Origin of the sequence: Cellulosimicrobium sp. 22598 (assembly GCF_052044445.1) — a bacterium.
In the GTDB taxonomy this organism is placed as follows: domain Bacteria; phylum Actinomycetota; class Actinomycetes; order Actinomycetales; family Cellulomonadaceae; genus Cellulosimicrobium; species Cellulosimicrobium cellulans_G.
Genome location: NZ_JBQEMZ010000009.1, coordinates 113,784 through 171,454, shown reverse-complemented (window position 1 = coordinate 171,454; position 57,671 = coordinate 113,784). Strand labels below are relative to the sequence as shown.

Genomic DNA, 57,671 nt, shown 5'->3' with positions numbered 1-57,671 from the left:
GACCGGTCGGCCGCGCCCTCCCAGGATGCACTTACTTTTCGTAAGTGCCAACCCTGAGAGCGCGCGTTCTATCTCACAGTGCCGTTCTCTGGGTGGTCGCCGTATCCTGGGTCGATGACGACCGACGCCCGCCCCGCGGAGGACACCGGACCCACCGACGCGATGGTGGCCGACGTCTTCCAGCGCGGCTGCACGTCGCGACACGTCCTCGAGACCGTCACCGGACGCTGGGGCGTGCTCACGGTCGCCGGCCTGCGCGACGGCGCGGTGCGCTTCAACGCGCTGCGGCGCCGCATCGACGGCGTCAGCGAGAAGATGCTCGCCCAGACCCTCCAGTCCCTCGAGCGCGACGGCATCGTCGTGCGCGAGGTGCGCGCGACCATCCCGCCGCACGTCGAGTACTCCCTCACCGACCTCGGGCGCCGCGTCGCCGACAGCCTCACGGGGCTGCTCGACGTCCTCGAGGGCTCGGTCGCGGAGGTGACGGCGTCCCAGCACGCGTACGACGCGCGCCGGGACGCCTGACGCTCACGACTGCGAGCGCACGTACCAGAACACGAGCGCGCCGACGACCAGCAGGCCCACCAGCACGGCGAGGACGATCTTGCCCACGCTGTAGGGGCGCCGCCCGATCACCTGGCCGGTGTTCGCGTTGACCATGACCTGCCACTGCTTGCCCGCGTACACGTACGTCGCGATCCACAGCGGCAGCAGCACGAGCTTGAACATCACGTCCGCGTAGGCGGTGCGGATCGAGCCGACGCGCTGCTCGTCGCCCCCGATGTCGCGCTCGACGTCGCCCTTGATCACCGGCGCCATCTTCTGCTTCGCGCGGTCGAGGCCGACCGGGGGCTCGACGTCGTAGCGCGCCGCCGAGAACCCCGCGAGGTACTCGGCGCGGAACGGCACCGCGTGCGACAGCGGCCACGGGCCGAGCTTCGACAGGTCGCGCTCGGCGACCTGCGACGACGCGGGGACGAGCACGTCGTCGAAGTCGCGCGCGACGTGCCCGGAGACGGGCGTCCAGCTGACCCTCCGCTCCTGGCGCTCCTCGTCCCCGTTCTTGACGGTCACGTAGTAGGCGTCCCCGCGCTGCCCCGAGTACGCCGACGACGTGCGGGCGTCGAACGTCCAGTGCGGCACGTAGGAGCCGTGCAGGGACTCCGTGTCGCCGACCTTCTTCAGCTCGCCCGGCGCGAACCAGCGCGAGCGCACCCAGCGCCGGAACGCGTCGCGCGCCTGCGCCTGCTCGACCCCGAACGGCACGACGGCCTCGGGTTGCACCAGCCCGTCCGTCTCCGCCGTCGCGACGAGGTGCCCGCCGCAGAACCGGCACGCGACGGACAGGTCGGTCCCCTGCGTGGTCGCGCCGCAGCCGTCGCACGTGAGGACCCGCGCGTCGAGGATCCCGGCGCGCACCCCGCCCTGCGCCGCGGCCCACGCGTCGAACGAGTGCTCGTCGACGGCGTCGCCCGGCGCGTGCACGATCGCGACGGTCCCGCCGCACGCCACGCAGCGCAGGTGCTGCGTGCCCGGCGCGTACGCGAGCTGCGACCCGCACGCGTCGCAGCGCGTGCGGACGAGCTCGTCCTGGGTGTCGCTCACCGTCAGCCCGCCTGCGGGCCGGTCGGGCCGCCGGTCGGGGCGCCTGTCGGAGGCAAGGGCGGCGGGGTCGCCGCGAACAACGGCGCGAGCGCGGGCACCTCGCCCGCGGCGGTCCACGCGGCCATGCCCTCCTGCCACACGAGCGACGCGCGCGTCACCTCGCCGGACCGGACGCGGCCGGCGAGGTCCGCCGTCGTGCCGGGCCCGGCCTGCGTGCCGCCGACCGCCCAGTACCAGGGCGACTCCGCGCCAGGCAGGGGCGGCGGCCCCGCGGGCGCCGCCGGGGCCGGGGCCGGCTGGGCCGCCGTCGTCCCGAGCGACTGCGCGAGCTGCTGCCCCATGGCCGCCCCGAGGCCCATCCCGGCGCCGAGCCCCAGCCCGTCGCCCGCGCCCCCGGGGTTGGCGGCGGCCGTCTCGATCGCGTTCGCCGCCTGGAACTTGGTGTACTGGTCGAGGTTCCCGACCACGGCCATCTGCGTCCGCTTGTCGAGCGCCGCCTCGACCTCGGGCGGGAAGGAGACGTTCTCGAGGACGAAGCGCGGCACGGCGATGCCGTACTCGGACAGGTCCTCCGAGAGCTGGCCCGCGAGCCGCGTGGCGATCTCGCGCTGGTTCGCGGCGAGGTCGATCGCGGCGACGCCCGCCTCTGCGAGCGCCGGGCCGAGCTGGCCGACCACGAGGCGGCGGAAGTAGTCGCCGATCTCGTCGGTGCGGAACTGCGGGTCGGTCCCCACGAGCTGACGCAGCAGCGCCGACGGGTCCACGACCTGGAGCGCGTACGTCCCGAACGCCCGGATGCGGACCGCGCCGAGCTCGGGGTCACGCAGGATCACCGGGTTCTGCGTGCCCCACGTGAGGTCGGTGAACTGGCGCGTCGCGACGAAGTAGACCTCCGCCTTGAACGGAGAGTTGAACCCGTACTTCCAGCCCTGGATCGTCGACAGGATCGGCAGGTTCTTGGTCTCGAGCGTGTACGTGCCCGGCCCGAACACGTCGGCGAGCCGGCCCTCGCTCACGAAGACGGCGCTCTGCCCCTCGCGCACGACGAGCTGCGCCTGGTTCTTGATCTCGTTGCCCTGGCGCGGGAAGCGCCAGACGATCGTGTCCCGGCTCTCGTCGAGGAACTCGATGATGTCGATCAGCTGGCCGCGCAGCTTCTCCATGAAGCTCATCCGGACTCCTTCGCTCGTCGTGCGGGACGGCCGCGGGCGCCCGCACGTGCGGGAGCGTCGCCCGCCCTGGCGCGCCGAGCATAGCGGCATCCTGCCCCGCCGATGAAACCCCCAAGGGTTGGTAAAACCGACTGGTGGCCGCCGGTTCGCGCACGGCCGTCGAACCCGGGGTCGCTCCTCACCGGCGCGGCCGTCCGGGGAGAGACCCCGGGTTCGGCGGCGACCTATCCTGGCCGGGTGCCGACCCCGCCGACGACCGCGCCCGCGACGCCCACCGTCGCCGTCCTGCTCGCGGCCGGGGCCGGGACCCGGCTCGGGCGCGGGCCCAAGGCGCTGCTCCCCCACCGCGGCGGCACGCTCGTCGAGCACGCGACCGCCGTCCTCCTCGCGGGCGGGTGCGACGCCGTCGTCGTGGTCCTCGGCGCCGAGGCCGCGCGCGTGCGAGCCGGCTCGTCTCTCGACGTGCCCGAGGTGCACGTCGTCGACAACCCCGGCTGGGCCACCGGGATGGCGTCGTCCCTGCGCGTCGGCGTCGCCGCCGCCCTCGACCTCGCCCCCGCCCGGGTCGTCGTCGCGCACGTGGACCAGCCCGGCGTCGGGCCCGACGACGTCGCGCGCCTGCTCGCCGCGCACCGCCCCGGGCGCGTGACCGCGTCGCGGTGGCGCGCCGACCCCGAGGGCGCAGCAGGGGCGCACGGCGCGGTGGGGTCGGAGGTCGCTGCGGACGACGCTGCGGGGGCGGAGCGCGCGGCGGAGGCGGACCGTCCTCGGTGGGCGCACCCGCTCGTCCTCGACGCCGCGCTCGCGCGGCCCGCCGCCGCGAGCGCCCGCGGCGACCGCGGCGCGCGCGACTTCCTGCGCGCCCACGCCGACCTGGTCGACGTCGTCGACCACCCCGGCGACGGCCGCGACCTCGACACCGCGGCCGACCTCGACCTCCTGGACGACCCCACGCCCCGCTGAGCGCGGGAGACGGTCGCGCCGACCGGCGTCGGACGCGACTGTTCTCCGCGCTCAGGGGGTGGTGGCGGCCTTGATGCCCAGGTAGACGCGGTCGCGGGCGAGCGGGAGCTCCGTGAAGCGCACGCCCGTCGCGGCGCGGATCGCGTTGGCGAGCGCGGGGGCCACCGGGTTGAACGGGCTCTCGCTCATCGACTTCGCGCCCATCGGCCCGACCGTGTCCGACGTCCGCGCGAAGTAGACCTCGCTGCGCGGGGTGTCCGCGAAGGTGGGCAGGTGGTACTGGCGGAAGATGTCGGTCGTCACGCGACCGGTGTCGTCGACGATCACGTTCTCGTAGAGCGCCGCGCCGAGGGCCTGAGCGATGCCGCCCTCGACCTGGCCGCGGCACTGGCGCGGGTTGACGACCTCGCCGGCGTCGGCGGCCTGGACGGACTGGAGGATGCGGATCTCGCCCGTCCCGCGGTGCACCGCGACGCGGAAGCCGTGGACGTTGAACGCGACGGAGCGCGGCGTGCCGCCCCAGCGGCCCTCGGCGACGAGGTCGATCCCGGCGTCGGCCGCGGCCCGCGCGACGTCGGCGAGGGGCAGGAGCGTCCCGGCGCAGTCGACGCCCCCGGGCACGAGCCGGCAGTCCCCCGGCGCCGCGCCCGCCATCCCGGCCGCGACCTTGAGCACGGCCTCGGCCAGGTCCTGCGCGGCGGCGAGCGACGCCTTGCCCGCCACGACGGTCCCGGTCGACCCGAACGCGCCGGTGTCGTGCTCGAGCAGGTCCGTGTCCGACTGCCGCACGACGACGTCGGCAGCGTCCTGCCCGAGCGCGCTCGCGACGAGCTGGGCGTGGACGGTCGTCGTGCCGTTGCCGAACTCGGCCGTCCCGACCTCGGCCTCGACCACGCCGTCGACGCGTAGCCGCACGCGCGCGTGGGAGTAGTGCCCGCGCGGCGGCACGGTGTCGATCATGGACAGCGCGGTGCCCTCGCCGACGCCCCACTCGGGGCCGAGGTCCGGGAGCGTGCCCGGCCCCGACCCGGCGCCCGCCCCGTACGCGGCGACGTCGCGCGCCCGGCCGCGCGCGAGCGCGTCGGCGGCCAGGTCGAGGCACTGGTCGAGCCCGTAGCTGCCGTAGAGCACGTCCTCCTCGGGCGTCGGGTGCGTGGAGAGCATGGGATCGCCGTCGCGCACGACGTTGCGGCGCCGCAGCTCGAGCGGATCCATGCCGAGCTGCCGCGCGAGCTCGTCGACGGCGGACTCGACGGCGAAGATCATCTGCGACAGCCCGTACCCGCGGAACGCTCCCGCGGGCACCGTGTTCGTGTAGACGCAGTGGGCGTCGACCTTCTTGTTCTCGCACCGGTACACCGCGAGCGACTCGCCGCACCCGTGGAACATGACGCCCGGGCCGTGGTTCCCGTACGCGCCCGTGTTGCTGAGCACGTCGAGGTGCAGCGCCGTGAGCGTCCCGTCCCGTCGCGCGCCCGCGCGCACCCGGATGCGGAACGGGTGGCGCGTCGTCGTGCCCACGAACTGCTCGGTGCGGGTCAGCTCGAGCTGGACGGGCCGCCCGAGCCGTAGCGTCGCGAGCGCCGCGACGTCCTCGGTGAGCACCTCCTGCTTGCCGCCGAACCCGCCGCCCACGCGCTCGCAGTGCACGCGCACGCGCTCCGGGTCGAGGTCGAGCACGCGCGCGAGGTGGCGCCGCGCGAGGAACGGGACCTGGGTGGACGACCGCACGACGAGCCGGCCGTCGTCGTCGAGCGACGCGATGGCGCAGTGCGTCTCGAGCGCGGCGTGCTGCACGCGATGGGTGCGGTAGGTGGCCTCGTGCACGACGTCGGCCTCCGCGAGGCCGCGCTCGACGTCGCCGAGCTCGGAGTGCACCTCGGCGACGACGTTCGCCTCGGGCCGTGAGACGCGCGCGGCGGCGGCGTCGAGCTCGGGGTGGACGAGCGGCGCGCCGGGCGTCATCGCGTCCTCGGGATCGACGACGGCGGGCAGCATCTCGTACTCGACGCGCACCCGCCGCACGCCCTCCTCGGCCGCCGCGACCGTGTCCGCGACGACGGCCGCGACGCGCTGCCCGACGTGCCGCACGACGTCGTCGAGGACCCGCGTGTCGTCGGGGTCGTCGGTGAACAGCTCGTGCTGCGCGGTCGAGAACCGCGTCGCGGGCGCGTCCTCGTGCGTGAGCACGGCGTGCACGCCCGGCACCGCGAGCGCCGCCGACGCGTCGATCGTGACGACCCGCGCGTGCGCGTGCGGCGACCGCACGAGCTTGAGGTGGAGCAGGCCCGGGTAGTCCGCCGGGTCCACGTCGAGCGTGTACCGCACCGTCCCGGTGACGACCCCGCGCCCGGCCGGCGCGGGCACGTCCCGCCCGAACGCCGAGGGAGAGACCTGGTCACGCGAGGGAGAACCCTGGTCCGCCGAGGTAGAGGCATGGTCCACCGAGGTAGAGGCGTGGTCACCGCCCGAGGGCGTGCGCTCCCCCGTGCCCCGGGCGGTCCCGGTCGTGTCGCCGCGGCCGAGGACGGCGTCCTCGATCGCGCGGTAGCCGGTGCAGCGGCACAGGTTCCCCTTGAGGTTGCGCGGCAGGTTCGCGCGCTGCGCGTCGTCGAACGTCGCGGCGGTCATGATCATCCCCGCCGTGCAGAACCCGCACTGGAACCCCTGCGCGTCGAGGAACTGCTGCTGCACCGGGTGCAGCGCCTCCTGCGGGCCGTGGGGGTCGTGGTCGCACGCGCCCGCCGCCTCGTCCCCTGCGGCACCGCCCGGGCACGACGTCGCCGCGAGCCCCTGGATCGTCGTCACCTCGTGACCGGCCGCGCGCCGCGCGGGGTAGACGCACGAGTGCACGGGGACGCCGTCGACGTGGACCGTGCACGCGCCGCAGTCGCCGCCGTCGCAGCCCTTCTTGACGCCGAGCGCCCCCTGCTCGCGCAGGTACGTGCGCAGGCACTGGCCCGCGCGCGGCTCGGTCGACGCCGTACGGCCGTCGATCGAGACGGGCGGGGTCGGGCGAGGGTCGATCGCGGTCATCGGGGGTCTCCGTCCGTGCCGCCGCCGAGCTCGGAGAGGAGCTCGGAGCGGATCTCCTCGCCGAGGCGGTAGGTCATGTCCCGCCGCCACACGGGCAGGCCGTGGATGTCGTCGTGGTAGAGGTCGGTCGGGATCGCGGCGTCGAGCGCCGCGGCGAGCCCGGCCGCCGTGGGCAGGGTGTCCGCGGCGAACCGGAGCTGCACGGGCCGCCGCGTCGAGGCGGTGACGGTCAGGACGAGCCCGCCCCCGGCGTCGGGCGGGTCGACCCGCCCGATCAGCAGGACGCCCGAGCGCCCGAGGTTCGAGAGGGACAGGCGCCGGAACGCGGTGCGCGACCGCAGCGCGTGGTCGGGCACACGGATCGCGCGCAGGAGCTCGCCCGGCGCGAGCGTGTTGGTCAGCTCTCCCGTGACGAGCTCGGCGACCGGCTGCTCCCGGCGGGTGCCGCCCGGACCCCAGACCTCGGCGACGCCGTCGAGCGCGGCCGTGAGGGAGATCATCGGCCCGGCCGGGAGGGACGTGCAGACGTTGCCGCCGACCGTCGAGGTGTTCCAGATCTTGAAGGACGCGACGAAGCTGTCGCAGCACGGGCGCACCAGGTCGAGCGCGGTCCAGCGCTCGCGCACGGGCGCGGCCTGCAGGCTCTCCTCGAACGCCCACAGCTCGGCGACCGTGCACGTCGCGGCGATCTCGAGACCGTCGTCGGTGACCACGAGCGCGGGCCAGCCGGCGCTCGTCACGTCGAGCAGGCGCCGCAGCGTCTGGCTGCCGTAGGAGAACAGGACGGTGCCGCCCGCGAGCCAGGCGTCGCCCTCGCGCCACTCACCGGGGTCGACGGTCGGGACGAGGTCGGTGACGGTGCTCAGGTCCATCAGGAGGCCTCCTCGGGGATCGGCGCGGCCATGGCCGCGGGGTGGGGGTCGGACGACGCGACGGGAGGGTCGGCGTGGATCGGTCCGTCGGTGCCGCTCAGCGGGACGACGGCGGCCCGGCCGTGCCGGGTCGCGACGAGCTCCGCGGTGATCGAGACGGCGACCTCCTCGGGGGTCACCGCCCCGAGGTCGAGGCCGATGGGCGAGCGGAGCCGCGCGAGCGCCGCCTCGGTCACGCCCTCCGTGCGCAGCGCGGCGACGCGCTGCGCGTGCGAGCGGCGCGAGCCCATCGCCCCGACGTACGCGAGCGGCAGGTCGAGCGCGAGGCGCAGCAGCGGCACGTCGAACTTGGCGTCGTGCGTGAGGACCGCGACGGCCGTCCGCGCGTCGACGCGACCGGCGGCGGCCTCGGCGGCGAGGTACCGGTCCGGCCACTCGACGACGACCTCCGCCTCCGGGAAGCGCCGGGGGTCCGCGAACACCTCGCGCGCGTCGACGAGGGTCACGCGGTAGCCGAGGAGCCGCACGTGCCGCACGAGCGCGCCGGCGAAGTCGTTGGCCCCGCACACGAGGAAGCGCGGCGCGGGAAGGCGGGTCTCGACGAGCAGCGTGACGGGCTCGGTCTCGTCGCACGCGGCCCCGCCGCCTGGCGTCGCTGCGCCGTTCACCGGGTCGGGCGCCGCGCCGGGCGCCGAGACCCGCGGCGCTCCGTGCGCCGCGTGGACCGTCGCCGTGCCGCCCGCGCGCAGCACGGCGACCACCTGCGCCGCCGCGGCGTCGAGCGCGGCCGGACCCACCAGGTCCCGCAGCGCCCGGGCGACGCTCCGCTCGTCCGCGGCGCCGGGGTCGTCGACGAGGACCGCGGTGCGCTGCGCGCCGTCGATCCGGCGCACGAGCGCCGCGCCCCCGCGCCCGGCGGCCTCGGCGTCGCCGTCGGACGAACCCGTGCCAGGACGCGGCAGGGCGTCCGCGCCCGCGCGCGCTCCGCCGTCGGACGGGGCCGCCAGCGCGGCGAGCACCCGGGCGGCGTCGTCCCCCGGGAAGACGGGCTGGACGTGGACGTCGAGCGTGCCGCCGCAGCTCAGCCCGACGGCGAACGCGTCGTCGTCGCTGTAGCCGAACGTCTCGCGGTGGCTCGCGCCCGAGGTGATCGCGTCGAGCGCGGCGGCGTGCACCGCGCCCTCGACGCACCCGCCGGACAGGCTGCCGAGGACCGCGCCGTCGGCGCGCACGGCCATCGCGGTGCCGACCGGTCGCGGCACGGAGCCGGACGCCGCGACCACCGTCGCGACGGCGAACGGGGGCTGCCCCGGGCCGAGCCACGGGGCGAGCTGGTCGACGATCTGGAGCATCGTGGGCCTCGCTTCCGCCAGGGTGCCGGCGAACCGGCGTCCTTCCAGTGAACCCTTGCGGTGAGTCCCCTGCGTGTCCGAGGTCGCGTCGGCCGTGACGCGCCGGAAACACAGGGCTTGAATCCGCCCTTGGACTGCTCTCCCACGGGAGGAGAGGTGTTCCGCTGAATGGAAGTTCACTTCCACTCGACGGAGTCCACGCTAGCACGCGGTGTCGCCCGGGTCACGGGTCGCGCACCCGGAACGTCTACGATCGGGCCATGACCGCGGTCTCGCTCGGGATGCCCAGGCTGCGGTCGGGCGCGCCCACGGACGCCTCGACCGACCTCGCCCCGGGCCGCCCCGCGACCGAGGCGCTCGTCGACCGCTACGGCCGCGTCGCACGCGACCTGCGGATCTCGATCACCGAGAAGTGCTCGCTGCGCTGCACCTACTGCATGCCCGCCGAGGGCCTCCCCGCGATCCCGCGCGACGACCTCCTCACGCCTGCCGAGATCGGCCGGGTCGTGCGCGTGGCCGTCGGCCGACTCGGGATCACCGACGTCCGGTTCACGGGCGGGGAGCCGCTCATGCGCCGCGACCTCGCGGACATCCTGCGCGCCGCGCGCGCGGCCGCGCCCGACGTGTCGCTCTCGCTGACGACCAACGCGATCGGGCTCGACAAGCGCGTCCACGAGCTCGTCGCCGCCGGCCTCGACCGCGTGAACATCTCCCTCGACTCCGTGGACCGCGAGGACTTCGCGCGGCTCACGCGCCGTGACCGGCTTCCCGACGTGCTCGCCGGCATCCGGGCCGCGCTCGCCGCCGGGCTCGCGCCCGTCAAGCTCAACGCGGTGCTCATGCCCGAGACGCTCGCGGGCGCCGCCGACCTGCTCGCCTGGGCGGTCGACCACGGGTGCCACCTGCGCTTCATCGAGCAGATGCCGCTCGACGCCGACGGGCACTGGACGCGCGACGACCTCGTCTCCGCGACGGACCTGCTCGCGGTGCTCGGCACGCGCTTCGACCTGCTCGAGGTCGGCCGCGACGACCCGTCCGCACCCGCCGAGGAGTGGCTCGTCGACGGCGGACCCCAGACCGTCGGGATCATCGCGTCCGTCACGCGCTCGTTCTGCGCCGCGTGCGACCGCACCCGGCTCACCGCCGAGGGCACGGTCCGGTCGTGCCTGTTCGGCGACGACGAGACCGACCTGCGCGCGATCCTGCGCTCCACGGACCTCGCCGAGGACGAGCGCGACGACGCGCTCGCCCGTGCGTGGCAGGGCGCCATGTGGCGCAAGCCGCTCGCCCACGGCAGCGACGCCCCGACGCTCGCCGCCGACGCGTTCGCGCCGACGTCGCGCAGCATGGGCGCGATCGGCGGCTGAGCGTCGCGACGGTGGCGCAGATCATAGGGTGAAGCCGGTCACCGCGACGCGTCTGCCCAGGTCACGCGGGACGGGCCTTCCTACCATGGATGCCGTGACGACGATCTCCCCTGCACCCCTCAACCGCCCCGCGAACTCACCCTCCGACGCGCCCACGGCGACGCCGGACAACACCACCTCCGCGCTGCCGATCTACCGCACCGACGAGCGCTCCGGGAGCTGGAAGGCCGGGACCAAGAGCGTCCTCGGCGCGGCGATCGGCGCCGTCGTCGGGACCGTCGTGCTGAGCTGGTTCGGCCTCGTCCTCGGCACCGCCGTCGGGCTGGGCATCGGCATGCTGCTCGACAACCGCCCCACCACGCGCTGACCCGACCCGACCCACCCACGGTCCGCGCGACGAGCGCGAGACCGGGAGCGTCCCGCCCGACATCGTCGTCGCACGGCGGATCCGCAGCCCGACGCACGAGAGGCGAGAAGTGGTCCCTCCCCGGCCCGAGCCGGGGGCCACTTCTCGCCTCTCGTCGTTCGCCGGCCCGTTCGGCGGCTCGTTCGCCGGCGCGGTCGCAGGGGTCGGTTCGCTACAGCCCGACCCACTCCGAGACGCCGTCGTCGAAGTGCTGCCGCTTCCAGATCGGCACCTCCGCCTTGATGCGCTCGACGAGCAGCGAGCACGCCTCGAACGCCTCACGGCGGTGACCCGCGGCCGCCGACGCGACGAGCGCCACGTCGCCGATCCCCAGGGTCCCGTACCGGTGGACGGCGGCGACGCGCAGCCCGGTCTCGGCCGCCACACCGGCCACGCACCGTCGGATCACTGCGGTCGCGTCGGGGTGCGCCTCGTAGTCGAGCCGGGTCACGCCGCGGCCGCCGTCGACGTCGCGGACCACGCCGCGGAACGTCACGACGGCGCCGCACTCGGGGCCCGCGACCGCGTCCTCGACGGCGCGCGACACCGCGTCGTCGAGCACGTCCGTCGTCACGCGGCTCACGTCCTCGGACGCCCCGCCCTGGGCCGCCCCCGGGGACTCGCCCTGCGTCTCGCTCACAGCTCTCGTACCTCCACCTCGGTCCCGGCGGCCCACTCTGTCACGTCGGCGGGCACGTCCACGAGCACGTCCGCCCGCGCCATCGACGCGACGAGGTGCGACCCCGCTCCCCCGACGACCCGGACCGTGCCGTCGGGGCCGGTCGCGCCGCGCAGGAGCTGTCGCTTCCCCGCGGGCGAGGTCAGCGGCTCGGCGAGGACCGCCGTGCGCACGCGCTCGGCCCCGGGCAGACCCGCCGCCCGCTCGAGCGGCTCGCGCAGGAACATCGCGAACGACACCTGGGCGCTCACCGGGTTGCCGGGGAACGTGAGCACGGGCGTCCCGTGCACGGTGCCGAACCCCTGCGGCCCGCCGGGCTGCATCGCGACCGACCGGAACGTGACGCCCGGCGACGTCGCCCGGCCGACCTCCCGACCGGCGTCCTGACCGGCGACGGCACCGGGGCCCCCGAGCACGTCCTTGACCACCTCGTACGCGCCCTGCGACACGCCGCCCGACGTGACGACGAGGTCTGCGACCGCGGTCGCCTCGGCGAGCACGGCGGCGAACCGCGCGGCGTCGTCGCCGCAGCGTGCCGTGCGCACGACCTCCCCGCCCGCGCGCCGCACGGCGGCGCCCAGCGCGTCGGCGTTGGCGTCGAAGACCTGGCCCGGCCCCGGCGTCTCGCCCGGCCCGACGAGCTCCGACCCCGTCGACAGGACGGCGACGCGCGGCCGGGCGACCACCCGCACGACCCCCACCCCGCACGCCGCCGCGGCGGCGAGGTGGTGCGGCGCGAGGACGGTGCCGTCCGCGAGGAGCACGTCGCCGGGCCGGACGTCGGAGCCCGCCTCCCGCACGAAGTCTCCCGCCGACCGTGGCACCCGTACCTCGACCACGTGGCTCGCGCCGGGGACGGTCGGGTCGGCCCCCGTGGGACCGCCGACGTCGGGTCGCGACGTGCCCGCGAAGGTCCCCGCGACGGTGTCCTCGACGGGGACGACGGCGTCCGCGCCGTCGGGCACGGGCGCACCCGTCATGATGCGGGCCGCGGTGCCCGGCGCGAGGCGCGCAGGGACGCCCGGGGCCGCGGGGATCTCGGCCGCGACGCGGAGCCGGACGGGCGCGTCCGCGCTCGCCCCGACGACGTCCGCGGTCCGCACGGCGTAGCCGTCCATCTGGGAGTTGCGGAACAGCGGGACGGCGACGGGCGCGACGAGGTCGCCCGCGAGGACCCGGCCGAGCGCGTCGTCGAGGACGACGGTCTCGGTGCGCGTGCGCCGTCGGGCCGCCTCGACGAGGGGGGCGAGGAGCGCCGCGACGTCCGCGCGGTGCTCGTCGACGCTCACGCGCGCAGTCCCGGCCATGCCTGCCCTCCCACGTTCCCGTGCACGCCGACGGGCCACCCGGAGGAGCGGGCGACCCGTCGGCCGTGCGGTCGATGCCGAGGCTCAGCCTCCCACGACCGCGGTCAGGGGACCGCGCACGAAGTACACGACGAACCCGGCCGCGACCACCCACAGCAGGGGGTGGACGTCGCGCGCCTTGCCGCACGCGAACCGCAGCAGGACCCACGTGACGAACCCGATCCCGATGCCGTTGGCGATCGAGTACGTGAGCGGCATGGTCACGATCGTGAGGAAGACCGGGAGGGTGACCGTGAAGTCGGTCAGGTCGATCTCCTTGATCTGGCCCATCATCATCGCGCCGACGACCACGAGCACCGCGCTCGCGACCTCGATCGGGACCACGGCCGTGAGCGGCGTGAGGAACATCGCGACGAGGAACAGCCCGCCGGTGACGACGGATGCGAGGCCCGTCCGCGCGCCCTCGCCCACGCCCGCGGCCGAGTCGACGAACACCGTGTTCGACGACGACGACGTCGCGCCGCCGACGACCGCGCCCACGCCCTCGACGACGAGCGCCGACTTGATGCGCGGGAAGTTGCCGTCCGCGTCGGCGAGGCCGCCCTGCTTGGCGAGCCCCGTCATGGTGCCCATCGCGTCGAAGAAGTTCGTGAAGAACAGCGTGAACACGAGCATCGTCGCCGCGAGCGCCCCGATCCGGTCGAACGCGCCGAACGAGAACTGCCCCAGCAGGCTGAGGTCCGGCACGGAGACGAGCGAGCTCGGCAGCGTCGGCACCGTGAGGTGCCAGCCGCCGGGGTTGTCGTCGGACGCCGGGCCGAGGTGCAGCACGGACTCGGCGACGATCGCGACGACGGTCGTCGCGACGAGACCGATGAGCAGACCGCCCTTGACCTTGCGCGCCACGAGGATGCCCATGGTGAGCAGGCCGACGACGAACACGAGCGTCGGGACCGAGGTGATCGAGCCGCCGTCGCCGAGCTGGACCGGCGGCCCGCCCGGGGTGCGCGTGACGAACCCCGCGTCGACGAACCCGATGAACGCGATGAACAGGCCGATGCCGACGGTGATCGCCGCCTTGAGCTGGCGCGGGACGGCGTTGAAGATCGCCGACCGCGCGCCCGTCACGGCGAGCAGCACGATGAGCAGGCCGTTGACGAGCACGAGCCCCATCGCCTCGGGCCACGTCACGTCGCCGATCACGGCGACCGCGAGGAACGAGTTGATGCCCAGCCCGGCCGCGAGCGCGAACGGGAGGTTCGCGACGAGGCCGAACAGGATGGTCAGGCCGCCGGCGGCGAGGCCGGTCATCGCACCGACCTGCGCCGTCTGGAGCCACCCGCCCGCGACGTCGACGGGTGCGTTCTCGGCGCTCGTCCCGCCGAGGATGAGGGGGTTGAGAATGACGATGTACGCCATCGCGAAGAAGGTCACCAGGCCGCCGCGGAGCTCGCGTCCCGTGGTCGAGCCGCGCTCGGTGATCCTGAAGAAGCGGTCCAGCCGGCCGGTGGCCGGGCCGGTGCCGCGTGCGTCGTCGTTCTCGGCGGTCTCCCGCCGCGTGCCGAGGAGGGTCACGTCCTTGTGTCCTTTCGGTGCGAGATCGCGGTGCTGATCGGCCGCGCGGCCGCTCAGTACTCGATCCGGGACTCGAGGACGCGCCACGCGTCGAACGGCGCGGTGGCGGTGGCCGTGCGCTCGTGCACGACCCGCATGCTCCGGTCGGCCGGGTCCGCGGCGAAGAAGTCGTAGAACTCGGCGTCGTCGAACCCGGCGCTCGCGGCGTCGTGGCGGTCGGCGGCGAAGTACACGGTCTGCACGCGCGCCCAGAGGGCGGACGCGAGGCACATGGGGCAGGGCTCGCAGCTCGAGTAGAGCATCGCGCCGGTGAGGTCGAACGTGCCGAGCGCGGCGCACGCGCGCCGGATCGCGGTGACCTCGGCGTGCGCGGTGGGGTCGTTGTCCTGCGTGACCCGGTTGTTGCCCTCGAACACCTGCCCGTCGGCGGTGACGATCACGGCGCCGAAGGGTCCTCCGGCGTTCGCGACGCTGTCGACCGCGAGGGCGACGGCTCGGTCCAGGTGTGCTGCGTCCACGACAAGAGTGTCCATGGTGAGTCTCCACGGTTCGGGCAGCGACGCCGGGTGCTCCGCCTCCGGCTGTCCGGCTCGTCGATGAGCCGGGAGGAGGCGGCCGGCGGGCCGCTGCAGGCGAGTTGTCACTTCCGCCTGGTAGGTAGCTGCCGGTGTCGGATCGATCGCGTCGACCACCGAGCGTGTCGCTCGGCCCGGGCCCGCCGTTGGCACGCACGACGCTAGCAGCGCGTGACCGAGGACACAAGAGATTCGGAAGAACTTTTCCACACCGTGGACAGGGCGGTGGAGAACTCCGCCACACCCGGCCCGTTGCGGAAGGAACTCCCGCCCGGAAGAGTTGTCCCAGCGCAGGGCCGGCCCAGGGTTGGCCCGAAGGCCCGAAGATCCCCGCTCGCACGTCCGACGCCCGGGGGCGTCGCCCGTCCCCGACCACCCGGAGGCCCCGTGACCGAGCCCGCTCCGCCGTCCTCGTTCCCGATCGTCCGCGTCCCCGCCCGGCCGGGCCCGCCGCTGCGCTTCCAGCTGCGTCCCGTCGCGCCGTCCCTGCGGTCGTTCCTCGCGACCGAGGCGGGCGGCGCGGTGCTGCTGCTCGTCGCGACCGTCGTCGCGCTCGTGTGGGCCAACTCCGCCTGGTCGGGCGCCTACGACGACCTGTGGTCGGCGACCGCGGGCTGGCACGTCGGGCCCTGGTCGTTCGAGATGGACCTGCACCACTGGGTCAACGACGCCGCGATGGCCGTGTTCTTCCTCGTCATCGGGCTCGAGATCAACCGCGAGGTGACGAGCGGGGAGCTGCGCAACCGGCGGACCGTCGCGGTGCCCGCGCTCGGTGCGCTCGGCGGCCTCGCCGTGCCGGCGCTCATCTACGTCGCCTTCAACGCCGGGTCGCCCGCGCAGCACGGGTGGGGCATCGTCATGTCGACCGACACGGCGTTCCTCGTGGGCATCCTCGCCCTGTTCGGACCGCGCTGCCCCGACCAGCTCCGGCTGTTCCTCCTCACGCTCGCCGTCGTGGACGACATCGGCGCCATCACCGTCATGGCGCTCTTCTACACCGACGACCTCTGGCTCCCCGGGCTCCTCGTCGCCGCCGTGCTCGTCGTCGTGATCGTCGTGCTGCGGTGGCTCGGCGTGTGGCGTCTGGCGCCGTACGTCCTCGTCGGGATCGCGCTGTGGGGCGCGGTCTACGCGTCCGGCGTGCACGCGACGCTCGCCGGCGTCCTCGTGGGGCTGCTCGTCCCGTCGCGCTCGTCGCGTCCCGTCGACGTCGCGGTCGTGCCCAAGTACGCCAAGCGTCTCGCCCAGGAGACGACGGCGGAGCGTGAGCACCTCACCGAGCTCGCCGCGCGCGCGGCGGTGCCCACGAGCGAACGCCTCCAGCGCGTCCTGCACCCGTGGAGCGCGTACGTCGTCGTGCCCGTGTTCGGCCTCGCCAACGCGGGCGTGCGGCTCGACGCCGAGTCGCTGCGGACCGCGGCGACGTCGCCCGTGACGATCGGCGTCGCCGTCGCGCTCGTCGTGGGCAACGCCGTCGGCATCTTCGGCGCCGCGACGCTCGCCCTGCGCCTCGGGCTCGGCGACCTCCCGGGCAGGGTGCGCTACTCGCACCTGCTCGGCGGCGCGATCCTCGCCGGCATCGGCTTCACCATCTCGCTCTTCATCGCCGAGCTCGCGTTCGACGACGAGGCGCTCATCGAGCAGGCCAAGATCGGCATCCTCGCCGGCTCGCTCGTCGCCGCCGTGCTCGGCTCCCTCGCCCTCCGGTTCGTCGGCGAGCGCTGGCCCCTGTGCTCCCCCGGCGCCGACGGCCCCCCGCCGGAGCTCCCACCCCTCCCCTGGCGCCCACCGGCGACCACCTGAGCACCCCACCCCGCGAGGGAGAACCCTGGTCGGGCGAGGGAACCCTGGTCTGGTCGCAGGCCCGCGAGGTCGGGTCCGCGGCGCGGGTGGCCTCGGTGCTCGGGGCTGCGGCGCCGTCACCCCGGTCTGTCGGCCGTGGGTTCGAGGAGCGCCGCTCTGACGCCCCTTCGCATCCGAGCCCACCCCCACCGCTCGGCGATCGTCTCGCCTGGAGACGCCGGTCGCCGCTCGCGACCATCGGGTGGCCCGCCGAGGCCGGGTCCCCGTGTCGGCTCGGCATGAGCCCGACCAGGCGGTCCTGGTGGGTCGAGCGGGCGAGGTGGGTTCGTCCCGCGCACCGGACGCGCCCGAACCACCTGCTCGACGACGGTTCCGTGACCGGCTGCCCGTTCCGGGCGCGGCGGTGCGGCGGCCCGGCTGGCGACGCGGCGCGGCTCGCCGCGCGGCACGGGCCGAACCCAGCCCCGCGGGCGGTCACCCGAGGTGAGGGCCGACCAGGGCGAGACAGAGCCGGGCGGGGTGGGTGATGGTGCCGCGTCGTGGTCGGGCCTGGCGGGAGCCGCGAGGAACGAGCGGCGGATGGTAGACGCGGCACCACCACCCACCCCGCCACCCAAGGTGACCAGACCGCCGTCGAACACAACAACCACGGCTCTACCTCACGCAACCACGGCTCTACCTCGCGCGACCACGCCTCTACCTCGGCCTACCAGGGCTCTACCTCGCGCAACCCTGGCTCTACCTCGGCGGGGCGGTGGCCTCGATCGCGGTGCGGAGGCCGTCGGCGGTGACGCGGCCGCGGTAGCGGACGCCGTTGACGAACAGGGTCGGGGTGCCCTGGACTCCCAGGGTGAGGGCGTCGGCGTAGTCGCGCTGCACGGGGGCGGCGTACTGCTGGGCGGCGTCCCCCACGACCGAGGCGCCGTCGAGGCCGAGCTCCTCGGCCCGGTCGGCGAGGCCGGCCTCGCCGAGCTGGTCCTGGTGCTCGAACAGCACGGCCTGCATCTCCCAGAACCGGCCCTGCGCCGCAGCGGCCTCGACCGCGAGCGCCGCGGAGAGCGCGTGCGGGTGGATCTCGAAGAGCGGGAAGTGCCGGAACACGAGGCGCACCTCGCCGCCCGACGACTCGACGACCTGCCGCAGCACGGGCGCGGCGGCGGCGCAGTACGGGCACTCCAGGTCGCCGAACTCGACGATCGTCACGGGCGCGTCCGGGTCGCCGAGCACGTGCGCGTCGGCGGGGACGAGCTGCTCGGCCGGGACGGGTGCTGCGGTCTGCTCGCTCACGCCGCCCAGCATGGCACGGGGCGGGCGCGTCGCACCCGGCGAGCGGACGGCGTCGTCCCCGCACCCCGGGCAGGCGCGGCGGTGCGTCCACGTCCGGGCCGTCGCCGGGCACCGATCGCCCGTCGACCGTGCGTGTCCGGTCGTTCCGTCACGCGAGGACGAGCGGCCGGTCCTCCCGGGCGCCGCCGGGGACCGGCTCGACCAGGCGGTCCAGGCCGGGCCCGGCGCTCTCGCGCCACCACGTGACGTTCCGGGCGTGGCGGGCGTACTCGGAGTCGGGGTCCGCCGTGAGGTACGCCGCGGTCTGGGCGAGGTACACGGCGTCGACGGTGTCGGGCGGCGTGGGCACGCCGGCGAGCACGCGTCGGTCGCCGCGGAAGCGCGGGCGCGGGTGCAGGCGCTTGAGGAGGTTGAGGGCACCGAACAGCAGGCCGGGGCGGAACCGGCACACGAACTCGTCCTCGTGGTGGAGCTGGGCGAACAGCCGGTCCTCGTCGAACGTGAGCCCGCGCGCGATCGCCTCGCCGACCATCCACAGGAGCGCGGTGTCGGAGAGCGCGCGGGCGCGGGCCCCGCCGCCGACGTCGCTGTGCCCGCCGGGGAACCACACCTGCTTGACCCGGGCCGCCATGGAGACGGGGACGTCCCACAGGCACGGCTCGAACGTGATGCGGCGGTCGTCGATCGCGAGGGCCTGCCGGGCGCACTCGACGTCGGTCGACAGGCGCAGGTCGTGGAACCGGCTGCGCCGGCGCGACAGCCCGGGGACCCCGAGCGCGCCGACGGTGTCGAAGACCCCGAGGAACGCGACGGGGACGTGGTCGTGGCAGTGCTGGGCGCGGAAGGCCGCGGCCTGCTCCGCCCGCTGGGCGGCGTCGCGCACGCGGTAGATCCGTTCGGCGTCGCACAGGTGGTCGCGCGCGAGGGAGTCCTGGGTGAGCAGCCCGACGGTCGCGACCATGCCGACGACGCTGCGGGCGGTGTACGCGCCGCGGCTGAACCCGAACACGTAGATCTCGTCGCCGGGCTCGTAGTTGAGCGCGAGATGGCGGTAGCCGGCGACGACGTTGCGCGTCAGCCCGTACCCGAACGCCCCGCCGAGCAGGCGGTCGACGAGGTAGCCCTGCGCCCCGACCCCCTCGACGGAGAACACCATCTGCTGGACGCCGTCCGGTCCGATGCCGGTGCGGACCGAGCGCGCGATCTTCTCGATGTTCGACACGCTCGCGTTCACCGGCGAGTTCCACGTGCCGTCGCAGCACAGCACCAGCCGCTTCATGGCCCCTCCCCACCTCGCCCCGGCACCGTCGCCGGGGACACCATCTGGGGAGGGTCCGGCGGGGATCGTGATACTTCGGTGAGCGTGTCCCCGCACACCCGGCGAACGGTCCGGGGGCACCCGCGGGGTGGCGTAGGTTCTGGCGGTGTGACCGTCACGAGCACCCCACCCTCCACCGGCCCCTCGGGCTACCCGACCGGGCGGGAGCGGCGGCACGCCCGGGGGACGGGCCGGCGCCGCGGCGTGTGGGTCGCGGTCGTCGTGACGCTGGCGCTCCTCCTCGGTGCCGCCGGCGGCGGGCTGGTCTGGTACCGGGGGTCGACCTACGACGACCTGGCCGCGCAGGCCACCACGGCGCAGACCCTGCTCACGACGTCCGACGGCAAGGTCGCCGACCCCGCGGTCCGGGACGCCCTCGCGGTCGAGGTCGACGACGCGCGCGCCCTGCTCGGGGCGTCGTTCGTCGACCGGATGACGACCGGCACGACGGGCGCGACCGCGTCCCTGGAGCAGGCGTCGCAGGCCGTGCACGCCTCGATGCTGGACCACGCGCGGGCCCAGGTCGAGGCGGCCCGCACGAGCCTCGCGCCCGTCCAGGAGCAGGGCGAGAAGATCTACGCCGCCACGGAGGGCCTGGGCGCCGACGAGGCGGTGCGCGCCCGGCTCCGGGAGGCGCTCGACGCGGCCGCGGCGACGGCGGAGACCGCCGGGGCGGGTGCGGCCGCCGACGACCTCGCCGCCCTGGAGCAGGCCGTGCTCGACCTGGAGGCCGACCTGGCGTCCGTCGCCACGTCGACCGAGGAGATGTCGACCGCGCAGGACGCCGTCTCCTGCCCCGCGCCGGACCAGGTGTGGGACCCCGACGGCGGACGTGTGCCCGACTCCGCCCTGGCCGCGATCCCGTGGTCGCCGTCGGACCGCGTGCGGGCCGACGTGCTCGACGGCCTCGTCGCGCTCGACGCGGCGTACCTCGAGCGGTTCGGCGTGCACCTGACGATCAACTCCTCCTACCGCACGTACGAGGAGCAGGCGGGCCTCTACGACCCGTCGTCGCCGATCGCCGCGCCGCCCGGCTGCTCCAACCACGGTCTGGGGTTCGCCGTCGACCTGGGCGGCGGCGTCCAGGCGTTCGGCACGCCTCAGTACGAGTGGCTCAAGCAGAACGCCGAGGCCTTCGGCTGGACGCACCCCGACTTCGCCGAGCCGGACGGCCGCGTGCCCGAGCCGTGGCACTGGGAGTCGGTGCTGGCCCGCGCGGACTCCTGAGCGGTCGCCCGACCCCGCGCCCGCGTCGGTCCGCGCCCCGCGCGACGGCGTCACCCCTCGCGCGCGTCGACGTCGACCCGGGTGACGTGCCCCGGCGTCGGGCCGTCGCGCAGCCACGCCACGAGCCGGTCGACGGCGTCCCGCGGCCCGGTGGCGACGACCTCCACCGTGCCGTCGGGACGGTTCGTCGCCGCCCCGTCGAGGCCCAGCACGGTGAGCCGCTCGCGCGTCGCCCAGCGGAACCCGACGCCCTGCACGCGCCCGTGCACGACGGCTCGCAGGGCGACCGGCGCGTCGGGTGCCGCCGTCACAGGTGCACGTGCGCCGGGACGCCCGTCGACGACTCGATGTCGGACTCGGCGTCGTCCAGCAGCCGGTCCGCGAGCCGCCGCAGCGCGCGCCCGACGGCGATCTCGTCGCCGATGAGCGGGACGTCCAGGTCGTGCGGGTCCCGCCGCGCGCGCCCGACCGTCCGCACGTGACCGGGCACCTCCGCGACCAGCACGGCCTCCGCCGTCGTGCGACCTTCCGACTCGACGACGCTCACCTGCACGCGCCACACCTTGGTCGAGCCGGCCCCGCTCCCGGCCTCCGCGCCGGGCACGTGCTCGACGTAGCTGTCCGACCCCGGGTAGACGAGCGTGCGCTCCCCCGTATCGGTCCACTCGACGAGGTACGGGGGCGACCCGTCCTCGTGCCGCAGCTCGACCACCACCCCGTCGCGCACCGCTCCGCCGACGACCCCCGAGGCGGTCACGATCCTGTCCCCGACCGATGCCCTCATGGCTCCTCCTCGTGCCGCACCGCTCTTCCATCATGCGACCGCGGTGGGACCCCTGCACCCCCGGGGAGCCGGACGTCAGCCGCCGAGCTGGGCCCGCAGCGCGTCGGGGTCCGACGCCGGGAGCCGGCACACGAAGTCGGCGCACAGGTACGCGCCCGGTCCGCGGCCGGCGAGCAGCCCGACGCCGTCGACGGCGAGCGCCGCGGCGTCGCCGGGCGTCGCGCCGAGGAGCAGCGCGCCCGGGTGGTACCAGTCCCGCGCGACCTGCCGGTACGCCTCGCGGAGGTCCGGGTCCGCGACGAGCACGAGCTGGTGGGGCGGCTCGGCGAGCCCGACGGCGACGCGCAGCACCCCGGCCGCGCCGAGCGGGTGCTCGCTCGCCGTCGGCGACGCGGCGACGTGCGCGCGGGCGGCGTCCCGGTAGCGCGGCTCGCCCGTCGCGAGGTGGGCGAGCAGCGCGGCCCGCGCGGCCGCCGTCGTGCCCGACGGTACCGCGCCCTCCGACGCGTCCGCGGCGGCGCCCGCCGCGAGCCCGAGGCCGGTGAGCACGGGGTCGGTGCCCTGCGGGGCCCGCAGCTCGCCGTCGGCGCCGAGGGTCGCGTCGACGAGGCGCACGGCCTCGCGCACGTACCGGGCCTCTCCCGTCAGGCCGCCGAGGACGAGGAGCGCGGTCGCGAGCGCGCCGTGGTCCTCGAGCGTCGCGACGGCGCGCGACGCGACGCCCCCCTCCGAGGCCCGCACGAGCGTCCCGTCGGACCGCACGTGCGTCGCGAGGAGCCGGTCGGCGGCGGCGCGCGCCGCGTCGGTGAGGTCGGGCAGGTCGAGGTGGTGGCCGGCGCGCGCGAGCGCCTCGATCGCGAGACCGTTCCAGCCGGTGAGCACCTTGGTGTCGAGCCGGGGCGGCTCGTGACGCGCCCGCTCGGCGGGCGGGAGCAGGTAGTAGCCACCCTCGACGCGCTCGCCGTCGACGACGGACTCGGAGTCCTGCGCGCTCGCGAACGCGCCGTCGGCGAGGCGCAGCACGCGCAGCAGGAAGCGCCCGACGTCGGCCGCGACCCGCGCGGCGCCCTCGCCCGGGTCCGGCGTCCCGGGAGCGGGCGCGGGCGTGCGGAGCGGGCCGTCCACCGGCCCGGTGCGCCGGAGCACGGCGAGCGTCGTCGCGGCCGAGAGGAGCTGGGCGTTGTCGTAGAGCATCCGCTCGTAGTGCGGCTCCGACCAGTCGGGCCGGGTCGCGTACCGGAAGAACCCGCCGTCGACGTCGCGCAGCGGGCTCGACGCCATGGCATCGAGCGTGCGGCCGGCGAGGACGAGGGCGCGCCGCGCGACCTCGGGGTCCACGACGGACGACGCCGCCAGGTCGAGCAGGAGCTCGAGCGTCGGCGCGACGGGGAACTTCGGCGCGCCGCCGAACCCGCCGTGCACGCGGTCCTCCGCGGCCTCGAGCCGGTCGACGACCGTCCGCGCATGGTCGGCGAGCCGACCGACCGGTCCGTCGTCGGCACCGGAGGGTGCGCCGGGCTCCCCCGGAGCGGCGACCGTCGTCGCCGCGGCGCGCGGCACCCCCGTCCGCCGCCCCGCGGCCGCGTCCCGGAGCGCGGCGCGGATCGTCTCCCCCGTCTCGACGGCCTGGTCGCGCCGCAGCTCCCACGCCTGCGCGACGGCGTCGAGCACGTCCCGGAACGCGGGCCGCCCCGCCACGGGGACCGGCGGCCAGTAGGTGCCCGCGTAGAACGGGGCGCCGTCCGGCGTCGTGAACACGGTGAGCGGCCAGCCGAGGTCCGACGTGAACGCGCTCGCGGCGGCGAGGAGGCTCGCGTCGACGTCGGGGTGCTCCTCCCGGTCGACCTTCACCGCCACGAAGCCGCGCGCGAGCCGGGCGCCGACCGCGGGGTCGGAGAAGCTCTCGCGCGCCATGACGTGGCACCAGTGGCACGTCGCGTACCCGACCGACACCATGACCGGCACGTCGCGGCGCCGCGCCTCCTCGAACGCCTCGGCGCCCCACGGGTACCAGTCGACGGGGTTGTCGGCGTGCTGACGCAGGTACGGGCTCACGGCGTCGGCGAGGCGGTTGACCATGCGTCCCAGCCTGCCAGGTGGCGGCGCCGCGGCGAGCGGAGTCCAGAACGGGTTTGTCTGCTACGTCCAGGACGTGCGCGCTTGTAACGTTGCGCCCATGCCCGGCCCCGAGCAGTCCGTCCTCCCGGCGGCGACCGACGACGACACCCACCCGAGCCCGCCGTCGCCCGCGCCGCTGCCCCGGCGACCCGTCCGGCAGGTGCCGGCGAGCGGTGACCGCCGGGGCCCGTTCACCCTCGGCGAGGTGCTCGGGCACGGCGGGTTCGCGCACGTCTACCGTGCCACGGACGCGGGCGGCGCGGAGGTGGCCGTGAAGGTGCTCACGGGCCTGCAGGAGGGCTCGCGCGAGCGCTTCACGCAGGAGGCGCGCCTGCTGGAGGCCGTGGGCGGACGCGGCTTCCCCGCGTTCGTGCGCTCGGGTCTGGACGACGACCAGCCGTGGTTCGCCATGGAGCTGGTACCGGGCACCACGCTGCGCGAGCAGGTCCGCGCGTCGGGCCCGCTGGACGGGCGGCAGGCGCTGCGGCTGGCCTCGCAGGTCGCGGAGGCGCTGCTCGTGCTGCAGGAGCAGCACTGCGTGCACCGCGACCTGAAGCCCGCCAACATCATGGTCGACGGCGACCGCGCCGTCCTCATCGACCTCGGCATCGCCAAGCTGTTCGACACCGCGACGTCCACCCAGCCCGTCGGGACGCTCGCGTACATGGCGCCGGAGCTGTTCGCCCGGCGCGTGCACCCCCGCTCGGACGTCTACGCGCTCGGGCTGCTGCTGATCTTCGCGAGCACGGGCGTCGTGCCGGCCGACCTGAACTTCCTCGGCCGCGACCTCGAGGCCGAGGACCTCGTGCGCGAGGTGCCGGACGACCTCGTCGGGGTGCCGGCGGGGGCGGAGCTCGCCCCGTCCCCGGCCGAGCTGCCCGAGATCGACCCCCACCTGCAGGACCTGATCCTGTCGATGACGCGGTACCAGCCGAACCACCGTCCCGCGCTCGAGAGCGTCGCCGCGGTGCTCCGCGCCCGTCTCGCCGGGCAGGTCGCCGACGACACCCTGCTCCTCACGCAGCGGATCGTGGCGGACGGCGCCACCGCGGCCGAGCGGGCGCTCGGCCCCGTCGCCGGGCTGTCCGCGGCGACCGGAGCACCCGTCCGGCCCGGCCCGCCCGCGGAGGACGCGCCGACCGGGACCGACGCCGTCGTGGGTCGGGCCCGGGAGTCGTGGCACGCCCTCGTGTACGACGCCACGCTCATGAGCGTGCTCGCCGAGGTGCACGGTGACGGGTTCGACGGCGCGGCCTCGGAGGTCATCGCCGACCACGTGGCGAGCATCGGGGCGCACGTCGCCGACGGGCGGACCCCCGCCGAGCTCAAGGACTGGCTCTGGCAGGCGATGCAGTGGCAGGCCGCCACCCCTCCTGCCGGGCACCCGGACACCCTGCGCGGGTGGCGGGCGTACCGTCGCCCGCCGCACGTGACGCCGGCCCGGCCCGCGCCCGTGGTCCGCGTCGCCCGGCTGCGCACCGACGAGCCCGACGGCGTCCCGGCGCGCGGCGCGGCGGGCGGCGCGGCGGGCGGCGCGGCGGGCGGACGTGCCTGGCCGGTAGCCGTCCGGCGGGTCTCCACGCTGGGCCGACCGCCGTCGGGGGCTGCCCCCGCGGAGCCTGCGCCCGCGGCCGTCGCGGGGACCCGGGTGATGGACTCCCCCGACCTCGTCGCCACGCAGGTCGGGCGCCCGGTCCCGCCGTCGGTCCCGCCGCGCCGGAGCCCGGTCCAGCACCTGGGTCCCACACCGCGGTCGGCTCGGCCGCGCATCACGGGCGCGGCCGTCACGAGCGCCCCGGCCCCGCAGCCTTCCGTCGCGCAACAGACCGCTCCCGCGTTCCCCGCGTCGCCGCAGCAGCCCGCGGCACCGACGGCCGGGGCGTCGTCACGCTCCCGAGCGTCGTCGCGGTCGGCAGCGTCCTCGCGGTCCGCGGCGTCGTCGCCCGTGGACCGGTCCCCGATCGGGGGCGCGCTCCTGCGCGCGCTGCCGCGCCTGCTCGCAGTCCTGGCCGTGCTGCGCACGCTGTGGCTCGTGCCCGACGGCGCTGCCCGGCAGAGCGAGCCGTTCATCCCGCTGCCGCCGCAGCTCCTGGAGACCCTGCGCGTCTCGGTCGACCTGGCCCCGCTCGTCGACGGCCCCGTGCTCGCCCTGGCGGCGCTCGCGGTGGCCGTGGTGCTGCGCGTCGCCGGGCGGCGGACGTTCGTCTGGCCGTATGCGCTCCTCGCGTCCGCGTCCGTCGTCGCCACGGCGGTGCTCGTCCTGCGCGGCTGAGCAGCCGTCGCGAGACGGCCGGTACCAGGCGGCCGTCGGGCCACCCTCGGGCCGCCGTCTGGCCGCCGTCTGGCCGCCGTCAGGCCAGCGTCGGCCTGGCGTCAGGCCAGCGTCGGGCTGGCGTCGGGCGGCACCGCGCGGTGCCGCCCGACCGTGCCCGTCAGAGCGGACCGAGCACGTCGTCGCGCGACGCCACGAGGTCGAGCGCGGCGAGGACGCCGCCGAGCGCGCGCTCCTCGTACCGGAAGTGCGACTCCATGATCGCGCCCACGCCGTCGAGGTGACGCCCGACGGCGTCGCGCGACGCCTCGGGGTCCGTCGTCCGGTCGAGCGCGTGCTCGAGGTCGGCGACGAGGTACGCGATCATCCCGTGGTCCTGGCGCAGGCGCCGCAGCACGTCGGCCAGGTCGGGATGGCGACGCTCCAGCTCGGGGAAGAGCACGGCGTCCTCGGCGGTGTGGTGCCGGGTGAGCGCGGTGCAGAACCCCCAGCACCACACGAGCAGGTCCGTGGCGGGTGCCGGGTCGTGCCCGGCACCCTGCGCCCCGCCGTCCCGTGCCGGGCGGTCGTGCGCTGCGACCCTCGTCCCGGCGCCGGGTCGTGCCCCAGAGGGCGGGTCTGCTCCGGGTCGCCGAGAGCCGGGCGGTTCGTCCGCCTCGGCTACCGCCTCGCGCACCAGCGCCAACGCGCGCCGCAGCCGCCCGTGCACCGTCTGCATCTCGTCGTACCAGGCCACGAGCCTGGTCTTCTCGCCCTCACTCACCGGTGAGGAACGAGGAAAGGGTCCGTGCCGTCACGGCTCCCCCTTCCGGGTTCGACGCCTCCATGCCTGACGTGGTCCGCCACCAGCACGCGACGCTGCGCGCGACCCTACCAGCCGCCCGCAGGGTCGCCCTGCCCCGGGCGCACTGGTCGACGAGAACGACACCACGCGCCGTCGAACACGACCTGAAGGCCGCGAAGACGCTCAGAACGACCCTCATGTCGTGTTCGGCGGCCCCGGGGGGGGGACGGGTCACGCGTGGAGGCGGCGGAGAAATGTGCGGGTGCGCTCGCGCTGCGGGTCGCCGAGCACCTGATCCGGGGTGCCGCGCTCGTGGACGCGGCCCTCGTGGAGGAAGCAGACCTCGTCGGCGACGCGGCGGGCGAAGCCCATCTCGTGCGTCGCGACGAGCATCGTGCGCCCCTCCCCCCGCAGCTCGGCGAGGAGGTCGAGCACCTCGCCGACGAGCTCGGGGTCGAGCGCCGAGGTCACCTCGTCGAGCAGGAGGAGCTCCGGCCCGTTGACGAGGGCGCGCGCGATCGCGGCCCGCTGCTGCTCGCCGCCCGAGAGCTGGTCGGGGTACGCCCTCACCTTGTGCCCCAGGCCGACCCGGCCCAGCATCTCGACGGCCGCCGCCTCCGCCTCCGCGCGCGCCCGCCGGTGGACGAGGCGCGGCGCGAGCGTCACGTTGTCGAGCACCGTGAGGTGCGGGAAGAGGTTGTAGGCCTGGAAGACCATGCCCATGCGCGCCCGGACCCGGTTGGCGTCGAGGCGCGGGTCCGCGACGTCCTCGCCGTCGAGCAGGATCTGGCCGTCATCGACCTCGTCGAGGAGGTTGACCACGCGCAGGAGCGTGGACTTGCCCGAGCCGGAGGACCCCACCAGCACGACGCACCGGTGCGCGTCGACGTCGAGGTCGATGCCGTCGAGCACCGCACGCCGCCCGCCCGGGACGCCCGCGGCGGGGAAGGTCTTGCGGACCCCGCGCAGCGACAGCAGGTGGTCCGGGCCCGCGTCCTGGCCGGTCGCGCCGGGCGGCCGGACGGACGCGCTCATCGGATGTCCCCCGCCCCGCTCACGGTCGCGAGCGACCGGCCCCAGCCGCGGCGCGCCTGGTAGGCGTCGACCGCCCGCGTCAGCGGGAACGACACGAGGAAGAACAGGATCCCCGCCACGACGTACGGCGTGAAGTTGTAGCTCCCCGTCGTCGCGATCTGCGCCGCGCGGATCGCGTCGACCGCGCCGAGCACCGAGATGAGGCCCGAGTCCTTCTGGAGCGAGACGAGGTTGTTCGCGAGCGGCGCGGTGACGTTGCGCACGGCCTGCGGCAGCACGACGCGGCGGGTCGTCTGCGCGCGGGTGAGGCCGAGCGAGCGCGCGGCCGCGACCTGCGACGGGTGCACCGACTCGATGCCCGCGCGGAACACCTCGGCGAGGTAGGCGGTGTAGGTGAGGACGATCGCGAGCGCCCCGAGGAACGCGCCCGACGTCGGCAGCCACTCCAGGCGCAGCGCGGGCAGCCCGAAGCCCACGAGCAGCAGGACGAGCAGGAGCGGCACCCCGCGGAACAGGTCGACGTAGCCGATCGCGAACGCGCGCAGCGGGAAGAGCGCAGGGATGCGGCTCGTGCGCGCGATCGCCAGCCCGAGCCCCAGCAGCGTGCCGACGACGCCCGCGACGACCCACACGCGCAGGTTGAGCCACAGCCCCTCGAGGATCGCGGGCAGCGACTCCCACGCCATCGCTGGGTCGAAGAACGCGGTCCGCGCGCGCTCCCAGCCGGGCGCGTTGACGACGACGAGCACGACCGCCGCGACGACGAGCACCGTGCTCGCGAGCGCCACGAGGAGCGAGCGGCGGCGCTGGGCGCGCCGGAACGCCGCGCGGTCGAGCGCGAGCGGCGACGGCGTCCACGCGACCCCCGGGCCGCCGTCGGGCGTCCCGGCCCGCCCGGGCGGGCGCGCGTCGTCGGGCACGGTCACGGCCGGGTCACTCGAGGACGGGGATGTCGTCCGACTTGAGCCACGTCGTGCGCAGCTCGGCGAGCGTGCCGTCGGCCTCGAGCTCGTCCACGGCCTGGGTCACGCAGTCGGTCAGCGCGGAGTCGAGGTCGAGCACGAGCCCGTACTGCTCGACGACGCCCTGGTCCGGCAGCGTGCCGATGACCACGGAGTCCGGGAAGTACTCGGTCGAGGCCGCGACGCCCTGGTCGACGTCCATGACCATCGCGTCGATCGTGCCGGACTGGAGCGCCTGCATGCCGTCGCCCGCCGCGTTGTACGGCGAGATGTCCGCGTCCTCGCCCCACGCGGCCTCCGCGAGCGTGAGGCTCGTCTGCGCGGCCGTCACGCCGATGCGCGCGCCGTCGAGCTCGGCGAGCGTCGTCGCGCCCGCGTAGGGGCCGTCCTCCATGACGATGACGCCCTGGCGCGTCGTGAGGTACGGGCTGGAGAAGTCGACGGCCTGCTTGCGCTCGTCGGTGATCGACGTCTGGTAGGCGGCGACGTCGAACGGCTTCACGGCCGGGCTGATGATCTGCTCGAACGTCACGGTCTCCCAGACGACGTCGTCGGCCGCGTAGCCGAGGCGGTCCGCGACCGCGTAGATGAGCGCCGACTCGAAGCCCTCGCCCGAGTCGTGCTCGCCGATGTACCACGGCGCGTACGCCTCGCCCGCGCCGACGGTCAGCACGCCGTCGGTGAGCGTCGGGAGCGCGCCGGGCTCGCACTGCGCGGCGTCGCCCGAGGCGCTGCCGCTCGGGCTCGCGGCGTCGCCGCCGTCGGAGCCTCCCGAGGAACAGGCCGTCAGCGTGAGCGCGGCGACCGCCGTGACGGCGGTGAGGACGGCGGGACGGGGACGCAGACGGCGCATGGTGACCTTCCGGGTGTCGGGCGCCCGCGGGAGTGGTGGGCGCCGGCCACTGACGATAACGCCGGGCCGTGGGCCGTGGCTTCCCTCGGCCGCTCCGCGGCGGGGTGGGTCGCGTCACAGGCGACGTGGCGTCGGCGCGGACCGCGGCACGACGGACCGACCCGCGCGCACGACGAAGGCCCTCGATCATCAGATCGAGGGCCTTCGCCTTCTGAGTAGCGGGGGCAGGATTTGAACCTGCGACCTCTGGGTTATGAGCCCAGCGAGCTACCGAGCTGCTCCACCCCGCGTCGGTGATCACTACTCTACGTGAGGTTCCGGACCAGGCCAAATCGGGTGGACGAGACGTGGGTCACGCCAGGACCTCGACTCCGAACGCGAACTCCCGCACGTCCCCCGGCTCCAGCCGGACGTCCGCCGCGCAGTCGGGGCGGTTGAACGCGTCGGTCAGGGTCTCGACGGGCTCGACCGCGACGGCGGCCCGCTCGCGGCGCGCCAGGCCGTCGCCCGTGTAGACGTGGACGAGCCCGCGGTCCTGCCACACGGCGAGCCCCTGTCCCGTCGCGGGGTCGCGCACGAGGGTCCGCGCGCGGCCGTCGGCGTCGGTGCGCAGGCCGCCGAACGCGTGGTCGAGCCGCACGCCGGCGAGCGGCAGCGGTCCGACGCCGTCGATCGCGCCGAACGCGTCCGCCCCCGCGAGCGGGAGCAGCCCGGCGTCGGTCACGACGGCGCGGCGCGCCGGGACCGTGAGCTCGAGCCGGTCGATCGTGTCGTGGCCCGGGACGCGCAGGTACGGGTGCCACCCCAGGGCGACGGGCGCGGCCGTCGCGCCGACGTTGCGGGCCCGCAGCGCGACGCCCAGCGAGCCCACGTCGAGCACGTACTCGACCTCGAGGGCGAGCGCGAAGGGGTACCCCGCGTGCGCGTCACGGGCGACGGACGCGCGGAGCACGACCGAGACCGGCCGTGCCGGGTCCCCGTCTGCGGGCTGCGCGGGGTCCTCGCCCCGGTCGACGACCGTCCAGTCGAGCGTGCGGGCGAACCCGTGCATGGTGAGGGGCTCCCACGGCAGGACGGGGGGCACGCGGTGCCGGACGCCGTCGAACACGTACTCCCCGCCGGAGAGGCGGTTGACGAACGGCGCCATGAGCGCGGACCGTGCCGCGTCGTGCGCGGCGACCTCCGTCTCGTCGGCGTACCCGTCGACGAGGTCCTCCACCTGCGCGGTCCCGTCGGCCCCGCGCCACGGTGCGCGCCACGCGAGCACGGCGGCACCGCGCAGCGCCACGACGAGCTCGGCCCCGGACGGGTGGTGCAGGCGCGCCGCGGGGACGGCCGGGGTCGTGTCGCTCGCGACGCTGAAAGCGTTGCTGCAAACCGTTGCAGATGTCACGAGGAGCGATCCTCCCGGTCGGCGCAGGAAATGACAACTCCGGCACGACGACGGGCGGGCCGGGACCCCCGAGAGGTGTCCCGACCCGCCCGTCGTGCGAGGTGTCCCGACCCGCCCGTCGTGCGTCGCGCCGGCGCGAGGTCCTCGTCAGCCGCCCGACGAGTCCGTGTCGAGCGACTGCTCCGCAGCGAGCGCCGCCTCGAGCGCCTGCTGCAGCCGGTCCTGCGCCTCGCCGTAGGCGGCGAAGTCACCCTCCGCGAGCGCCGCCTGGCCCTCCTCGATGGCCTGCTGCGCCTGGCGCAGCGCCTGGTCGAGCTCGGCGCGGGCACCGCCGTCGACCGTGCCGCCGTCGGCCGGCGGCGCGGGCTCCTCGGTGGCCGGCGGCTCGGTGCCGGGGTCCGTCGTCCCCGGGTCGGTGGTCTCGCCGTCGGCCGGCTGGTCCGGGACCTCGGTCTCGACCCCGCCGTCGGCGTCGCCCGCGTTCGCGCCCGAGTCGCCGCCGAACACCTGGTCCAGCGCCTCGTCGAGCGTGTCGGCGAAGCCGATCTCGTCACCGAAGGACACGAGCACCTTGCGCAGCAGCGGGAACCGCGTGCCCTCCGTCGACTGCACGTAGACCGGCTGGACGTACAGCAGGCCGCCACCCACGGGGAGCGTGAGGAGGTTGCCGTTGATGACGGTCGAGTCGCCGCGCCGCAGCGCCAGCAGGCCGTCGGCGGCGGTCGGGTCGGTGTTGAAGTTGTTCTGCACCTGACCCGGTCCGGGGACCGTCGCGTTGCGCGGCAGCTCGAGGAGACGCAGCGTGCCGTAGTCCTCCGACCGCACTCCCGCCTCGTTGCCCGGCTCGGCGTCCACCGCGAGGAATCCCGTGAGGATGTTGCGGTCCGAGCCGCCGCCCGGGATGTACGTCGACATGAGCGAGAACGTCGGCGCCTCCTGGCTCGGCATCTGGAGCGTGAGGTAGTACGGCGGCTGCAGCGGCTTGACCTGACCGCTCGCCGTCGGGTCCTCCGGGCTGCGCCAGAAGTCCTGGCCGGAGAAGAACTCGTTCGCGTCGTCCACGTGGTAGCTCGCGAGCAGCGTGCGCTGCACCTTGAACAGGTCCTCGGGGTAGCGCAGGTGGCTCATGAGGTCGCCGGAGATCTCCGTGATCGGCTTGACCGAGCTCGGGAAGACCTGGGTCCACGCCTGGAGCACCGGGTCCTCGGCGTCCCACGCGTACAGGTCGACCGAGCCGTCGTACGCGTCCACGGTCGCCTTGACCGAGTTCCGGATGTAGTTCACCTGCTGCGGCGCGAGCGCCTCGACCGAGTTCGCCGCGACGAGCGAGTCGCGCGTCGAGTCCTCGAGCGACTCCGACGTCGAGTACGGGTAGGCGTTCGACGTCGTGTAGCCGTCCACGATCCACTTGACCCGGCCGTCCACGACCGCCGGGTACACGCGCCCGTCGAGCGTGAGATACGGGGCGACCTTCGCGACGCGGTCGCGCGGGCTGCGGTCGTAGAGGATCTGCGACTCCTCGGTGACGCGGTCGGAGAAGAGGATCTGCTCGGAGCCGAACTTCAGCGCGTACAGCACCTTGTTCATGAACGACCCGACACTCGGGCCCGCCTGAACGTCCTGCGTCGGGAAGGTGTTGTTGACCTGGCCGCCCTCGTCGTCGACGGGGTAGTCGAGCTCCCACGCGTCGCGGCCCTCGGGGGCGCCGACGATCGAGTACTGCGGTGCCTCGGGCGAGAAGTAGATGCGCGGCTCGTAGCCGCCCGCGTCGGTGAACGCGCCCGTCGACGGGATCGAGCCCTCGTAGAACGCCGGGCGGCCGTCGGGCCCGATCTGGTTGCCGTACGCGGCGACGACGCCGAAGCCGTGCGTGTAGACCGTGTGGTCGTTGACCCAGTTCCGCTGGTCGGCGCCCAGACCGTCCTGGTTGAGCTCGCGCACCGCGATGACGGTGTCGCGGCTCTCGTCGTCGATCGTGTAGCGGTCGACCGACAGCGAGCTCGAGAACTGGTAGTACTGCTTGTTCTGCTGGAGCTGGCTGAACGAGGGGCTGACGATCTCCGGGTCGAGCAGGCGGATCGACGCCGTGGTGTCGGCGTCCTCGCGCAGCGCGCCCGCCTCCGCCTCGGTCTTGGCGTTGTACTGCTCGGTCTCGACCTGGTCGATCCCGTACGCGGCCTTCGTCGCGTCGATGTTGCGCTGGATGTACTCCTCCTCGAAGTCCTGCGCGTTCGGCGTGACCTGGAAGCGCTGGACGACGCTCGGGTAGATGCCGCCGATGGCGATGGCCGACACGACCATGAGGCCCACGCCGATCGCCGGGAGGCGCCAGTTGCCGCGCACCGCCGTCACGACGAACAGCGCCGCGACGAAGAGCGCGACGACCGTGAGGATCGCCTTCGAGGGGATCACCGCGTGCACGTCGGCGTACGACGCGCCGTCGAACTTGGCGCCGCCCGAGGTGAGGATCGAGTACCGGTCGAGCCAGTAGTTGGCCCCGATGAGGACGAGGAGGAGCGCGGCGGTCACCGAGAGCTGGACGCGCGCGGCCGTCGTCGTGCGCGGGCCCGCGTCGGAGCCGCCGCCGATGCGCAGCCCGCCGTACAGGTAGTGCGTCGCGACCGCGGCGATGCCCGCGATGATGACGACCGCCATGAGGAAGCTCACGACGAACCGGAGCGCCGGCAGCGTGAAGACGTAGAAGGACAGGTCGATGCCCCACTGCGGGTCCGTCGTGCCGAACGGGACCGAGTTGAGCGCGAGCAGGACGGTCTGCCACTGCGACGCCGCCGCCGCGCCGGCGAAGAAGCCGACGAGCGCGGGCGCCACGATCATGACGACCTTGCGCAGCGGCTCGATCGCCTCGCGGTACTGGTCGAGCGTCGCCTGCTCGGGCGTCGACGGCGCGTAGATCGGCCGGGACCGGTACGCGATCGAGAAGGACAGGAAGACGAGCCCGCCCATGACGAGGAACCCGCCGACGAACAGGGCGATGCGCGCGCCCCACTGCGTCCACAGGACGTTCGCGAAGTCGAGCTGCCGGAACCACAGCACCTCGGTCCAGAACTGGGCGAGCAGGAGCAGGAGGACCACGAGGGCGCCGACGACGGCGATCGCGATCCCGATCGGGCTCCGGCGCCGGGCGGGCCGCGCCCCGGGGGACGGCCGGCGGGGCGCTGCGGCGAATGACACGGTGGGTATACCTCTTCGGTCGTGGCTCGGGCGTGCACCGGGGTCAACGCCCGGTCCTCCCCCAAGGTTCCCACGGTCCGGGGCCTCGTGGGGGACGTCACGTCGGTCGCCGACCGTCCACCGCCGGACGGCGCGATGGGGGACCATGGGGGCATGCCCCAGCCTGACGACGCCGCTCCCTCCCCCGCTCCCGCACCCGGCTCCGGCCCCGACCCGGTCGCGCCCGGCGGCCCGACGCCGCAGCACGCCCTCGCGCTCGCCGTCCACGAGATCGAGGTGCACGCGGCGGACGCCGGCTGGGACGCCCCGCCCCGGCTCTTCGCGCTCGTCGCCACGGCCGGCGCGCTCGCGGCGGACCCGACGCTCGCGGACCGCCTGCCGCCCGACGTCGTCGCCGCGGCCACCGCGGACCCGCACCACCTGCTCTCGATCGAGCAGGAGGGCTTCGCCGTGGACGGCGACCTCGAGGACGGGCTCGCGCGCGTCGCGTGGCCCGCGACGGTCGACGGCGCCGCGCTCGTCGTCGAGCGGATCGTCCTGCCCCCGACCGCCGAGGAGGGCGTGCCCGACGACCCGGACGCCGCGCTCGACTACCTCACGTCGCACCCGGACCGGCAGGACGTGCGCCTCGCCGTCGGGGTGCTGCGGGACGGTCCGGCCTGGTGCGCGGTCCGGTCGCGCGCGCACGACTCGGCGACCGACGTCGCGGGCGGCCCGGACCTCGTCCCGGGACTCGTCACCGCGCTGCGCGCGACGCTCGAGGACTGACGCGAGCGGCGCCCGTCAGCCGCGCGCCTCGCACGTCGGGAGGGAGTCGCCCTCGCCCGCGCCGATCGCCTCCATGGCCGCGCGGGCGTCGGCCAGCGTCGAGACCGCCGCGACGTGCAGGCCGTCCGGCACGTTGCCCACGACCTCCGGGCAGTTGGCCTGCGGCGCGAGGAACCACGTCGCGCCGTCGCGCAGGGCGCCGTACAGCTTCTGCTGGATGCCGCCGATCGGGCCGACGTCCCCCTCGACGCTCATGGTGCCCGTGCCCGCGATGACGACGCCGTTCGCCTCGTCCTCGGGCGTGAGCTGGTCGACGATGCCGAGCGCGAACATCGTCCCGGCGCTCGGGCCGCCGATGTCCTCGATCTGGATCGACACGTCGACCGGGAAGTCGAAGGTGGGGTCGATGAACACGCCGAGCAGCGCGGTGTCGCCGCCGTCGGTCGTCGTCACCGTGAGGTCGGTCTCCGTGCCGTCGCGCAGGACGCCGAGGGTGACGTCGGCGCCCGGGTCGACGGCGGCCAGCCCGTCGATGAGGTCCTGGTACGTCGGGACCGGGGCGCCGTCGAGCGCGACGATGACGTCGCCCGGCTCGACGACCCCGTCCGACCCGCTGTCCGGGACCGCCGCCTCGACCGTGAGCGTCGCCGGCACCTCGTACCCGAGCTCGGTGAGCGCCGCGACCGTCGCGTTCTCCTGCGAGGAGATCATCTCGGCCTGGCCCTGCTGCTCCGTCTCCTCCTTGGTGCGGCCCGTCGGGAAGACCTCCTCGACCGGACGCACGCTGCCCGACCGGTCGAACCAGCCCTGCACGACCTGACCGAGGTTCACCGGGTAGCCGGGTCCGCCCGCGACGGAGACCGTCGTCAAGCGCAGCTCCCCCGTCGAGTCGAACGTCTCGGCGCCCGTGATGGAGATGAGCGGCGTGCCGTCCTGCTCGCCGAGCGTGTCCTCCGTGGGCCCCGGCGACCGCACCGCGTAGGGCGCGGGCAGGATCGCGAGGCCCGCGACGAGCAGCGTCGTCGCGAGCAGGGAGATGCCGAACGTCAGGGACCGTCGGGTCACGGGCGGCGGGACGTGCTCGTCCTCCGTGAGGAGGGCGTCGAAGGAGGGGGCGTCGCTCACCGGGACATCATCCCCGAGGATGCTGGGATCTCCCTGCCGGCCGCGCCCACTCGTCCGAGGCGCTCCCGACCGGCACCCGACGGCGCACCGTCAGGGGCGGCGCGACCGCGCCTGACGCCAGACCGCCGCGGTCCCCAGGACCGCGACCGCCGCTCCCGCGGCGCCGAGGGCCGCCGCGTCACGACCGCCGAACCGGAGCCCCGCGACGCCCACCCGGCCGCGCACCTCCGCGAGCAGCACCTCCAGCGCCGCCGCACCCGACCAGGCCGGCGTCCACCCGGCGTCGTGCAGGCGCCCGGCCGCGACCGACCACGGGTGCACGACGAACGCGAGGTCGCTCGCCGGCGACGGCAGCACCCCGACGCGGTGCAGCCGCTCGGCGGCGCCGAACGCGGTCGCGGGCGGGAGCTGCACCGTGCGCAGGCCGGCCGCCGCCGCCACCGTCTCGGAGTCCAGCGCGTCGGGCAGCCCGTCGCGCAGCGGGCCGGCCGTCAGACCGCCGACGAGCCCACCGTCGACCGCGACGCGCACCGCGGCGACGACGTCCTCGACGTGCACGAGGTGCCACGTGCGCTCCCCGCCGCGGACGGTGAGCAGGCGCGGGGCCTCGAAGTGCCGCGTGAGGAGCGTGTCGATCCCCGGCCCGACGACGACGGTCGGCCGCACGAGCCCGAGCGGCACCCCGCCCACCGCCTCGCGCAGCGCGTCCTCGAACGCGGCCACGTCCCCCGCGAACCCCGGTCCGTCGTCGACGGCGACCGGGTCGTCGTCCTCGATCACCGCGCGACCGGGCGTCGCCCCGTGCACCGCGGCCGACGTCACGGCGACGACGTGCTCGATCCCCGCCGCGACCGCGGCCTCGCCCGCGCGCCTCCCGAGGAGCGCCAGCCGGGCGCGCTGCTCGGCGTCGGTCCTCGCGCGCGGCGCCCCGAACTCCCCCGCCGGGGCGACCACGACGAGCCGGCGCGCGCCGTCGGGCCACCCCTCGGGGTCGACGGGCGACGCGTCGGCGGCGCCCAGCCCGCGACGTACCGCGCCGGCGACCTGCCCGACGCCGACGACCACGACGGGCTCTCCCGGCGGACTCACGGGCTCGGACCGGGGGGCCTCCCCCGGGTCGCCCGGCGGTCGTCCCCCGCCCGGGACCGCGTCGCTGCGCCGTGAGCGAACCCGGCCCTCGGACATGGCCCAGCCCCCGTTCTCGGCGGTCGATCGTGGTTACGGTGATCACCGACGCTACCGTGAGGAGTCGCCATGAGCAGCCTTCCCCCCGACCGCACGCCCGGACCGGACGACGACACGCCCTTCGACCCGCGGTTCGAGGAGCTGCTCCGCTCGATGCTCGGACCCGACGCGGACGAGGCGCTGCGCGAGCTGCGCGCCCGCGGCCTCGACCCCCAGGCGCTCGCCGCCGGGGGCGCGGCGGACCCCCAGCTCTTCCAGCACGTCCTCGCGCAGGTCCAGCGGCTCCTGTCGACGCCGAGCGACGGCCCGGTGAACACGGACGTCTCGCACGACGTCGCCCGCCAGGTCGCCGTCGCCGAGGGCGACCCCTCCGTCACGGCGGCGCAGCAGCGCGCCGTGACGGAGTCGTTGTCCGTCGCCGAGCTGTGGCTCGACGCCGTCACCGACCTCCCGCCGTCCGGCGGACGTGCCCAGGCCTGGAGCCGGTCCGAGTGGGTCGAGCACACGCTCCCGGCGTGGAACGAGCTCGTCGCGCCCGTCGCGGCGTCGGTGGCCGACGCGCTCGCGACGGTCCTGCGCGACCAGCTCCCGGAGGGCCTCGGCGAGGACCCGTCGGCGCTGCCCGGGGTCGGGTTCACGCTCCCGGGCCAGGTGCCCGGGCTCCCCGCCGGCGCGCTCGGGATGCCGGGCGACCCCGCGGCGCTCATGCAGCGCCTCGGCGCGGCCGTCTTCGGCATGCAGGTGGGCCAGGCGGCGGGGACGCTGTCGCGCGAGGTCTTCGGGGCCACCGACGTCGGGCTGCCGCTGCTCGACCAGCCCGGGACGGTCCTCCTGCCGACGAACGTCGAGGCGTTCGCCGAGGGGCTGGACGCCCCCGCGGACGAGGTCCGCCTGTTCCTCGCGCTCCGCGAGGCGGCCCACGCGCGCCTCTTCACGCACGTCTCGTGGCTGCGCGGGCACCTGCGCAGCCTGGTCGACGCGTACGCGCGCGGCATCACCATCGACCTGTCCGCGCTCGAGTCGCAGCTCTCCGACGTCGACCTCACCGACACGGGCGCCCTCCAGCGCGCCCTGTCCGGCGGCGTCTTCGGGCTCCAGAACACTCCCGAGCAGCAGGCCACGCTCCTGCGGCTCGAGACGACGCTCGCGCTCGTCGAGGGCTGGGTCGACGAGGTGACGGCAGCCGCGGCCCTCCCCCACCTGCCGCACGCGGTCCCGCTGCGCGAGATGCTGCGCCGCCGGCGTGCCGCGGGCGGTCCCGCCGAGCACACGTTCGCGACCCTGGTCGGGCTGGAGCTGCGTCCCCGTCGCTCGCGCGACGCGGCGGCCCTGTGGGCGCTCATCGCCGCGCAGTCCGGCCCGAGCGCCCGCGACGGCGTCTGGGACCACCCCGACCTCCTGCCCGACGCGACCGACCTCGACGACCCCGCGGGCTACGAGAGCCGGCGTGCCGTGACCCGCATCGAGGAGGCCGACGTCGACCGCGCGCTCGAGGAGATCTTCCGCGCCGCCGAGGGGGCGGGGGACGCCGAGCCCCCGAGCAGCACGGCGGACGACGCGTCGACGGACGACACGACCGACGACGGGCCGACGGACGCGGGTAGCGGCGCGCGCTGAGCCTCCGGCGCCCTCAGGGGCGCCCGACCCCTCAGGGGGTGCCGGACGACCCGTCGGCCGCGAGCCCGGCGTCTCCCTCGGGGGCGCCGGGCTCGTCGCCGTCGGGCTCGAGCTCCGCGTCCCGCGCGAACGAGAAGCCCTCCAGGAAGCCGCGCGCCCGGTCCGTCCGCGGGTACGACTCGAGCAGCTTCCAGAACCCCGGGCCGTGGCCGGCGTGGAGCAGGTGGGCGAGCTCGTGCAGCAGCACGTAGTCGAGCACCCACGAGGGCATCCCCCGCACGCGGGTCGAGATGCGGATCGTCCCGTCGATGAGGGTGCACGACCCCCACCGCCGGTCCTGGTTCCCCGACCAGCGCACGCTCGTCGGGTGCGCGCGGCCGTCGAGGTACTTCTCGGACAGCTCGACGGCGCGGCGCTCGAGCTCGTCGTCGGAGGGGCGTCGCCGCCGCTCGGAGTCGGCCAGGCGGTCGAGCATGCGCTGGACCCACTCCCGCTCCTGCGCGCGGGTGAAGCGCGCCGGGATCGCCACGATGGTGCGCTCGCCGTCGCGGTAGGCGCTCACCGTGCTCTTGCGTCGGCGGCTGCGCCGAACCTCCACGATCGTCTCCCGGACCACGCTCAGACCGTAGTGGTTCTCGCCACGAAACGGCAGGGGCCCACGCCGTGCGGTGCGGATTTCCGCACCGCACGGTCGAGCAGACGTCGCGGGGAGCTGTGCTGCCGGTCAAGGAACCGCCTGCGAAGCGTCGTCGAGGTCTGCCTGTGGACAACTCGGGTCGGGGGTCGCCTCCGTGCCACGCTGACCGCGGGCGGCCGAGCGCGCCGCCCGCCCCACGACCCGCGGAGGACACGTGCAGCGACGACGCGTGCTACGGCCCGAGGCCCCGCTGCTGCGGCGCGGCCCGGGCGAGGTGCAGGTCGGCACCGACCCACGGTGGTCGGTCCGGCTCGCCGGGCTCGAGCCCGGCGAGGAGGAGTGGCTGCGCGCGCTCGCGTCGCCGGCGGCCCGGCGTCCCGACGGGCACGCGGCCGGCCCGCCCACGGCGCCCGGCCGGCGCGCCGCGCTCGTCCGGCTCCTCGAGGAGGCGCACCTGCTCGTCCCCGCTCGTCGGCGACGCCCCGTCTCGCCCGCCCCGGGGAACGGTGCGGCGGACGTGGGCGTGCTCTCGGCGCTGCGGCCCGACGGCGCGGGGCACCGGGTCCTCGCGTCCCGCGCCCGGGCGACCGTCGCCGTCGTCGGGCTGGGGCGGGTCGGGGCCGCGCTCGCCGTGCACCTCGCGACGGCCGGGGTGGGCACGGTCGTCCTGGAGGACCGCGGCACGGTCCTCGCCACGGACGTCGGGGTGGGCGCGTACCGGCTGCGCGACGTCGGGACGCCCCGCGAGACCGCGGTGCGGCGGCTCGTCGAGGAGGTGGCGCCCGGGGTCGTCGTCACCGCGGGCACAGGCGCGGGCGCCGGCGCCCCGGTGGACGACCGGGTGACGGGAGCACGGGGCCGGGTCCCGGACGTCGTGGTCGTGGTCGAGCACGGCGCGGCGGACCCGGAGCGGGTCGGGCGGCTCGTGGGAGAGGGGGTGGCGCACCTGTCGGTCGTGGTGCGCGAGGCCGACGTCGTCGTCGGACCGTTCGTCCGGCCGGGCCTCGACCCGTGCCTGACGTGCGTGGACCTGCACCACGCCGACGCGGACCCGTGCTGGCCGCAGCTGGCGCGGCAGCTGCGCGACGGGCGCGTGCGCGCGGCCGAGGAGTCGTCGCTCGCGGCCTCGGCGGCCGCGGTCGCGCTCGGTCAGGTCCTGGCAGCCCTGGACGGGCTGGTGCCCCGCGCAGCCACGGCCCGCATCGAGATCCCTGCTCCCGATGCGGTGCCGCGGCTGCGCGAGACGGGTCGCCACCCGCGCTGCGGGTGCGACGAGCTGGCGCGCACGCCCCCGGACGGGGCGTCGCTCACCATGTCAGGCCGCCGTCGAGGCGCCGACTGACGCCCCGGCCTCGACGCGCGACGCCTCCTGCGCCTGGCGCTCGGCCTCACGGGCGAGCACCTCGGCCTTGCTCGGACGGCCGCGGCCGCGCTTGCGCGCGACGACGACGCCGTCCACGAAGACCTCGCCGCCCCAGACGCCCCAGGGCTCGCGGCGCTCGATCGCGCCGGCGAGGCAGCCCTCGACGAGGGGGCACGTGCGGCACAGGGCCTTGGCCTCCTCGACCTCGGCGGACCGCTCGGCGAACCAGAGCTCCGGGTCGTTGGTGCGGCAGGGCAGCAGGCCCGCGAGGAGGCGGTCGAACTCCGCGGAGTCCTGCTCGCCGAGGGGCGTGGCCAGCGGTTGGTGGGGGACCCAGGGGCCGGATCCGCCCTGGGCAGTGATGTTGTCGAGCAGCGCGGTGAGCCGCACGATGTCCTCCAGTGATGTCCTGTCGTGGGTGTGAACGTCGTCGTCACAGGACCTGAGGACAGCGGTCCCCGTCCGTAGGAAGGACGGGAGAGACCGGTGATCCTCATCGGCAGACGTGCTCTGGAGAACACGAAGGCCACGGGTCCGAGACGGACTCCGCGGCCTGGAAGGTTCTGGTCGGTCAGACCAGAGGTGTCCTGGAGGCGGAGTCGGGAGCGGGGCGGGCGACGAAGGTGCCGCCGCGGTGCGCGGCTGCACGCGGACGGAGTCCTCCTGGCGTGCCCGTGTAGACGGACGCGTTATCCAGCAGGTTCGCCATGGCGATCTGGTTCTTCATCAGCTTTCCCACCCCCTCTCTCCGTTCGAGGCCCGCCTCCCGGCGCGCCCCTCTCCAACAGGACTCGTCGACCATATGTCGCGCGTCGCGGGACGCACAACTTATTTACGGGAATTTCTTCGACGAGTTTCTCGAACCCTCCTGGGAGCCCGAGAACGGCTCCGCGTCACCGTTCCGCGCGGCCCACGATGTCCAGGATCGTCGCGCCGTACCGCTCGATCTTCGCCGGCCCGAGCCCGTTGATGCGGGCCAGGGCGGCCGTGCTGGTGGGCCGGGACTCGGCGATCGCCGCGAGCGCGCTGTCCACCAGCACGGTGAACGCCGGCTTGTCCGTCTCCTGCGCGACCTGGCGCCGCCACTCGCGCAGGCTCTCGAACAGCTCGCGGTCGTACTCCCCCGTGAGCCGCAGCTTCGCCTGCCCGGAGCGCGGACGGCGCGTGCCGTGGGCTCCCGGCTCGTCCGGCCACAGCCCGTCGAGGAACCGGGTCCGGCGCCGCGTCGCGCGACCGCCGGGGTTCCGCGACCGGGCGAAGGACAGCTCCAGGTGCTCGCGGGCCCGGGTGATGCCCACGTAGAGCAGCCGCCGTTCCTCCGCGATCGCCTCGTCCGTCTCGGCGAGGGAGATCGGCATGAGCCCCTCGCTCGTGCCCGCGAGGAACACCGCGTCCCACTCGAGGCCCTTGGCCGCGTGGAGCGACGCGAGCGTCACGCCCTCCACCGTCGGGGCGTGCTGCGCGGCGGCGCGCTCGTCGAGCTCGGCCACGAAGGTCGCGACCGTCGGCGCGGGCCCCTCGGCCGCCTGCGCGAGCGCGGCGACGTCGTCGGCGAGCGCGACGAGCGCCTGCGTGGACTCCCACCGCTCGCGCGCCGCCCCGCGCGCGGCGGGCGGCTCGGGTGCCCACCCGGCGGCGGCGAGGACGTCGCGCACCGTCTCGGGCATCGGGACGTCGGGGTCGGCCGACCGGGCCGCCCCGCGCAGGAGCACGATCGCGTCGCGCACCTCCTTGCGCTGGAAGAAGCGCTCGCCGCCCCGGACGAGGTAGCCGATGCCCGCGTCGGCGAGCGCCGACTCGAAGGCCTCCGACTGCGCGTTGGTGCGGTAGAGGACCGCGATCTCGCTCGCGCGCGTGCCGGCCGCGAGGAGCCGCGAGATCCGCTGGGCGATGCCGGCAGCCTCCGCCTCGTCGTCGTCGTACGTGGTGAACGCGACCGGCGGGCCGGCGGGCCGCTGGGCGACGAGCTCGAGCGCCTGGTGCGCGCCGCCCGCGCGCCCGGCGCGCGCGAGGAGCTGGTTCGCGAGGTTCACGACCTGCGGCGTCGAGCGGTAGTCCCGCACCAGCCGGATGACCTGGGCGCCCGGGTGGGTGCGCGAGAACGTGAGGAGGTGGTGCGGCGTCGCGCCCGTGAACGAGTAGATCGTCTGCGACGGGTCCCCGACGACGCACAGCTCCTCGCGCCCCCCGAGCCACTGGTCGAGGACGAACTGCTGCAGCGGCGAGACGTCCTGGTACTCGTCGACGACGAAGTGCCGGTACTGACGACGCACCTCGTCCGCGACGCCGCCCTGCGTCGCGAGCATGTCGCCCAGCATGAGGAGCACGTCCTCGAAGTCGATGACCGAGCGCTCGGTCTTCACGTCCTCGTACGCCGTGATGAGGCGCGCGACCGTCTGGTGGTCGTACCCGGCGGGGGGCTCGCGGTCGATCGCCTCGCACGCCCGGACGTAGTCGTCCGCGGTGACGAGCGAGACCTTGGCCCACTCGACCTCGGACGACAGGTCCCGCACCGCGACGCGGTCGACGCCCACGCCGAGGCGACGCGCCGACTCGGCGATGACCGGCGCCTTGTGCTCCAGGATGCGCGGCGGCGCGCCCCCGACGACCTTGGGCCAGAAGTAGCCGAGCTGGCGCAGCGCCGCCGCGTGGAACGTCCGTGCCTGGACGCCCGTCGCACCCAGCTCGCGCAGTCGGGTGCGCATCTCCCCCGCCGCGCGCGCCGTGAAGGTCACGGCGAGCACGCTCGTCGGGGTGTAGACACCGGTGCGGACGCCGTAGGCGATGCGGTGCGTGATCGCGCGCGTCTTGCCGGTCCCCGCGCCCGCGAGCACGCAGACCGGGCCGCGCAGCGCGACCGCGACGTCGCGCTGGTCGGGGTCGAGCGCGTCGAGGATCTCGTCGGCGGTACGCAGGGACGGCGGGCGTGAGACCGGTGGTGTGGACATCACCCGCGATTCTCGCAGGCGTCGCCGACACGCGGGCGCCGGCCGGACACGGCCCAGGACGTCGGCGGGGGCGTCGGCGGGGGTGTCGGCGGAGCGTGGCACGGGCTCTGGACGGGAACAGCGCGCAGGCCGCCGGTGTTACCGTCACGACCGACCGCCCGCGGCACGCGCCGCCCGGAACCGCACCAGGAGAGCCCTCGATGAGCACCGCCCCGACCCTTCCCGACGCCGGCTCGATCGTCATGTACTCGACGAGCTGGTGCGGGTACTGCCGCCGCCTCAAGACGCAGCTCGACTCCGAGGGCATCGGCTACACCGAGGTGAACATCGAGGAGACGCCCGGCGCGGCGGAGTTCGTGGAGTCGGTGAACGGAGGCAACCAGACGGTCCCGACCGTCGTCTTCCCCGACGGCTCGGCCGCGACCAACCCGTCGCTCGCGGAGGTCAAGCAGCGCCTCGCCGTCTGATCCCACCCCGTCGTGGGCGTGAAACGGGCCCGGTCCGGACGTCCGGACCGGGCCCCTTCCATGCCCACGACGTCGGGGGCGCTCAGGCGTCGGGGAGACGGTCGCCGAACCAGTCCTCGACCAGCGAGCGCGCGATGGACGCGCGGCCCGGGAGCAGCACCTCCTGCGCGCGCACGGCGGCGGCGAGCTCGGGGCGCGTGAACCACCGCGCGTCGGTGAGCTCGACGCCGTCGACGTGCAGGGCGGTCGTCAGCGCCCGGGCGGCGAACCCGAGCATGAGCGACGCCGGGAACGGCCAGGGCTGGCTCCCGCGGTAGGCGACCTCGCCGACGACGACGCCCGCCTCCTCCGCGACCTCGCGCCGCACCGCGCTCTCGAGCGACTCCCCCGGCTCGACGTACCCGGCGAGCGTCGAGAAGCGCCGCTCGGGCCAGTGCGCCGCGTGGCCGAGCAGCAGCCGCTCGTCGTCGCCCTCCCCGTGCACGACCGTCATGATGACCGCCGGGTCCGTACGCGGGTACAGCTCCACGCCCTGCGCGACGCAGCGCCGCGTCCAGCCCCCGTTCTCGACCGTCGTCCGGCCGCCGCACCGGGGGCACCGGGTGTGGTTCGCGTGCCATGCCGCGAGCGCGACCGCCTCGGTCGCGAGGCCCGCGAGCGGCGCTTCGAGCCCGCCGACGAGCTCGCGCAGCCCCGACCACGACCGCTCGCGCGCGAGCACGGCGAACGGGTCGGAGGCGTCGACGCCCTCGATGTCGACCTCCTCCGCGTCGGCGTCGTCGGGCAGGACGAGCGCCAGGTACGTCGTGCCGTCCCCCTCGCCGAGGAAGAGCCAGCGCGCCTGGTCCTCGTCGGCGGCGGCACCGACCTCGGCCAGGGTCGCCGGGTCGAGCAGCGCGACGCCGTCCGCCGGGCTCGGACCGGCGAGCGCGAGGCGGCCGCGGTGGACGAGCACGACGCGGGTCGTGTCCTCGCCGCGCAGCCTCCCCACGAGGTCGGGCTCGCCGCGGCGGTGGGCCGCGCGGTCCAGGACCGCGCCGTCGAGCGGGAGCGGGAGGTCGCGGAGGGCGGTCACGGGCAGCGTGCCCGACGACGGCGGGGTGGCGGGGGTGGTCACCCTCCGACCGTAGGCCACGCGACCGGCGTGGGTGCCCCGGGCGGCGGGCGGGGAGCGACTACCGTGGTCGGGTGCCTCGCTCTCCGCTGACCCTCGCCGCGCTCGCGACCGCCGCCGTGCCGGGTCTCGACGCCCGCAGCGCGCTGGCCGTCGAGGACCCGGGCGACTACGACACCGCCGTCGTGACGGACGCCGAGGGTGCCCGGTGGACCGTGCGCGCCCCGCGCAGCCTCCAGGCCGGGGCCGCCCTCGAGGCCGAGGCGGAGCTGCTCACCTCGCTCCAGCTCTACGCCGACACCGGCGTGCTGTCGTTCGCCGTGCCCCGCATCAGCGGGACCGCGCTCCTGCCGGAGGGCGGCCGCGCGATCGTGCACCCGGCGCTCGACGGGACGACGCTCGACGTCGACGCGCTGCGCCCCGGGCCGGGGCTCGCCGCCGACCTCGGTCGCGTCCTCGCGTCGATCCACGAGCTGCCCCGCACGATCGTGGACGACGCGGGGCTGCCCGGGTACGACGTCGAGGAGTACCGCGCCCGGCGGATGGCGGAGCTCGACGAGGCCGCGGCGACCGGGAAGGTGCCGACGACCCTCCTGCGACGCTGGGAGACGGCGCTCGAGGACGTGTCGCTGTGGCGGTTCCAGCCGGTCGTCGTGCACGGGGACCTCGGCCCGGAGCAGGTCCTCGTCGCGCGCGGGCGCGTCGTCGCCGTGACGGACTGGGCCAGCGCGCGCGTCGCGGACCCGGCGGACGACCTCGCGTGGCTGCTCGTCTCCGCGCCGCCCGAGGCGATCGACTCGATCATGGAGGCGTACCAGCTGCGCCGGACCGAGCTCACCGACAAGAATCTCGTGGACCGCGCGCTCCTCGTCGGCGAGCTCGCGCTCGCACGCTGGCTCCTGCACGGCGTCCGCCACGGGCTCGACGACGTCGTCGCCGACGCGCTCGACATGCTCGCCGACCTGGACGACGCCACGCAGGACGCCGACGACTGACCCGGCCGGGCGTCCCGGCACGGGTCGCCCGGAGGCGGTCCCGCCCGTCGACGGGTCGGCCGTGGGCCGGTCCGCCGCTCAGCCCGCCAGCAGCGCCTCGATCTCCGCCTCGCCCAGGAGCCGGCGTGGGCGCACGGTCTCGTCGGACGCGACGTAGTAGAACGCGGCGTTCACCTTGTCGAGCGGGATCCCCGTCCACCGCGACCACGCGAGCCGGTAGACCGCGAGCTGCACCTCGCGCACGCTGCGCGCCGCGGGGTCCGCCGGCGCCCGTCCCGTCTTCCAGTCGACGACCACGACGGCGTCCCGCGCCCCGCCGGCGTGCTCGGGCCGCTCGGGGAACACCGCGTCGATGCGCGAGCGCAGGACCGTGCCGCCGACCGGGGTCTCGACGTCGACCTCGACCGCGACGGGGGTCCTGGTGGCCCACTCGGACGCGAGGAACGTCCGCTGCAGGGTCTCGAGGTCCGCGTCCGGGTCGAGGTCGTCGTCGTCCGCGCCGGGGAGGTCCTCGACGTCCAGGAGCGACGACGTCGTGAAGTAGCGCTCGGCCCACAGGTGGAACCGCGTGCCGCGACGCGCGTGCACCGTGGGCTCGACCGGGACCGGGCGCCGCAGGTGCAGCGCGTACTCGTCGCGGTCGGCCGCGAGACGCACGAGGCTCGACGCCGAGACGTGCGCGGGCAGCTCGACCTCCCGGCCCGAGCGCTCGGCCCGCTCCGCGAGCAGGACCCGGGCGAGCGCGACGAGGTCGCGTCCCTCGGCGTCGACGAGCACGCCCGTGGGCGCCGTGAGCCCCGCGGGGCCGCTCCCGTCCGCGCGGGCGAGGGCGGCACGCTCGACCGCCGCCGCGGTGTCGCGCAGGACGGCGCGGGCCGACCCGTCGGGGGCGTCGTCCGGTGCGGGCCACTCCCCCGTGACCTCGACGTCCTCCAGCGGGTTGGTGTCGTCGGGCCCCGGCGGGGCCGACCAGCCGTCCGCCGCCACGACCCCGGACTCCACGAGCTCGAGGAGGAACGGCGAGAGCACGCGCGGGCGGGAGCCCGTCTGCCACCACGAGGCCGTGAGGTACAGCTCCCGGCGCGCCCGGGTGAACGCGACGTACGCGAGCCGACGCTCCTCCGCGAGCTGGTGCTCGCCGCACGCAGCCCGGAACTCGTCGCGCCGCGCCACGAGCTCCTTGGTGTCCGACGCGAGGTCGTAGCGGAACTCCGGCAGGTCGGCGGCGTCGCCGCGCAGCGGGTACGGGAGCTGGCTCACGTCGGTCAGCCAGCCGCTGTCCGCGCGCACTCCCGAGGACGACTGCGCCGTCGTCGGGAACACGCCGTCGACGAGCCCCGGGACGACGACGACGTCCCACTCGAGCCCCTTCGCGGCGTGCGCGGTGATGACCTGCACGGCGTCCGGGTCGGGCTCGCGCACGGGCAGGTCCAGCCCGTTCTCGCGCGTCGACGCGACCCCGAGCCACGCGAGGAACGCGCCCAGCGTCACGACGTCCGCCGTCTGGGTGAACGTCGCGGCCACGTCGCGGAACGCGTCGAGGTGCTCGCGCGCGCGGTCGCTCACGGCCTCCGGGTCCACGAGCCGGCGCGACGCGAGCAGCGCCTCGGTCGTGACGGCCTCGACGTCGAGACCGAGCGCGCGCTCCGCCTCGACGACGAGCTCCGGCAGCGACAGGTACGTGAGCCCGCGCAGCGCGCGCAGGGTGCGAGCGAGCGCCGACAGGCGGGCGTGGCCCTGCGGCGTGAGCGTGCGGCCGTCGGCGGCGGGCTCGCCCGGCTCGGGAAGGTCGTCGAGGGCGTCGACGATCGAGCGGTGGTCGGCCACGTCGCCCTCCACGACCACGAGCTCGGCGCCGTCGCCGTCGGCCGGCGCCGCCGCGCGGCGGCGCGACCCGAGCGCGCCCTCGTGCCGCGCGAGGTCCGCCGCGCGGCTGCCCAGGGCGTGCAGGTCCGCCGCCCCGAGGTTGAGCCGGGGACCCGTGAGGAGACGGACGAGCGCGTCGCCGCGCGAGGGGTCGTGCACCGCCTCGAGGAGCGCGACGACGTCGACGACCTCCGGCGTCGTCAGGAGCCCGCCGAGCCCCACGACCTCCACCGGCAGGCCGCGGCGCCGCAGCGCCACCTCGACCGCGGCGAACTGGCTGCGCTTGCGGCACAGGACCGCGGCCGTGACGCGCCCGCCCGGGGCGCTCGCCGGCCGCCAGCGCGCGGCGACGAGCTCCGCGACGGCCGCGGCCTCCTCCTCGGCGGTGGCCGCGACGAGCGCGGACACCGTGCCCGGTCCGGCGCCCGGGCGCAGCGCGAGCGCGGGGACCTCGACCCGGTCGCCGCCACCCGCCCCCGTCGCCCCCCGCAGCGGGCCCGCGGTGACGTTGGCCGCGGCCAGCACCGCGGCGTCGTTGCGCCACGACGTCGACAGGAAGCGCACGGCCGACCGGTCGCCCGTCGACCGCGGGAACCGCTCGGGGAACCGCGCGAGGCCGCCCGCGCTCGCGCCGCGCCACCCGTAGATCGACTGGTGCGGGTCGCCGACCGCGGTCACGGGGTGCCCGCCGCCGAACAGCCCCGCGAGGAGCTCGACCTGCGCGTGCGACGTGTCCTGGTACTCGTCGAGCAGGACGACGCGGAACCGCGCCCGCTCCGTCTCCCCCACGACCGGGACCTCGCGCGCGAGCCGGGCCGCGAGCGCCACCTGGTCGCCGAAGTCGAGGGAGTCCGTGGCGCGCTTGCGGCGCCGGTACTCCGCGACGACGTCGAGCAGCCGGACGCGCTCGGCGACGTCGCCGACGAGCTTCTCGACCTCCTTGGTCCGGGCCTTCTGTCGCGGTCCGAGCGGGAGCGCGTCGAGCTGCTCGACGATGGCGGCCAGGCGGTCGCGCGCGTCGGCGGGCTCGAGGAGGTGCTCGCCGAGCGCGCCCGACAGCCCGAGCACCGCCGCGACGACGGTGCTCAGCGCGCGGTCCGTGCCGAGGTCGTCGTCCCAGCCCTCCACGACCTCGGACGCGAGCTGCCACTGCTGCGCCTCGCCCAGCAGCCGCGCGCCGGGCTCGACGCCGACGCGCAGGCCGTGGTCCCCGACGAGCGACGCGGCGTACGCGTTGTACGTCGCGACCGTCGGGCGGTCGAGCAGCGACAGGGCGGACGACGCGCCGCCGCGGGCGCGCGCGAGCTGTGCGAGCCGCACCTGGACGCGCTCGGACAGCTCGCCTGCCGCCTTGCGCGTGAAGGTCAGGCCGAGCAACGCGTCGGGCGCGACGAGCTCGTTCGCGATGAGCCAGACGACGCGCGCCGCCATCGTCTCCGTCTTGCCCGAGCCCGCCCCGGCGACGACGAGCGTCGGCTCGAGCGGCGCCTCGATCACCTCGACCTGCTCCGGCGTCGGGCGGGGCCGGCCCAGCAGGTCCGCGATGCGGGTCGCGGACAGCGTCGGGCGGGGCGGCTCGACGGTGCCCGCCCCGGGCGCCGTCGCCTCGACCGCGACCCCGTCGGCCGCGACCAGCCGGACCGGCGGTCGCGTCGCCTCGGGTTCCGGGAGCTCGAACAGCTCGCTGCTCACGCCACGACCCTCCTGCCCTCGGGCTGCACCGGGCACGCACGCCGCACCGGGCACATCTCGCACAGCCCGTTCTGGCGGGCCGTGAACGTCGCCGCCGACATCGTGCCGGCAGCCTCCTCGACGAGGTCGCGCGCCCAGCTCGAGCCGTCGGCTGCCGGGTCGAGCGCGGGCTGCGGGACGACGGCGGGGCCGACGTGCGTGCTGCCCACGTAGACGAGCTGCGCCCCCGCGCTCCGCGTCTCCTCGGGCACGTCGAGGGCGCCTGCCTCGACCGCGAGCTGGTACGCGCCGAGCTGCGCGTGCTCGGCGCCCTCGGCCTTGGTCGCGGTGCGCCGTCCGGTCTTGAGGTCGACGACGCGGACCGTGCCCTCGCCCGCGTCCTCGACCCGGTCGATCGTCCCGTGCAGGCGCGCGCGACCGACGGTGACGTCGAACGTCGGCTCGACGAGGAGCGGCTCGCCCGCCTGCGCCACGTAGGCCGCGAGCTTCTCGATCATGCGCTCCGCGCGACGGCGGAGCTGGCGCGTCGGCCAGCCCTCGGGCAGCGCGAGCTCGGCCCAGCGGCGGTCGAGCTCGGCGCGCAGCTCGGCGAGCGACCCCGACGGGTGGGTCTCCGCGATCGAGTGCACGAGCGTGCCGAGGCTCTGGTGCGTCGCGTCCGGCGCGGTGCCGCCCGCGGCCTCGAGCGACCACCGCAGCGGGCAGGTCGAGACGGTCTCGACCTTCGACGGCGACACGGTGACGATCTCCTGCGCGCCACGCAGCGGCGCGGCGCTCGACACGCCGGCGACCCCGTACCAGGTCTCGGGTCGCGCCTCCGCGACCCCGAGCTCGCCCAGGTCGGCCAGGAGCGTGGCCGCCGCGACCGCACGCGCGTCCGGGACGCCGTCGGGGCCCCCCTCGGGGACGCGCCCGCCGTGGAGGTCGGCGCCACCGCGGGAGTCGTCGGGCACGCGACCCGGTCCCTGCTCCGCGGCTGCCGGGGACACCCGCGCCGCGCCCGCGGCGGCCTCGACGAGGACGCCGCGGGCCGCGGCCACGAGCCCGCGCAGGTCGAGCGGGGCGCCGACGCGCACGTGCCGCCGCGCCTCCGGGTCGGCGCCGGGGCCGGAGGGGGTCCCGCCCGCCGCGGCCGGACCCGGCGACCCGTCGTCCGGCGCGCCTCCGTCCGGGCCCTCGTCCGGACCGTCGGGCCCGGCGGGCGGGACGACCAGGTCGCAGAACACGGAGGGCGCCTCCTCGGCGTCCTGGACCGCCGTCACCACGAGCCGCCGGGTCGCGCGCGACGTCGCGACGACGAACGCGCGCAGCTCGTCCGCGAGAACCTGCGCCCGCGCCTGCGACCCCACGCCGTGCGCGTCGTGCGCGCGGCCCGCGAGGAGCTCGACGAGCGCCTGCGACCCGAGCAGCGAGTCGCGCAGGCGGAGGTCGGGCCAGACGCCGTCCTGCACGCCCGCGACCACGACGACGTCCCACTCGCGCCCGGCGGCACCCGCCGGCGTCAGCGCCGCCACGGCGTCGGCGCCGCTCGCGCTCGCCGCGAGCGAGTCGGCCGGCAGGTCCTGCGACGCGAGGTACTCGACGAACGCCTCGGCCGGCGCACCGGGCATGCGGTCGACGAACGTCTCCGCCGCGCGGAACAGGGCGAGCACCGCGTCGAGGTCACGGTCCGCACGCGCCCCGGCCGGGCCGCCGTCGAGCGCCGCCGAGCGCCACCGCTCCGCGAGCCCGGTCGCCGCCCACACCGCCCACAGCACGGTCTGCGCCGTCGCGCCGGGCTCGGCCGCCGCAGCCCGCCCCGCCGCGAGCGCCCGCGCGACGGCGACCGGGCCCCGGCGCACGGTCGGGGGCAGCGTCGCCGCGCGCGCCGGGTCCTGCAGCAGCTCGACGAGCAGCGCGTCCGACGAGCGCCCGCCCCCGCCCTCGAGCTCCTCGGCCCGCAGCGCGCGCCGCAGCCGGCGCAGCGCGACGACGTCCAGCGCGCCGACGGGCGACGTGAGCAGGGCCGCCGCGGTGAACGGGTCCAGCGCGCCGGCGTCCTCCGGGTCGGCGACGCACGCACGGACCGCGGCGAGCAGCGGCGCGACCGCCGGCTCGTCCCGCAGCGGGACGTCGGAGCCGAGCAGCGTGACCGGCACCGAGGCGGCGACGAGCTCGCGGCGCAGCGCAGCAAGGCGGGTCCCGGTCCGCGCGATCACGGCCATCCGGTGCCACGGGGTGCCGTGCAGCAGGTGCTCGGCCCGCAGCTCGCGCGCCACGAACGCGGACTCCTGCGCGACGGCCGAGAGCACGGCGACCTGGACGGGCACGGCGGCCCCGGGCTCGCCGCCTCCGCCGGTCCCCGACGACGCGCCCGGCGAACCGGCCGCGTCGCCCGCGCCGACCGGGGCCCCCCGGGAGGCGGCACCGCGGTGCACCGCGCCGGCGACGGTGCCGACCTGCGCCGCGACCCGGCGCGTCACGGCGCGCAGCGCGGGGTCCTGCCGCCACGCCGTGCCGAGCACGGAGACGCGCGCCCCGAGCTCGCCGCGCCGGGCACCGTCCCGGCGGGCGGGCGCCGAGGCGCGGCCGACGAGGCCCGGGCTCGCGCCGCGGAAGGTCTGCACCGCGGCGTCGGGGTCGCCGAGCAGCACGAGCCGGGCGCCGTCGTCGTGCAGCACGTGCAGCAGCCGCGCGGTCGCGACCGTCGCCTCCTGGTAGTCGTCGACGACGACGAGGTCCCACCGCGGGCGCGCGGCGTCGGGCACCTCGTCGTCCCACGCGAGCAGCGCCTCGGCCGCCTCGTCGACCACGATCGCCGGGTCGAACCGGGCGCCCGCGTCCGGGGTCCCCGAGCGCAGCGCGGTCACGTCGAGGTACTCCGCGAAGAGCTGGGCGCCCAGCGACCACTCCGGCCGGTCGTAGCGGTCGCCGAGCGCGGCGAGGTCGGCGGGCGTCAGGCCGCGCTCGGCCGCGCGCATGAGGAGGTCGCGGAGCTCCTGGCGCAGGCCCCGGAGCCCGAGCGCCTCCTCGGGCAGTCCGGGCGGCAGGACCAGGGGGGAGCCCAGGTGCGCGAGGTCGCCCTCCAGGTGGCCCTCCAGCAGCTCGGAGAGCACGAGGTCCTGCTCGGGGCCGGAGATGAGCGTCGGGACGGGCTCCCCCAGCGCGGCCGCGCGCTCGCGCAGCACCGCGAAGGCCGCGGAGGCCGCGGTGCGCACCATCGGCGCCCCGACGGTGCGCCGCGCGCGGGCCGACAGGCGGTCCCGGAGCGCCGCCGCCGCCCGACGCGACGCGGCGAGGAGCAGGACGCGCTCGGGGGCGAGGCCGTCGGCGAGCGCCGCGAGCACGACCTCCTGCGCGACGAGCGTCTTCCCCGTGCCCGGCGCCCCGACGACGAGCGTCACGCCGGGACGGGACGCGGCGGCGAGCGCCGCGCGCTGGGAGTCGTCGAGCGTGACGTCGGCCTCATGGTCGCGAGGCCGCGCGACGAGGCGAGGGGCGGTCGTCCGGGGCACGGACCCGATCCCATCACGCGCCACCCACACCGCCGGCGTCGCCGACGGCGCGGCGCGACTACGGCACGGGCCACCCGTTGGTCAGGCAGCCCTGGGCAGAGATCGACTGCTGCACCATCACCGGCGCGACCGCGCCCGGGGCCGGGCAGTCCTCGTGGCCGTGCCCGAGCACATGACCCACCTCGTGGTTCACCAGGTACTGGCGGTACGTCGCGAGGTCGTCCCCGAAGTCGGGGGCGCCGAGCACCCAGCGCTCGAAGTTGAGCACCGCGACGCCGGACACGGAGTTGCCGCACGAGTACTTCCCCTCGGTCGCGAGGGGGGCGCACATCCGGTCGGTGGTCGCAGGGCTGGCGAGCACGACGCGGATCGACGCGTCGTCGGCCGCCGTGCGGGAGAACGTCACGCCGTCGGGGCCCGACCACCCGCGCGGGTCGTTGAGCGTCGCGAGCACGGCCGTCGCGAGGACCTCGCCGTCCACGGGCAGACCCTGCTCGACCTCGACCCGCACGGACCGGACGGTGCCCGCCCCCGGCGCCGGGGCCTCCCCCGGGACGACGTCGAGCGCACCCCCGAGGTCGGGCGCGACGACGACGTCGCCCACGAGGCCCGAGCCGGGGTCGGCGACCGGCGCCTCGGGGGTCGTGGGCGCGGGGTCCGGCACAGGGTCCGCGGCCGGAGCCGTCGGCGCGTCCGCGGGGGCGAGCGGCGCGACCACGTCCGGGCGCGGCGCGACGAGCTCGCGCAGCTCCGGGGCCCGCACGACGTCGTCCGCGCGCTCCACGCCCGACCGGCTCGCCGCGTCGGGCTCGTCACGGACGGGCGCGGGCGGGTCCTCGCGGTCCGCCGAGACCGGTGCCGGAGCGCCCGGGACGTCCCACACCTCCGCCGTGGCGGCACCGCCGCCGAAGCCGACGACGAGGCAGGCGGCGACCGCCGCGCCGTGCCGCAGGCCCCGCGAGGAGCGCTTCACGCGCGGCGTCGACGGGCGGTTCGAGGGGGTATGTCTGTCGGGCACCCGCCCATCGTCCCACTCCTCGCGACGCCCGGTCGACACCGGCCCCCGTTTCCGTATCCTCCCCCCATGACCGGAGCCAGCGAGGGACGTACGCGCGGCACGGCCGGGCCGCCCGTCCCCGCGCGCACCCGGATGCCCCGGGACGAGCGGCGCACGCAGCTCCTGACGATCGCCGAGGAGCTCTTCGCCTCCCACGGCTACCACCACATCTCGATGGACGACATCGCGGACCGCGCCGGGGTCGGCAAGCCCGTGCTGTACCGACACTTCCCCTCGAAGCTCGACCTCTACCTCGCGCTCATCGACGACCAGGGCGACCGCCTCGTCCGCTCCGTCCACGTGACGCTCGACCCGTTCCGCGAGCCGGCCCCCGGGATCTCGGCGAGCGACCTCGACGCGCTCGCGGTCGACGGGCTCGCCGTCATCGAGGGCATCGTCCGGGCGTACGTCGCCTACGCGCGCACCGCGGGCAGGTCCGCGGCCCTGCTCTTCGAGTCCGACGTCATGCGCGACCCGGTGGTGCGGGCGCGCGTGCTCGCCCCCGACGCCCGCATCGCCGGGGCGTTCGCCGACGTGCTCGTCCGGATCACCGACCTCGACGCGGACGAGGCGCTCGTCGTCTCGCGGACGTGCACGGCCGTGGGTCGGGCGGCGGCGACCGAGGCCGTGCGGCCGGACGGGACCGCGTCCGCCGACGACGTCACCCGGCTCGTCCCGCGCCTCGTCTGGCGCGGGGTGCACGGGATGCTGCGCCGCTCACGGGCGGGTTCGCCGGACGCCGCGGGGACGACGTCGCCCGACGTCGCCCCGGCGCCGGGCCCGGACCCCGACGCGGCGCTCGACGGGTCGACCGCGGGAATCTGACTACTATCGAACGCGTTGTCGCCGGTGGGACGCCCACGGGCGACCCGAGACCCGTCGTCGCTGCGCCTGGCGCAGCCGCTGTGAGGAGATGTGCGTGGAAGTCACGATCGGTGTGCAGAACCTGGCCCGTGAGCTCGTCGTCGACACGGACCTGTCCGCCGACGCCGTGGCGACCGCCGTCGCGGACGCCCTCGGCGGCGCCCCCGCCCTCGAGCTCACCGACTCGCGCGGTCGTCGCGTGATCGTCCCGACGGCGTCGCTCGGCTACGTCGAGATCGGCACCGAGGAGCAGCGCAAGGTCGGTTTCGGCTCGCTCTGACCGCCACGACCTGACCGTCACGTGCCGCCGTCGCGCCCCTCGGGCGCGGCGGCGGCTTCGTCATGCCGCCAGGCCCAGGCGGTCCATGCGCCGGGAGTGCTCCGCCGTGAGGCGTGAGAAGACCCACGACTGGGTCGCCGGCGCCGGGCCGTTCGACCCGGCGTCGGCCGTCGCGTCCACGCCCGCCGCGACGAGCCGGGCGAGAGCGGGCCGCTCGGACAGGACGACGCCCACGACGCCCAGCGCCTCGCCGACGAGGCGCCGGCCCCACAGCGCGAGGCGGGACGCGAGCACCGGGTCCGCGGCGGCGGCGTCCGCGATGACGGGGGCGTAGCGCTGGGAGGGCGTGTCCTGCGTGAGCGCCTCCACGACGACGTCGCGCGAGCGCTCGTCGAGGCCCTGGGCCGCGAGCAGGCAGAAGTCGTCCGCGACGCCCTGGCCGACGTACCCCTTGAGGATCCCCTCCCACCAGGTGCTCGGACGGGTGCGGGCGTCGAAGTCGTCGAAGAGGCCGTCGAACGCCGTCATGCAGTCGGCGGGGTCGCCGCCGAGCTCGTCGACGCGCACGAGGACGCGCTCCTGCCGGTCGAGCATCGCCGCCGCGAGCCGGGACAGGGCCTGACGCTGGCGCAGCGTGGGCGCGTGCGCGGCGTCGCCCGCGAGGCGTCCGAAGCTCGCGAGCTCGGTGTACGCGACGAGCCCGAGCAGCTCCACCGCGTCCGCGTGGTCCGCCGTGGGCAGGGTCAGGGGGCTCGCGTGCTCGGCGTCGCTCATCGGGACAGGATAGTTCTCCGATATCATGGCCGACGTACATCGGTTGCCCGGTCGTCCAGACCTCACGCTCGTCACGCGGAACGACGACGGCACGGCACGGTCCGCAGCGCGGTCCTGGCCACGACATCCCACGATCGGCTGCCGGCCACGAGGTGCGTACGACCGCGACCGGGAGCCTCCCGGGACCGGGCCCCGCCGGGCCCGCCGACGGTCGCGCGTGCCCGAACGAGACAGAGGCACCAGTGACCACCACAGACGCCACCCCTGACGTGAGCGCGGACGCGACCACCGTCGCCGCCAGCGTTCACGCGGACAACACCACCTTCGCCGACTTCGGCGTGCGCCAGGAGATCGTCGACGCGCTCTCCGACGCGGGCATCGTCCAGCCCTTCCCCATCCAGGCGATGACGCTCCCGGTCGCGATGTCGGGCCACGACATCATCGGCCAGGCCAAGACCGGCACCGGCAAGACGTTCGGCTTCGGCGTGCCGCTGCTGCACCGCGTCGTCGCGCCGGGCGAGCCCGGGTTCGACGAGCTGCCCTCGCCCGGCAAGCCGCAGGCGCTCGTCGTCGTCCCGACGCGCGAGCTCGCGGTCCAGGTCGCGAACGACCTCGGCACCGCCTCGAAGCGACGCTCCGTGCGCATCGTCCAGCTCTACGGCGGCCGCGCCTACGAGCCGCAGGTCGAGGCGCTGCAGCGCGGCGTCGAGGTCGTCGTCGGCACCCCGGGCCGCATGATCGACCTGATGAACCAGGGCCACCTCAACCTCACGCGGGCCGCGATCGTGGTCCTCGACGAGGCGGACGAGATGCTCGACCTGGGCTTCCTCCCGGACGTCGAGAAGATCCTGGCCCGCACGCCCGCGCAGCGCCACACCATGCTGTTCTCGGCGACCATGCCGGGCGCCGTCGTGTCGATGGCGCGCCGCTACATGAAGCAGCCGACGCACATCCGCGCGAACGACCCCGACGACGGCGGCCAGACGGTCAAGAACATCGAGCAGGTCGTCTACCGCGCGCACGCGCTGGACAAGGTCGAGATGCTCGCGCGCATCCTCCAGGCGGAGGGCCGCGGACGCACGATCGTGTTCGCGCGGACCAAGCGCACCGCGGCGAAGGTCGCGGACGAGCTCGTCGACCGCGGCTTCGCCGCCGGCTCGATCCACGGCGACCTCGGCCAGGGCGCGCGCGAGCAGGCGCTGCGCGCGTTCCGCAACGGCAAGATCGACGTGCTCGTCGCGACGGACGTCGCGGCGCGCGGCATCGACGTCGAGGACGTCACGCACGTCGTGAACTACCAGTGCCCCGAGGACGAGAAGACGTACCTGCACCGCACGGGCCGCACGGGCCGCGCGGGCAACAAGGGCACCGCCGTCACGTTCGTCGACTGGGACGACATCCCGCGCTGGTCGCTCATCGACAAGGCGCTCGGCCTCGGCATCCCCGAGCCGGTCGAGACGTACTCGAGCTCGCCGCACCTGTACACCG

At 75.8% G+C, this 57,671-nt stretch carries 45 protein-coding genes and 1 tRNA gene (1 of these 46 only partly in view); 15 read left to right on the top strand and 31 right to left on the bottom strand.

Annotation, left to right across the window (positions count from 1 at the left end):
* Positions 1–114 precede the first annotated feature (114 nt).
* The gene (locus tag ACTJIY_RS11850) at positions 115–525 is read left to right on the top strand and encodes a winged helix-turn-helix transcriptional regulator (RefSeq protein ID WP_253050976.1); all 411 of its coding nucleotides are present in this window, start codon (positions 115–117) and stop codon (positions 523–525) included.
* Positions 526–528: 3 nt separating this feature from the next.
* On the opposite strand, the gene ACTJIY_RS11845 is transcribed toward ACTJIY_RS11850, so the two are convergent.
* Entirely contained in the window at positions 529–1,605 is a 1,077-nt protein-coding gene (locus ACTJIY_RS11845) for a hypothetical protein (protein WP_439158977.1), read from the bottom strand.
* A gap of 2 nt (positions 1,606–1,607) precedes the next feature.
* A complete protein-coding gene (locus tag ACTJIY_RS11840; RefSeq protein ID WP_439158976.1) occupies positions 1,608–2,777 on the bottom strand; it encodes an SPFH domain-containing protein in 1,170 nt (389 codons plus the stop codon).
* A gap of 237 nt (positions 2,778–3,014) precedes the next feature.
* Between ACTJIY_RS11840 and ACTJIY_RS11835 the strand changes: the two genes are divergently transcribed.
* A complete protein-coding gene (locus ACTJIY_RS11835; RefSeq protein ID WP_440675062.1) occupies positions 3,015–3,740 on the top strand; it encodes a nucleotidyltransferase family protein in 726 nt (241 codons plus the stop codon).
* 51 nt (positions 3,741–3,791) lie between these two features.
* Here the strand turns inward: ACTJIY_RS11835 and ACTJIY_RS11830 are convergent, their stop codons facing one another.
* The 3 genes from ACTJIY_RS11830 to ACTJIY_RS11820 are packed head-to-tail and all read right to left on the bottom strand — an operon-like array spanning position 3,792 to position 9,000.
* Complete coding sequence (locus ACTJIY_RS11830) at positions 3,792–6,776, bottom strand: molybdopterin-dependent oxidoreductase (RefSeq protein ID WP_440675061.1); 2,985 nt, start codon at positions 6,774–6,776, stop codon at positions 3,792–3,794.
* On the bottom strand, positions 6,773–7,648 hold the full coding sequence (locus ACTJIY_RS11825; protein WP_440675060.1) for an FAD binding domain-containing protein: 876 nt from the start codon (positions 7,646–7,648) through the stop codon (positions 6,773–6,775). Before ACTJIY_RS11825 ends, ACTJIY_RS11830 begins: the two co-directional genes overlap by 4 nt.
* The gene (locus ACTJIY_RS11820) at positions 7,648–9,000 is read right to left on the bottom strand and encodes an XdhC family protein (RefSeq protein ID WP_440675059.1); all 1,353 of its coding nucleotides are present in this window, start codon (positions 8,998–9,000) and stop codon (positions 7,648–7,650) included. The genes ACTJIY_RS11825 and ACTJIY_RS11820 overlap by 1 nt, the downstream gene beginning before the upstream one ends.
* Before the next feature lie 260 nt (positions 9,001–9,260).
* Between ACTJIY_RS11820 and moaA the strand changes: the two genes are divergently transcribed.
* A complete protein-coding gene (gene moaA / locus ACTJIY_RS11815) occupies positions 9,261–10,367 on the top strand; it encodes a GTP 3',8-cyclase MoaA (RefSeq protein ID WP_440675058.1) in 1,107 nt (368 codons plus the stop codon).
* Between the two features lie 94 nt (positions 10,368–10,461).
* A complete protein-coding gene (locus ACTJIY_RS11810; RefSeq protein ID WP_253050968.1) occupies positions 10,462–10,734 on the top strand; it encodes a DUF456 domain-containing protein in 273 nt (90 codons plus the stop codon).
* 211 nt (positions 10,735–10,945) lie between these two features.
* Here the strand turns inward: ACTJIY_RS11810 and ACTJIY_RS11805 are convergent, their stop codons facing one another.
* The 4 genes from ACTJIY_RS11805 to ACTJIY_RS11790 all read right to left on the bottom strand — a co-directional run bounded on the left by ACTJIY_RS11805 (position 10,946) and on the right by ACTJIY_RS11790 (position 14,867).
* Complete coding sequence (locus tag ACTJIY_RS11805) at positions 10,946–11,413, bottom strand: molybdenum cofactor biosynthesis protein MoaE (protein ID WP_253050967.1); 468 nt, start codon at positions 11,411–11,413, stop codon at positions 10,946–10,948.
* A complete protein-coding gene (locus ACTJIY_RS11800; RefSeq protein ID WP_440675057.1) occupies positions 11,410–12,759 on the bottom strand; it encodes a molybdopterin molybdotransferase MoeA in 1,350 nt (449 codons plus the stop codon). Before ACTJIY_RS11800 ends, ACTJIY_RS11805 begins: the two co-directional genes overlap by 4 nt.
* A gap of 84 nt (positions 12,760–12,843) precedes the next feature.
* On the bottom strand, positions 12,844–14,334 hold the full coding sequence (locus ACTJIY_RS11795) for an NCS2 family permease (RefSeq protein ID WP_253050965.1): 1,491 nt from the start codon (positions 14,332–14,334) through the stop codon (positions 12,844–12,846).
* Positions 14,335–14,387: 53 nt separating this feature from the next.
* Complete coding sequence (locus ACTJIY_RS11790) at positions 14,388–14,867, bottom strand: nucleoside deaminase (protein ID WP_439158971.1); 480 nt, start codon at positions 14,865–14,867, stop codon at positions 14,388–14,390.
* A 429-nt stretch (positions 14,868–15,296) separates the two neighbouring features.
* Between ACTJIY_RS11790 and nhaA the strand changes: the two genes are divergently transcribed.
* Complete coding sequence (gene nhaA, locus ACTJIY_RS11785; protein ID WP_440675056.1) at positions 15,297–16,712, top strand: Na+/H+ antiporter NhaA; 1,416 nt, start codon at positions 15,297–15,299, stop codon at positions 16,710–16,712.
* Positions 16,713–17,450: 738 nt separating this feature from the next.
* Here the strand turns inward: nhaA and ACTJIY_RS11780 are convergent.
* Both ACTJIY_RS11780 and ACTJIY_RS11775 read right to left on the bottom strand, forming a co-directional pair.
* The gene (locus ACTJIY_RS11780) at positions 17,451–17,999 is read right to left on the bottom strand and encodes a DsbA family protein (RefSeq protein WP_440674479.1); all 549 of its coding nucleotides are present in this window, start codon (positions 17,997–17,999) and stop codon (positions 17,451–17,453) included.
* A gap of 148 nt (positions 18,000–18,147) precedes the next feature.
* Positions 18,148–19,278 carry a DUF2235 domain-containing protein gene (locus ACTJIY_RS11775; protein WP_440674478.1) on the bottom strand — a complete coding sequence of 377 codons (1,131 nt, stop codon included), beginning with the start codon at positions 19,276–19,278 and terminating at the stop codon, positions 18,148–18,150.
* A 147-nt stretch (positions 19,279–19,425) separates the two neighbouring features.
* On the opposite strand from ACTJIY_RS11775, the gene ACTJIY_RS11770 reads away from it, so the two are divergent.
* Positions 19,426–20,544, top strand: coding sequence for a M15 family metallopeptidase (locus ACTJIY_RS11770; protein ID WP_440674477.1), 1,119 nt, complete (start codon positions 19,426–19,428; stop codon positions 20,542–20,544).
* A gap of 50 nt (positions 20,545–20,594) precedes the next feature.
* Here the strand turns inward: ACTJIY_RS11770 and ACTJIY_RS11765 are convergent, their stop codons facing one another.
* The 3 genes from ACTJIY_RS11765 to ACTJIY_RS11755 all read right to left on the bottom strand — a co-directional run bounded on the left by ACTJIY_RS11765 (position 20,595) and on the right by ACTJIY_RS11755 (position 23,407).
* On the bottom strand, positions 20,595–20,855 hold the full coding sequence (locus ACTJIY_RS11765; RefSeq protein ID WP_440674475.1) for an acylphosphatase: 261 nt from the start codon (positions 20,853–20,855) through the stop codon (positions 20,595–20,597).
* Entirely contained in the window at positions 20,852–21,328 is a 477-nt protein-coding gene (locus ACTJIY_RS11760) for a dsRBD fold-containing protein (protein WP_253050958.1), read from the bottom strand. Before ACTJIY_RS11760 ends, ACTJIY_RS11765 begins: the two co-directional genes overlap by 4 nt.
* A gap of 75 nt (positions 21,329–21,403) precedes the next feature.
* Positions 21,404–23,407: a thioredoxin domain-containing protein gene (locus ACTJIY_RS11755; protein ID WP_440674473.1), complete on the bottom strand. Its 2,004-nt coding sequence runs from the start codon at positions 23,405–23,407 to the stop codon at positions 21,404–21,406.
* Positions 23,408–23,504: 97 nt separating this feature from the next.
* Here ACTJIY_RS11755 and ACTJIY_RS11750 point away from each other — a divergent pair, with 97 nt between their 5' ends.
* Positions 23,505–25,718, top strand: a complete 2,214-nt coding sequence (locus ACTJIY_RS11750) for a serine/threonine-protein kinase (RefSeq protein ID WP_440674472.1) — start codon at positions 23,505–23,507, stop codon at positions 25,716–25,718.
* A gap of 160 nt (positions 25,719–25,878) precedes the next feature.
* On the opposite strand, the gene ACTJIY_RS11745 is transcribed toward ACTJIY_RS11750, so the two are convergent.
* The 7 genes from ACTJIY_RS11745 to ACTJIY_RS11715 all read right to left on the bottom strand — a co-directional run bounded on the left by ACTJIY_RS11745 (position 25,879) and on the right by ACTJIY_RS11715 (position 33,937).
* Positions 25,879–26,454: a hemerythrin domain-containing protein gene (locus ACTJIY_RS11745; RefSeq protein WP_440674471.1), complete on the bottom strand. Its 576-nt coding sequence runs from the start codon at positions 26,452–26,454 to the stop codon at positions 25,879–25,881.
* A gap of 279 nt (positions 26,455–26,733) precedes the next feature.
* Positions 26,734–27,537 carry an amino acid ABC transporter ATP-binding protein gene (locus ACTJIY_RS11740; RefSeq protein WP_440674470.1) on the bottom strand — a complete coding sequence of 268 codons (804 nt, stop codon included), beginning with the start codon at positions 27,535–27,537 and terminating at the stop codon, positions 26,734–26,736.
* Positions 27,534–28,463: an amino acid ABC transporter permease gene (locus tag ACTJIY_RS11735; RefSeq protein WP_353707907.1), complete on the bottom strand. Its 930-nt coding sequence runs from the start codon at positions 28,461–28,463 to the stop codon at positions 27,534–27,536. The genes ACTJIY_RS11740 and ACTJIY_RS11735 overlap by 4 nt, the downstream gene beginning before the upstream one ends.
* A gap of 7 nt (positions 28,464–28,470) precedes the next feature.
* The gene (locus ACTJIY_RS11730; RefSeq protein WP_253050952.1) at positions 28,471–29,352 is read right to left on the bottom strand and encodes an ABC transporter substrate-binding protein; all 882 of its coding nucleotides are present in this window, start codon (positions 29,350–29,352) and stop codon (positions 28,471–28,473) included.
* Positions 29,353–29,568: 216 nt separating this feature from the next.
* Positions 29,569–29,642: transfer RNA gene (locus ACTJIY_RS11725), tRNA-Met, on the bottom strand.
* Positions 29,643–29,704: 62 nt separating this feature from the next.
* Complete coding sequence (locus ACTJIY_RS11720) at positions 29,705–30,745, bottom strand: aldose 1-epimerase (RefSeq protein WP_440674469.1); 1,041 nt, start codon at positions 30,743–30,745, stop codon at positions 29,705–29,707.
* Positions 30,746–30,892: 147 nt separating this feature from the next.
* Positions 30,893–33,937 carry a UPF0182 family membrane protein gene (locus ACTJIY_RS11715; protein ID WP_253050950.1) on the bottom strand — a complete coding sequence of 1,015 codons (3,045 nt, stop codon included), beginning with the start codon at positions 33,935–33,937 and terminating at the stop codon, positions 30,893–30,895.
* Positions 33,938–34,090: 153 nt separating this feature from the next.
* Between ACTJIY_RS11715 and ACTJIY_RS11710 the strand changes: the two genes are divergently transcribed.
* The gene (locus ACTJIY_RS11710; protein ID WP_253050949.1) at positions 34,091–34,705 is read left to right on the top strand and encodes a PPA1309 family protein; all 615 of its coding nucleotides are present in this window, start codon (positions 34,091–34,093) and stop codon (positions 34,703–34,705) included.
* Between the two features lie 15 nt (positions 34,706–34,720).
* On the opposite strand, the gene ACTJIY_RS11705 is transcribed toward ACTJIY_RS11710, so the two are convergent.
* Both ACTJIY_RS11705 and ACTJIY_RS11700 read right to left on the bottom strand, forming a co-directional pair.
* Positions 34,721–35,830: a YlbL family protein gene (locus tag ACTJIY_RS11705; protein ID WP_440674468.1), complete on the bottom strand. Its 1,110-nt coding sequence runs from the start codon at positions 35,828–35,830 to the stop codon at positions 34,721–34,723.
* Positions 35,831–35,920: 90 nt separating this feature from the next.
* Complete coding sequence (locus tag ACTJIY_RS11700; RefSeq protein WP_440674467.1) at positions 35,921–36,919, bottom strand: nucleoside-diphosphate sugar epimerase; 999 nt, start codon at positions 36,917–36,919, stop codon at positions 35,921–35,923.
* A 165-nt stretch (positions 36,920–37,084) separates the two neighbouring features.
* Here ACTJIY_RS11700 and ACTJIY_RS11695 point away from each other — a divergent pair, with 165 nt between their 5' ends.
* A complete protein-coding gene (locus ACTJIY_RS11695; protein ID WP_440674466.1) occupies positions 37,085–38,632 on the top strand; it encodes a zinc-dependent metalloprotease in 1,548 nt (515 codons plus the stop codon).
* Positions 38,633–38,663: 31 nt separating this feature from the next.
* Here the strand turns inward: ACTJIY_RS11695 and ACTJIY_RS11690 are convergent, their stop codons facing one another.
* Positions 38,664–39,248: a YgjP-like metallopeptidase domain-containing protein gene (locus ACTJIY_RS11690; protein WP_253050944.1), complete on the bottom strand. Its 585-nt coding sequence runs from the start codon at positions 39,246–39,248 to the stop codon at positions 38,664–38,666.
* 250 nt (positions 39,249–39,498) lie between these two features.
* On the opposite strand from ACTJIY_RS11690, the gene ACTJIY_RS11685 reads away from it, so the two are divergent.
* Positions 39,499–40,611, top strand: coding sequence for a ThiF family adenylyltransferase (locus tag ACTJIY_RS11685; RefSeq protein WP_440674465.1), 1,113 nt, complete (start codon positions 39,499–39,501; stop codon positions 40,609–40,611).
* Here the strand turns inward: ACTJIY_RS11685 and ACTJIY_RS11680 are convergent.
* Positions 40,585–41,022, bottom strand: coding sequence for a WhiB family transcriptional regulator (locus tag ACTJIY_RS11680; RefSeq protein ID WP_374614382.1), 438 nt, complete (start codon positions 41,020–41,022; stop codon positions 40,585–40,587). The two genes, ACTJIY_RS11685 and ACTJIY_RS11680, sit on opposite strands and share 27 nt — an antisense overlap.
* Positions 41,023–41,525: 503 nt before the next feature.
* A complete protein-coding gene (locus tag ACTJIY_RS11675) occupies positions 41,526–43,580 on the bottom strand; it encodes an ATP-dependent helicase (RefSeq protein ID WP_353707898.1) in 2,055 nt (684 codons plus the stop codon).
* A gap of 200 nt (positions 43,581–43,780) precedes the next feature.
* Between ACTJIY_RS11675 and ACTJIY_RS11670 the strand changes: the two genes are divergently transcribed.
* A complete protein-coding gene (locus ACTJIY_RS11670) occupies positions 43,781–44,047 on the top strand; it encodes a mycoredoxin (RefSeq protein ID WP_440674463.1) in 267 nt (88 codons plus the stop codon).
* Positions 44,048–44,129: 82 nt separating this feature from the next.
* On the opposite strand, the gene nudC is transcribed toward ACTJIY_RS11670, so the two are convergent.
* On the bottom strand, positions 44,130–45,164 hold the full coding sequence (gene nudC, locus ACTJIY_RS11665; RefSeq protein ID WP_440674462.1) for an NAD(+) diphosphatase: 1,035 nt from the start codon (positions 45,162–45,164) through the stop codon (positions 44,130–44,132).
* Positions 45,165–45,235: 71 nt separating this feature from the next.
* Between nudC and ACTJIY_RS11660 the strand changes: the two genes are divergently transcribed.
* Positions 45,236–46,156 (top strand): phosphotransferase, encoded by a 921-nt coding sequence (locus ACTJIY_RS11660; RefSeq protein WP_253050939.1) that lies wholly within the window; start codon positions 45,236–45,238, stop codon positions 46,154–46,156.
* Between the two features lie 78 nt (positions 46,157–46,234).
* Here ACTJIY_RS11660 and ACTJIY_RS11655 read toward each other — a convergent pair whose 3' ends face one another.
* From ACTJIY_RS11655 to ACTJIY_RS11645, 3 genes are all read right to left on the bottom strand, one after another.
* Entirely contained in the window at positions 46,235–49,582 is a 3,348-nt protein-coding gene (locus ACTJIY_RS11655; RefSeq protein WP_440674481.1) for a UvrD-helicase domain-containing protein, read from the bottom strand.
* A gap of 128 nt (positions 49,583–49,710) precedes the next feature.
* Positions 49,711–53,208, bottom strand: coding sequence for an ATP-dependent helicase (locus tag ACTJIY_RS11650; RefSeq protein WP_440674461.1), 3,498 nt, complete (start codon positions 53,206–53,208; stop codon positions 49,711–49,713).
* Between the two features lie 58 nt (positions 53,209–53,266).
* Complete coding sequence (locus tag ACTJIY_RS11645) at positions 53,267–54,226, bottom strand: DUF3152 domain-containing protein (RefSeq protein ID WP_440697239.1); 960 nt, start codon at positions 54,224–54,226, stop codon at positions 53,267–53,269.
* 66 nt (positions 54,227–54,292) lie between these two features.
* On the opposite strand from ACTJIY_RS11645, the gene ACTJIY_RS11640 reads away from it, so the two are divergent.
* A complete protein-coding gene (locus tag ACTJIY_RS11640; RefSeq protein WP_439158333.1) occupies positions 54,293–55,090 on the top strand; it encodes a TetR/AcrR family transcriptional regulator in 798 nt (265 codons plus the stop codon).
* A gap of 94 nt (positions 55,091–55,184) precedes the next feature.
* Positions 55,185–55,409, top strand: a complete 225-nt coding sequence (locus ACTJIY_RS11635) for a DUF3107 domain-containing protein (RefSeq protein ID WP_205205335.1) — start codon at positions 55,185–55,187, stop codon at positions 55,407–55,409.
* A gap of 60 nt (positions 55,410–55,469) precedes the next feature.
* Here the strand turns inward: ACTJIY_RS11635 and ACTJIY_RS11630 are convergent, their stop codons facing one another.
* Positions 55,470–56,183 (bottom strand): ferritin-like fold-containing protein, encoded by a 714-nt coding sequence (locus tag ACTJIY_RS11630; RefSeq protein ID WP_440674459.1) that lies wholly within the window; start codon positions 56,181–56,183, stop codon positions 55,470–55,472.
* Between the two features lie 242 nt (positions 56,184–56,425).
* On the opposite strand from ACTJIY_RS11630, the gene ACTJIY_RS11625 reads away from it, so the two are divergent.
* Positions 56,426–57,671: the 5' portion of a DEAD/DEAH box helicase gene (locus ACTJIY_RS11625; RefSeq protein ID WP_253050934.1), read on the top strand. The gene runs 401 nt beyond the window's last position; only the first 1,246 of its 1,647 coding nucleotides appear in the window; its start codon is at positions 56,426–56,428; the stop codon falls past the right edge of the window.

Excerpts from the sequence above, each read along its gene's own strand:
- ACTJIY_RS11830 (WP_440675061.1), bottom strand. The coding sequence starts at position 6,776 with ATGACCGCGATCGACCCTCGCCCGACCCCGCCCGTCTCGATCGACGGC.
- ACTJIY_RS11800 (WP_440675057.1), bottom strand. The coding sequence starts at position 12,759 with ATGGCCGGGACTGCGCGCGTGAGCGTCGACGAGCACCGCGCGGACGTC.
- ACTJIY_RS11840 (WP_439158976.1), bottom strand. The coding sequence starts at position 2,777 with ATGAGCTTCATGGAGAAGCTGCGCGGCCAGCTGATCGACATCATCGAG.
- ACTJIY_RS11750 (WP_440674472.1), top strand. The coding sequence starts at position 23,505 with ATGCCCGGCCCCGAGCAGTCCGTCCTCCCGGCGGCGACCGACGACGAC.
- ACTJIY_RS11730 (WP_253050952.1), bottom strand. The coding sequence starts at position 29,352 with ATGCGCCGTCTGCGTCCCCGTCCCGCCGTCCTCACCGCCGTCACGGCG.
- ACTJIY_RS11825 (WP_440675060.1), bottom strand. The coding sequence starts at position 7,648 with ATGGACCTGAGCACCGTCACCGACCTCGTCCCGACCGTCGACCCCGGT.
- ACTJIY_RS11695 (WP_440674466.1), top strand. The coding sequence starts at position 37,085 with ATGAGCAGCCTTCCCCCCGACCGCACGCCCGGACCGGACGACGACACG.
- ACTJIY_RS11710 (WP_253050949.1), top strand. The coding sequence starts at position 34,091 with ATGCCCCAGCCTGACGACGCCGCTCCCTCCCCCGCTCCCGCACCCGGC.
- ACTJIY_RS11675 (WP_353707898.1), bottom strand. The coding sequence starts at position 43,580 with ATGTCCACACCACCGGTCTCACGCCCGCCGTCCCTGCGTACCGCCGAC.
- ACTJIY_RS11670 (WP_440674463.1), top strand. The coding sequence starts at position 43,781 with ATGAGCACCGCCCCGACCCTTCCCGACGCCGGCTCGATCGTCATGTAC.
- ACTJIY_RS11740 (WP_440674470.1), bottom strand. The coding sequence starts at position 27,537 with ATGAGCGCGTCCGTCCGGCCGCCCGGCGCGACCGGCCAGGACGCGGGC.
- ACTJIY_RS11850 (WP_253050976.1), top strand. The coding sequence starts at position 115 with ATGACGACCGACGCCCGCCCCGCGGAGGACACCGGACCCACCGACGCG.
- ACTJIY_RS11630 (WP_440674459.1), bottom strand. The coding sequence starts at position 56,183 with ATGAGCGACGCCGAGCACGCGAGCCCCCTGACCCTGCCCACGGCGGAC.
- ACTJIY_RS11640 (WP_439158333.1), top strand. The coding sequence starts at position 54,293 with ATGACCGGAGCCAGCGAGGGACGTACGCGCGGCACGGCCGGGCCGCCC.
- ACTJIY_RS11755 (WP_440674473.1), bottom strand. The coding sequence starts at position 23,407 with ATGGTCAACCGCCTCGCCGACGCCGTGAGCCCGTACCTGCGTCAGCAC.
- ACTJIY_RS11775 (WP_440674478.1), bottom strand. The coding sequence starts at position 19,278 with ATGAAGCGGCTGGTGCTGTGCTGCGACGGCACGTGGAACTCGCCGGTG.
- ACTJIY_RS11790 (WP_439158971.1), bottom strand. The coding sequence starts at position 14,867 with ATGGACACTCTTGTCGTGGACGCAGCACACCTGGACCGAGCCGTCGCC.
- ACTJIY_RS11820 (WP_440675059.1), bottom strand. The coding sequence starts at position 9,000 with ATGCTCCAGATCGTCGACCAGCTCGCCCCGTGGCTCGGCCCGGGGCAG.
- ACTJIY_RS11760 (WP_253050958.1), bottom strand. The coding sequence starts at position 21,328 with ATGAGGGCATCGGTCGGGGACAGGATCGTGACCGCCTCGGGGGTCGTC.
- moaA (WP_440675058.1), top strand. The coding sequence starts at position 9,261 with ATGACCGCGGTCTCGCTCGGGATGCCCAGGCTGCGGTCGGGCGCGCCC.